Below are 56,907 nucleotides of genomic sequence, written 5' to 3' on the forward strand. Positions count from 1 at the left end.
TGTCGAGCCTGTTCACGGTTGCCGAGGTCGAGCTCGCCAGGCTCGGGCTGGCGGCGCTGCCGGGCACGGACCTCGACGTCGCCGTGGGCGGGCTCGGGCTCGGGTACACCGCCCAGGCCGTGCTCGAGGACTCCCGCGTGCGCTCGCTCGTCGTGATCGACGCGCTCGGCGAGGTGATCGAATGGCACGAGCGGGAGCTGCTGCCGGTCGGCGCCCGGCTGATGTCGGATCCCCGCTGCCGCCTGGTCCACGGTGACTTCTTCGCGATGGTCGCCGCCGGTCCTGGCCTCGACCCCGAGACCCCTGACCGGCGCTTCCACGCCGTCCTGGTGGACATCGACCACACGCCGCGCCACGTGCTGCACCCGAGCCACGCCGCCCTCTACACCCCCGGGGGCCTGCGCCGGCTCGCCGAGCGCCTCCATCCGGGCGGTGTCTTCGCCCTGTGGTCGGACGACCCGCCGGACCCGGACTTCGCCGCCGTGCTCGAGGAGGTCTTCGCGACCTCGCGGGCGCACGTCGTCACCTTCCCCAACCCGCTGCGGGGCGGCGAGTCGGCCAACACCGTCTACGTCGCGATAAACGCCGGCCCTGCGAGCTGAGCGGCGTCCCGCCCGACGTTTCCCGAGACCACGGGGCCGCGCGGAAGGAACCGGCGGGGCCGGGCGCGCCGCCGCGACCCCGCCCCGGCCCCGAGGCGCTCCACCACGGGGCCGGGGCGGAGCACCTCTGCCGCGCGGGCCCTGACGTGCCTACCGGGCCGAAGCGGCTCCGCCCACGGTCTCCAGCCTGTTCTCGCGGCAGTCGCGGCGCGAGAACACCGGGTTGCAACGCACCGCGCCCCCACCGGGGAGTTCCGCCACGAAATCGCTGTCGTACCGCGCGGCCATGCCCACCGTCGGGAAGTCCGTCGTCACCAGCTGCGCCCCACTGGCCAGCGCGATCTCCACCCGGCTGAACTCCTTGTTCTTCACCGTGCTCAGCGGCTCGTCCGACCGCGTGCGCACCATGTAGCCGCGCTTCACCAGGTCCTGGATCATCGCGGTGTTCGCGCCTCGCGGGTCGTTCACCATCGTGATCGCCGCGTCCGGGTCACCGGGATTCCCCCGGGTGAAGACCGCCCGGCCCTCAAGGTTGGGGTGCCCGTCGAGATACATGTCGCGGATCGTGCCCGGTCCGCCGTTGTCGAAGAAAAGCATCACCTTTCCCCGCGCCGAATCGAGGGTGGGCCAGCCGTGCTTCAAAATCGACTGTTCAAGCGTGAGGCCGGGCCGGCGCAGGTCGTCGGCGGTGATCAACTCGGCGTCGGAGAAAACGGAACGGACCTCACGGTCGACGCCGTCCAGCAGGGCCGCGTCCCACGGCGGGCTGACCGCGCCGCCCAGACGCTCCCAGCGGTCGTCGGTCTGCTTCAGTTCCAGCTGCAGGACGATCGGCACGTGTCCGGGGTTGGCCCGCGACCATGTCCGTACCTGCTGCAGGCAGTCGACGAACGTCCGGCAGGTCGTGTTGTAGTCCTGGTCGGCGACGTGAAGCACCTTCATGCCCGGCTTCGCCATCGCCGGATCGTCGATCGGTCCCAGGCCGGCCTGCTTGCGCGCGAGCGGATGCCGGTAGAGCCCGCCCTCCGGGTCGGGCAGCAGGTCCAGCTCCAGACCGCGAACGTTCTGCCGGCCGAGCAGATCGGGGATGGACGCGTGCGAGTAGAGACCCCAGGAGGGGTAGCCGGGGTCGATCTTGATCGACTCTGCCAGCTCGGCGCCCTGCATCTCCCGGTGATAGGCGTTGTGGGCGCCCATGAACTGGATCTGGTTCATCCTGGTCTTGCCCGCCTGGGACGAGCCTGCCGATCCATCGGCCTGAGCTCTCTCCTGCCCGAAGGCGGCAGACGGCAGGAGGCTGGATGCGGCGACCATGGCGATGGCGGCGGCCACCATGGCACCGAGGCGAGTTGAAACGATCATAAATCCTCCAAAACAGTGACTTGCCCGATCAAGCTAGGAAGTCACTGTGTCCCGGCAGCCACATCGGCCCGCTGACCGATCGTCCAAACCGTGAACGTTCTTCGAATGGAGGCGAGCGGCGCGTACTCGATGCGGCCGAGGCACGCGCAGGCTCAGGTCACTCACCGTGATCTCGGCCGTTCTCGCGCGGATCGCCGCCACAGGGCGCGGCGAACGGCCCGGCGTCCACCGGTTCCCCAGGCTACGAGGGCGGCGGCCAGCGCGACCGCGGCGGTAGTTGAGCCCCTCGGTCCGTTCTCGCAGGGGCCGCCCACCCGGGCCCGCCGCGCATCGGCGCCGGATTCGCGGACAGCGGTCGTCAGCCGGGCTGGTCGCTGTCCTTGTGCGCGCCCCAGCCGTGCCAGGACTCGATCTCGATCCAGGCGCTGACCCGGCTGCGGCCCCGGTCCGGATACTCCTTGCCGAGGTACTGGCGGGCCAGCCGGTCGATGTCGGTCAGATCCCCGTCGTCGCGCATCTCGGCGATGTGCCCGACGATGCTGACGTGGGTGTACCAGTCCTTCTCGTCGAGCACGGTGAGGGAGACCCGGGGATCCTCGCGCAGGTGCTCCAGCCGCTTGCGGCCCCCGTCCATGTTGACCAGGATCCGGCCGTCGTCCCAGAGATACCAGGTGGCCGTGGACACGGGCTGGCCGTCGGGCCGAAGCGTGGTGATGACGGCGTGGTTCGGCTTCCTCAGCATGGCGACTGCTTCCTCGGGAAGCGGCGGCTTTGACATGATCGCTCCTCTTCGCCCCGGCGTCCCCTGTGGTGAAGGCGGCGCGTGCGGTTCACGGGATACACATCCACGGTGTCACATCCCGGATGGTGACGGTCCGGCGACCCTCCGTAAGCGGTCGCTCGCCGGCCTCCGGGGGATCCGCCGCGGCGCGCCCGCCCCGCCCGGTGCCGCCGTACGCCGCCACCGCCCCACCGGATCAGCCGCCGATCCTGCCCACCGCCTCGACGACGGCTCCGGCACCGTCCTCGGCTTCGATCCGTCCGGCGAGGATCCCGGCCCTGTCGCGATAGGACCGCTCCGACACGGCGGCGTCGAGTGCGGCCGCGAGCCTCTCGGCCGACAGGTGCCCGAGGGGGATCGCGGCCGGTCCCACGCCGAGTGCCGCGAGACGCGAGGCCCACAGCCGCTGGTCGGTCATCGCCGGTATCCCGACGGCGGGCACCCCGGCGCGCAGCCCGGCCGCCGTGGTCCCGCAACCGGCGTGGTGCGCCAGCGCGGCCATCCGGGGGAACAGCCAGGAATGCGGCACGTCTCCGGCGTGGAACACGTCGTCACCGCCGAGGTCCGGGCCGGCCGCGCCGGTCTGCAGCACCCCGCGCAGCCCGGCCCGCCGCAACGCGGTCACGGCCGCCTCGCCCGCCCGCGCGAGAGGGCCGGAGCCCATGCTGCCGAACCCGACGAAGACCGGCGGCGGCCCCGCGTCCAGGAAATCGACCAGCTTCGCGGGCGGTCGCCAGCCCGGCGGATCCTCCGGCCACCAGTATCCGGCCACCTCGAGCCCTTCCCTCCAGTCGGCCGGGCGCGGCAGCACGCTCGGGCTGAAGCCGTGGAAGACCGGCCAGCGGGTGGACTCGCGACGACGGTACGTCGCGGCGGCGGTGGCGCCGGGAAGCCCCAGGCGGGCACGCAGTCTCCTGGCTCCCAGATAAACCGGCGAGGGCGTGGTGAACGCCAGCCGGGACGCCGTGCGGTTGCCCCATCGGCCCAGCGAACGGGTGAACGCGCCCAGGACCGGGGAGAAGTCACCGGTCGGATCGACGGGCTGGAGATACACCCCCATGCTCGGGACCCCCATGGCCTCGGCCACGTGGATTCCGGCCGAAGCGGGAACGTTGAGGAGCAACACGTCGGCGCCGCGTTCGGCCGCGGCCACGATCCCGTCGCCCGTCTGGCGCTCGTACTCGGCGAACATCCCGACCCTGGCGGCCATGGACGTCCGCTCGCGCCCCCTGCCCGCGGGAAGACCCCCCTTGCCCGCGGGAAGAAGGGGGAGCGGGTCGCCGGGGATCGGCCGGAACTCCAGCCCGCATGCCCGCACCATCTCGGCGTAGGGCTCATGGGCCGCTATCGCCACCTCGTGCCCGGCGACACGGAGCCGGCCGCCCAGCCCGGTGTAAGGGGCGACGTCGCCCCGGGTGCCGATCCCGATGATCAGCACTCGCATGCGGACGGGCCTTCCGCGCCCGGCGGGGCGCCGACACGGTGTACGGGAAAGACGAGCACGGGCACGGCCTCCTTGGACGACGTAATACAATGCACTCGCATTGTAAAGAGAAGAAACGCCTTATTCAATACGACCGCATGGGAAAAATGGATGCCGAAGAAGGTGGATCACGAGGTGCGGCGACGCCACATCGCCGAAGCCCTCCACCGGGTCATCGACAGGAACGGGCTGGACGCCGTCAGCCTGCGGGAGGTGGCGGCGGAGGCGGGCGTGTCCATGGGGATGGTCCAGCACTACTTCGCGACCAAGGACGAGATGCTGATGTTCGCGCTCGAGCACCTGAACGCGCGCGTCGGCCTGCGGATCGCCGCCGCCCGGAACCGGGACTCACCGCGAGAACTCGTACGCGCCGCGGTCCTGGAGTTGCTGCCGCTGGACGACGAGCGCCGTACCGAGGCCCGCATCGCACTGGCCTACCTGGCCCGGTCGGTCGTGGCCGCCGACCTCGCGGATCTCCTGCGGGCCGCCCTGCCCCACGTCATCGGGTTCTACGCCGAGCAGATCAGGATCGCCCAGGGCGACGGTCAGGTCCCGGCGAACCTCGACCCCGAGCGCGAGGCGACGATCCTGTTCGCCCTCGTCCAGGGCCTCGTCAACCCGGCACTGATCGGCCACTACACCCCGGAGGCCGTCGTGGCGGCGGTGGACTACCACCTGGACAGGCTGTTCCCCTGCGGGAACCCGTAGCGCGCACCGGCCGGAGACTCCGAGCGAGCCGATCCCGGAGGCCCGGCCTCCACCGCCGCTCCCGAGGCGAGGCCGGTCGCGCCCGGCGCCCCGGACCTCCGCCCCCTCATGATCACGGTGATCCGCGTCATATCGTCGGCAGGAGGTTTGACTTCAAGCGCTTCAAGTGTCGGAGGCTCCCTTCACGGCAACGGCGTCCAGAGAGCGAGCAGCGGGTCCGACCATCCAGGAGATGGCGCGACGATCGGGTTTCAGCGAGCCCACGCTGCGCTACTACGAGAAGATCGGCCTGCTGGGAGCGGTCGCCAGGGACGAGTCCAGCGGTCATCGCCGGTACGAGGCGGCGACCGCGGACCGCGTCGAGGCACTGTCCTGCCTGCGTTCGTCGGGGATGACGGTCAGCGGGATGCGCCGCTACCTGGACCTGCTCGCCCGGGGGAACGCCGCGGCGGCCGAGCAATGGCCTCCTCCTACGCGGCGGTCGGTTACACGGTGAAGCCCGGCGGCCACTAATCGGAGGAGGACTGGACCGACCCGGACACCGACGGCCTGCCCGCCTACCACAGGTCGAAGGTCCTCGCCGAGCGTGCGGCCTGGGACTTCGTCCGCACCCACGGCGGCATCGAGCTCACGGTCGTCAACCCCACGGGCATCTTCGGCCCGTCGCGGAGGCCGTCCAGATCGTGGCCGACGAACCGCGAGGTGACCCAGGCACAACTCCGCACTTCACGGGTTTCGTCAGCTGTGACAGGTAGCGAAGGGGAGGCCGGAAGCGATATCCGGAGTGGGTCTCATTCCGGGCAGGAAAGGCGATCACCGTCACCGGTGATCACTCGACCCGCTCCGGACCACGAATGGGAGAGGTGTGGCGTGGAAGACGGCGTGGAGGATGTCGCGCTCGTGTCGGTGGACGTGCCGAGTGAGGTGCGGGACATGTACACCTGGCTGCGGGAGGATCCAGAGCTCCGTCGCTGGGTCGACCTCGTCGAAAGCCCGCCGGCAGAAGGCACGCTCGGGCCTGTCGCGGAGGCCGTCCAGATCGTGGCCGACGCGCCTGAGGTGGTGGCCACGCTCGCCGGCGTTCTCGTCGCCTGGCTGCGCTACCGGACCAGCGACGTCAAGGTCAGGATCCGGAGGAGCGCCACCGACATCGAGATGGAGGTCACCGCCAACCGGGTGAAGACCATGAACGCCGCGCAGGTACAGGAGCTGAGGACCCAGCTCGAAACCGTCCTCAACACCCACCCCCCGCTGTTGCCGGCATCGGGATCGGCGGGGGCCGCGGCAGACCCCTCCCCGTCCGAGGAGGAAACGGGTCCCTCCCCCTCCGAGGAGGAGGCGGATCCATCCCTGCCCGAGGAGGAGACGGGCGGTGGCTGAGGCCGCGCCGAGGCTCCTGCTGTCCGGATCCGGCGTTCGCGTGCTGGTCGTCGGCTCGGGCCGGCACGTCGCGGGGGCGAGGATCGGCGACGTGCCCCAGGCGGTCTCCGCCGCGACCGACCTGGCCACCGCCCTGGTCGAGCGCACCGATCTGGCTCCCGAGCAGCTGACGCTCCTGGTGGACCCGGACGATCCCGCCCGGCTGGCGACGGCGATCGACGCCCTGTCCCGGCAGGCCACCGACGTACTGGTCTTCGTATATGTCGGGCACGGTCTCATCGGTCCCGACAACCGCCTGTATCTCGCCACCCAGGCCACGGTGGACCTCACCCGAGGCCCGGTCAGGAACCAGGCGCTGCCGTACGCGGAAGTCGCCGACCTGTTGTCAGGGAGCAGGGCCCGGCTGAGCGTGGTGATCCTGGACTGCTGCTGGGCCGGACGCGCCACCGGCTGGCCGGACACCTATCTGCTGACCTCCACCAGCCGTGACGAGGCGGCCTGGGCGCTGCCCGGGGATTCCCACACCGCTTTCACCGGCGCGCTCATCCACCTGCTCGCCGAAGGCGACCCGACCGGACCGTACCTGCTCGGCCTTGACGACGTGCACCGCTGTCTCACCCGTGACCTGCGCGAACGCGGTCTGCCCGTTCCCCGTCGCCAGGCCGCCGACCACGGTGGCCGCCCGATCGTGGTCAACGCCGCGTACCGTACCCCGGCCGGTCACCGCCTCCCTGCGGCACTGCCCGATGACGGGCGGCACAGCCCCTACCAAGGTCTGCGCGCCTACCGTGCCGAGGACACGGCCTTCTTCTTCGGCCGTGAAGCACTCACTCACACCCTTGCCGATCGGGTGATCTCCGAACGAGACGCGCCGCTCGTCGTCACCGGCCCCTCCGGGTCAGGCAAGTCCTCCGTCCTGCAGGCCGGGTTGATCGCGGCGCTGGGCCCCGAACGTTGCCTGCTGCTCACCCCTGGCGCCGATCCCCTCGACGGTCTTCTCCAAAGCGTGACCGATCCGGCCGGAGACAACCGCCCCGGCCCCGATCTCACGGGCGGCACGACAGCTGGACGAGAGCAGCGGCCCGCGGCGCCACCTGACCCCGACCGCCTGGGGGACGCGCTTCCTGAGGACACCGTTCTCCTCGTTGACCAGTTCGAGGAGGTGTTCACCCTCTGCGAGGACGAGTCTCGCCGCGCATCCTTCATCAGGGCACTCGTCGCGATCTCCCGCAGGGTGCCCGTGGTGATCGGTGTGCGCGCCGACTTCTTCGGCCATTGCACCGCCTACCCCGAACTCGTGGACGGGTTGGAGCATGCGGTCGTCGTTCCGCCGCTGACCCGCGACCAGTTGCGCGATGTGATCGAGGAACCGGCCCGGCTGGCCGGTCTCACCCTCGATGAGGGTCTGGTGGAACAACTGCTGGACGACCTCGGCGACAGCACCGACAGCACCCCGCTGCCGTTGCTGTCCCATGCGCTGCTGGCCACCTGGCAACGCCGCGAGAACGGCGTCCTCACCCTGGCGGCCTACCGCGCGACCGGCGGAATCACCCAGGCGCTGGCCCGCACCGCCGACGAGACCCTGAACTCCCTCCGCTCACCAGGCCCTCTCACCACCGTGCCCCGGTCGCCGCAGTCGTCCGGCATCGCGCCGTCCCACAGCGCGAAGCGGCTGCCAAGCGGGCCGGAACCTCCCGATTCCTCGGCCCGGCACGCCGCACGCCGCATGTTCCTGCGCCTCGTCCGGCTTGGCGAGGCCACCGACGACACCCGCCGGACGGTCCCTCTGCTGGAGCTGCTCCCCGCGGCCGACGACCCGGAACACGATCAGGCCCGGGTCGTCCTCGACGCCTTCACCCGGGCCCGGCTGATCACCGTGGATCAGGATCGGGCCCACATCGTTCACGAGGCCCTCATCCGCGCCTGGCCTCAGCTGCGCGCCTGGATCGACGCCGACCGCGCCGACCTGCTCGTGGGCCAGCAACTCTCCGAGGACGCCGCGCGCTGGGACCGCCAGCGACGCGATCCCGGCTATCTCTACACCGGCGCCCGGCTGGAGGCCATCGACCGGACCCGCGAGCGCTGGCGCTCCGGCCCGACCAGCCACCCCTTCCTGAACGAGGTCGTCGCCGACTTCCTGACCAGCAGTGACGCGGCCGCGAAACGGGTCAGACAGCGCCGCCGGGTCACCCTGGTGACCCTCATCGCCCTGTTGATCGCCTCGCTGGGAGGCGCCGGGGCTGCCGTCCTCGCCGCGAACGACGCCAGGACCCAGCAGCATCTCGCCGAGGCGCGAAGCCAGGAGGCCACCTCACGAGAGCAGGCGCTGCAGAGCGAGTACATCGCGGCCGCCGATCCGGTACGGTCCGCCGCGCTGGCCGCCAACGCCTGGCGCATCGCCCGTACGCCCGAGGCGCGTTACAGCGTGCTCGACATCCTCGCCGGCGCCGGACGAGGCGTCATCACCGTGGGCGAGGGCTCCGCGTGGGCCGTGGCCCACAGCCCGGACGGGAAGACCCTGGCCGTCTCGGAAACCGATGGCACCATACGACTGTGGGACGTCGCCACCCACCATCCCATCGGCGCCCCGCTCACCGGCCATCAGGAGGTCGTCCCTTCCGTCGCCTTCAGCCCGGACGGACGCACGCTCGCCAGCGCCGGCCTGGACGGCACCGTACGGTTGTGGGACGTCGCCACCCATCGCTCCATCGGTGTTCCCCTCACCGGCCACAGCGCGTTCGTCTGGACGGTGGCCTTCAGCCCGGACGGGAACACGCTCGCGAGCGCAGGAACCGACAAAACCATACGTTTATGGGATATATCCGCCCATCGTCAGCTCGGCGCACCTCTTACAGGACACCAGGGTGCCGTCTACGCGATCGCCTACAGCCCGGACGGGCGCACCCTCGCCAGTGCCGGGGACGACAAGACCCTACGGCTGTGGGACGTCGCCACCCACCGTCCGTCCGCAACCCCGCTGACCGGCCACACGGACGCCATCGGCGGCGTCGCCTTCAGCCCGGACGGGAGGACATTGGCCACCACGGCCGCCGACAAGGCCGTACGGCTGTGGGACGTCGCCACCCGTCGCCCGCTCGGCGCCCCGCTCACCGGCCACACGGACGCCATCGGTTCCGCGTTCAACCCCGTCAACGGCGTGCTCTTCAGCCCCGACGGACGCACTTTGGCCACGGCGGGAAACGACGGCACCGTACGCCTGTGGGATGTCTCCACTCACCGCCAGCTCGGTGCCCCGCTCACCGGGCACAAGAACACCGTCATCGGGCTGGCCTACAGCCCGGACGGACGCACTCTCGTGAGTGCCGGATTCGAGGGAACCGTCCGTCTCTGGGATGTCACCGCGCACCGCCAGCTCGGCGGCCCCTTCGACACCGCCGCCGAGTTCGCCTGGACCGTCGCCTTCAGCCCGGACGGACGCACCCTGGCCGGCGCGGGAAGCGACGGCATCGTGCACATCTGGGACGTAGCCTCCCACCAGCGTCTCGGCGACCCCCTCACCGGCCACAAAGAGCATGTTCTCCGGCTGGCGTTCAGCCCGGACGGACGCACCCTGGCCAGTGCCGGAAACGACGGCACCGTACGGCTGTGGGACATCGCGACGCACCGCGAAGTCGCGATCCTCACCGGACACCGGGACAGAGCCCGGACCGTCGCCTTCAGCCCGGACGGACGCACCCTGGCCAGTGCCGGGGACGAGGGCACCGTACACCTGTGGGACGTCGCCACCCGCCGCCCGCTCGGCGCCCCGCTGACCGGGCACGGCGGCCTCGTCATTGAGGTGGCGTTCACCCGGGACGGGCGCGGCCTCGCCAGCGCGGGGAGCGACGGAAGCGTCCGCCTGTGGGACACCGCCGGCCACAGTGGCGTCGCGGTTCTCCCGCCGCGTCGCGAGGGCCCGGTGAGCGCCCTTGCCCTGAGCGCCGACGCGCGTACCCTCGCCATCGCCGACCCCGACGAGAGCGTGGTGCGCCTGTGGGATCTCTCCACCGGGCAGGAGCGCGGCAATCCCTTCGCCGGGCACCGGGACACCCGCAACCAGGCGGTCGACCCCATCAACAGCGTGGCCTTCGGCCCCGACGGGCGCAGTCTCGCGACCGGGGGAGCCGACGGCACCATCCGTCTGTGGGACACCACCACCCACCGGCAGCTGGGCGACCCCCTCACCGGGCACACCGCCTCCTCCAACGGACTGCCGTTCGTCGGCGGCCTGGCCTTCAGTCCTGTCGGAGGGACGCTGGCCAGCGCCGGCGGTGACGGCACCATACGCCTGTGGGGTGGCGTCGCGGTCCCGGCCGACAGCGATCTGTCACGGCTGATCTGCCCGCCGGCCGCCCGGTCCCCCTACTCCGAGGGGTATGACAGGTACGCCGTTCCTCCACCTGGCAGGGGAGGGCGGTGCTGAACTTCAGGAGTCCGGCCGGAAGAACCCGGCCCCGGGGACCCTGAGGACGCCGAAGGTCAGCCCGTCGCGGCGCGGCGCAGGTCGAACAGGTCCGACGGGGAGATCGGCATCCGGTCGATCCTGATCCCCTCCGCGTCCTCGATCGCCGAGGCGATCACCGCCGAGACCGGGATGACCCCCGCCTCCCCCGCGCCCTTGATGCCCAGCGGATTCAGCGGGGACGGGGTCTCCAGGTGGGCGGTCTCGATGTGGGGTACCTCGGTGGCGTACGGCATCAGGAAGTCCATGAAGGAGGCGTTCAGCAGCTGGCCGTGGCCGTCGTAGACCATCTTCTCGTACAGGGCCCCGCCGACGCCCTGGGCGACCCCGCCGTGGATCTGGCCCTCGACGATCATCGGGTTGATCAGCCTGCCGCAGTCGTGGACGACGGCGTAGCGCAGGATGCGGATCTCGGCGGTGAGCGGGTCGGTCTCGACGATCGCCGCGTGCATGCCGGAGGCGAAGGTCGAGCGGATCGGCGAGTAGTAGTCGCGGCCCTCCAGCCCGGGCTCCTCCCCCTCGGCCACCGGCGGCCGGTCGTAGGCCGCGGCGCCCGCGAACTGGGTGGCCCTCGCCGCCTCCTCGTCGAAGGCGTAGCGCAGCGGGTTGGACAGCACCGCCACGGTCGCCAGCGGGATCGAGGCGCCGGGGGTGCCCGCCACCCGCACCTCCCCGTCGACGATCTCCAGGTCGCGCGGGTCGGCCTCCAGCGCGTCGGCGGCGATCCGCAGCGCCTTCTCCCGCACCTTCCTGCAGGCCAGCGCGATCGCGTTGCCGCTCATCACCGCGGCGCGCGAGGCGAACGTGCCGACCGCGTAGCCGAACCTGCGGGTGTCGCCGGTGACGACCGAGACCCGTTCCATCGGCACGCCCAGCTCGGACGCGGCGATCTGCGCGAACACCGTCTCGTGGCCCTGGCCCTGGGAGGTGAGGCCGGTGGAGACGTGCACCCGGCCGTCGGAGGTGATCTGGACGTGCCCGCCCTCGTACGGGCCGACGCCGGTGCCCTCGACGTAGCAGCCGACGCCGATCCCGATCGTGCGGCCCTCCTCGGCGGCGCGGGCCTTCAGCGCCGGGAAGCCGTCCCAGCCGATCAGCTCCTTGAGCATCCGCAGCGACTCGGGGTAGTCGCCGCTGTCGTAGATCAGCGGGCGGCCGTCCTGGAAGATCAGGCCCTGGTCGTAGGGGAACTCGTCGGGCTGGATGAAGTTGGCCGCGCGCACCTCCGTGCGGTCGGCTCCCAGATACTCGGCGATGTGGTCCATGGTGCGCTCCATGCAGAAGACCCCCTGGGGGCGGCCCGCCCCCCGGTACGGGGTGACCTGCACGGTGTTGGTGTAGATCGAGGAGAACTCGACCCGGTAGGCGCCGATCCGGTACGGGCCGAGCAGCTGGGTGGAGGTGATGATCGGCACGATGATCCCGTACGGCGTGTAGGCGCCGTGGTCGTGCAGGATCTCGACGTCCAGGCCGAGCACCCGGCCCTCGTCGTCGAAGCCGACCCGGACCGACTGCACCTGGGCCCGCTCGTGCGCGGAGGAGACGAAGTGCTCGCGCCGGTCCTCGGTCCACTTGACCTCGTGGCCGAGCGTGATCGCCGCCCACGGGACCAGGATCTCCTCCGGCCACGGGTGGACGATCTTCACGCCGAAGCCGCCGCCCACGTCGGGGGCGACCACCTCGACCTTCGGCAGCGGCAGGCCGAGCTTGGCAGCGATGGCCATGCGGACGCTGGTGGAGGTCTGGGTGCTGGAGTGCACGCGCAGGGAGTGGTCGTCGGCGTCCCAGCGGGCGTGCACGCCGCGTCCCTCCAGCGGCATGGACGCGCTGCGCTCGATGTCGAGCCGGAACGACAACGTGTGCGGCGCGGCGTCGATCGCCTCGCGCGCGCCGAGCCCGGCGGCCGAGGGCACCTCCTGGACCAGGTGCGCGCCGACGTTGCCCGGCACGTCCTCGTGGACGAGCTGGGCGGACTGCGCGGCCTCCTCCACGCCGACCACCGGCTTGAGGATCTCGTAGTCGACCCGGATGAGCGCGCAGGCGTCCTCGGCGAGGTAGCGGTCGCGGGCGACGACCATCACGACGGGCTCGCCGACGTGCCTGACGACCTCGCGGGCCAGCGGATAGGCGGTGCGGCCGTGGGTGAGCGCCGGGTGCGGGATGAGCAGCGGCAGCGGCTGGGCGAGCGCGCCGGGCAGGTCCTCCCAGGTGTAGATCGCCACCAGCCCGTCGACCTCGACGGCGTCCGAGACGTCGATGTCGCGGATCCTGGCGTGGGCGTGCGGGGAGCGGACGAACGCCGCCTCCAGCGCCCCGGCTCCCAGGTCGTCGACGTAGCGGCCCTGGCCGGTCAGCAGCCGGGGGTCCTCGCGCCGGACGACCGGCTCGCCGAACAGTTTCGTGGTCATGATCGCCTCACCTGCCTCGCCCGCCCGGGGTGGTCGCCACGCCCGCTCACGGGTCCTCCGCCATGATCTCGGCCGCGCGGTGGACGGACTTGACGATGTTCTGGTACCCCGTGCACCGGCACAGGTTGCCGGAGATGCCCTCCAGCACCTCCTCGTCGGTCGGCGCCGGGTTGTCGCGCAGCAGCGCGGTCACCGTGCACAGGAAGCCGGGGGTGCAGAAGCCGCACTGCAGGCCGTGGCACTCGGCGAAGGCCCGCTGCACCGGCGACAGCGTGCCGTCCCCGCCGGCGAGCCCCTCGACGGTGGTGATGTCGCGCCCGTCCACGGTGACCGCGAACGTCAGGCAGGAGCGGACGGGCTCGCCGTCCAGCAGCACCGTGCAGCACCCGCAGACCCCGTGCTCGCACCCGACGTGCGTGCCGGTCAGGCCGAGGTCGTGCCGCAGGCAGTCGGACAGCAGCCGCCGCGCGGGGACCTCCGCCTGCCGCAGCACCCCGTTGACGGTCAGCGTGATCTCATGCATCCGCGGCCTCCCTGGCGGCGTCACGGAGTGCCTGCTCGGTGAGGACTCCGGCGAGATGCCGCCGGTAGGCGGCGGTCGCGTGGATGTCGGTCTCGGGATCGACCCGTTCCCGTACGAGCCGGGCCGCCGCGTCCCAGTCGGCCGAGGCGGCCGGGCGGTGGCCGACGGCCTCGGTGACGTCGACGAGCAGCGGGACGAGGGCGAGGCTCACGCACGCCACCGCGGCCGAGGTGATCCTCAGGTCGTCGTCCAGGACGACCAGCGCCGCGATCCCGGCCAGGGCGTAGTCGCCGTGCCGCCGGGCGATCTCGCGGAACGCGGTGCCCGAGCGCGGGGGCGGCGCGGGGAAGAACGCGGAGACGGCCAGCTCGCCCGGGGCGAGGGCCGACTCCAGCGGGCCGGTGAAGAAGTCCCCCGCGTCGACGTCCCTGACGGCGCCGGGCCGTGCCAGCCGTACCGAGCCCCTCAGCAGGGTGAGGACGGCGGGCAGCTCGGCGGCGGGGTCGGCGTGGGCCAGGCTGCCGACCACGGTCCCCCGGTTGCGGATCACCGGGTGGGCCACCAGCCGGAGCGCCTGGCGCAGCAGCGGCTGGGCGGCGGCGGCCTGCTCGTGCCGTTCCACCTGGGCGTGCCTGGCCAGGGCGCCGACCCGGACGCCCTCGGGGGCGACGTCGACGAACGCCAGCTCCGGCAGCCGGTTGATGTCGACCAGGTGGGCCGGGGCGGCCAGCCGCATGTTCAGCAGCGGGATCAGGCTCTGCCCCCCGGCGAGCACCTTGCCGTGCTCCCCGGCCCCGGCGAGGGCGTCGAGCGCCTCGCCGAGGGAGCGGGGGGCGTGGTATTCGAACGGGGGTGGCTTCACCCGGCGGCCTCTCGTTGCGGCTCGGACACCTTCGGACCGGCGCCGCCACCGGTGCCGCCGCGCCCGGCGATGACCCGGAGCAGGTGATAGCCGGCCACCACCACGATGGTGCCGAGGGCGATGCCCTCCAGCGTGAAGTCCGAGCTGATCATATGCTTGACCGGGCCGATGGCGAGGATGATCCCGGCCCCGATCGGGACGAGGTTGACGGGGTCGGCGAAGTCGACCCGGTTCTCGACCCAGATCTTCGCGCCGAGCAGGCCGATCATGCCGTACAGGATGACGGTGATACCGCCGAGCACGCCGCCCGGCGTGGCCGCGACCAGCGCGCCGAACTTGGGGCAGAGGCCGAACAGGATCGCGATGACGGCGGCGATGTAGTAGGCGGCCGTCGAGTAGACGCGGGTGGCGGCCATCACGCCGATGTTCTCGGCGTAGGTGGTGGTCGGGGAGCCGCCGAAGGCGCTGGCGACGACGGTGGCGGCGCCGTCGGCGGCGACCGCCCGGCCCATGTACGGGTCGACGTCGGTCCGGGTCATCTCGCCGACGGCCTTGACGTGGCCGACGTTCTCGGCGACCAGCGCGATCACCGCCGGGAGGACCAGCAGCACGGCGGAGAACTTGAAGTCGGGCAGGTGCATGCTCGGCAGGCCGATCCAGTCGGCCGACGCCACGCCGCTGAAGTTCACCCTGGGGTGCGTGTCGACCGCGCCGGTGCCCGCGTTGAAGGCGGTGATGTTCCCGAAGACCTTGTCGGCCCCCCAGGAGAGGACGAAGCCGATGACCAGGCCGAGCAGGATGCCGATCCTGCCGATGAAGCCCTTGAAGAGCACGATGATGACGAAGGTGACGGTCATCGTGATCAGGGCGATCCACTGGTCCTGCGGCCAGTAGATGTCGGCGACGACGTACGCCAGGCCGAAGCCGATCAGCATCACGACGGCGCCGGTGACGACCGGCGGGAAGACGCGGTTGATGATCTGCACGCCGAGGAAGTGGATGGCCACGCCCACGAGCGCCAGGACGAATCCGGCGACGAGGATGGCGCCGGTGACGATCGCGTCGGTGGCGGGCGTGTCGCCGCCCATGAGCGCCCGGATCGCGAGCACGCCGCCCACGAACGAGGCGCTGGTGCCGAGGTAGCTGGGGACCTTGCCCTTCACGATGAGCAGGAACATGATCGTTCCGACGCCCGAGAACATGATGGCGACGTTGGGGTCGAGTCCCATCACCAGGGGGAAGACGAAGGTCGCACCGAACATCGCGACGACGTGCTGCGCCCCGAACCCCACCATGCGCGGCCACGAGAGCCGCTCGTCGGGTCTGACCACCTCTCCCGGGGCGAGTGTCCTGCCGTCGCCGTGTTTCGTCCAACCTGCAACCATCGAGCCCCACCTTTCACCGGGCCGTCGGTCGGTGACCACCCCGCGGGCTTCCCTCCGGCGAATCCCCTTACAGCTGTTGCGGGCACGTTAGGACGGGAAGCATGCCCTTACACCGTCATGATCTGCCAAATCTGAGCGGCCGACCAGTGGACACCTCGCGCACGGCCCACCTGCCCGCCCGGTGAGAGTCGTGTACGGCGTACCCGCGGGCCCGGTGAGGATCACGCACGGCGCGCCCGCCGGCCCGGTGAGGAGCGCGTACGGCGCGCTACTTCGCGACCACGTGGATCTCGAAGCCGTCGCCGGTCACCACCTGCCCGTCGCGGATCTTGCAGGTCTTGCGGAGCTCGACCTCGCCGTCCACCAGCACGTTGCCGTCGGCGATGAAGTGCTTGGCCTGGCCGCCCGTCTCGGTGACGCCGCAGTATTTGAGCAGGTCGCACAGCGGGATGTATTCGGTGTCCAGCTCGAAGGTCTCGTTCACGCCGAACAGCTTAGATCCCGCGTACGCGCCGGACGCGGCGGCTCCTCGCCGCCACCGCTTCGGGCCGGCGCCGGATCCCGCCCTCAGATCCCGCGCATCCGCAGGACGTGCAGGGCGAGGGTGAGGTTCAGGCGCAGGTGGGCGTCCTCGGTGAAGCCGCCGAGCATGCGCTCCAGCTTGCCGATCCGGTAGCGCAGCGTGTTGTAGTGGAAGTGCAGCCGGCGCGCCGTCTCGGCCACGTTGAGGTTGGTCTCCAGCAGCACCTGCAGCGTACGGCGCAGGTCGGCGTTCTCCGCGTCGTCGTCCGAGGCGAGCGGCCCGAGGGTCTCGCGGACGAAGGCGTGCAGTTCGGCGGTGTCGTTGACCAGGGAGAGCAGCCGGTAGACGCCGAGCTGGTCGAAGTGCGCGACCGCGCCGTTGCCGTGGAGCTGGCGGCCCACCCGCGCGGCCTTCAGCGCCTGGCCGTACGCCTCGGGCAGCGCCTCGGCCCCGACGGCGGTGCGGCTGGCGCCGGTGGAGAAGGTGGCGGGCAGGGACTCGGCGAAGGCCGCCGCGGCGTCCTTGGCCAGGCGGCCCGCGTCGACGGACGCGTCCACGACGGTGACGACCTCGTGGGAGAACCCGGCCACCGCGCCGCGCACGTCGTGGCGGCGCATCGCACCGGTCCAGCAGGTGACCAGGCGGTCCTGGGCGGCCCGCTCGTCGCCCTCGGGGTCGAGCTCGGCCACCAGCACGGTGACCGGGCGCTGCAGGTCCCAGCCGAAGGCCCTGGCCCGGGAGGCGACCCGTTCGGAGCCCCCGGCCCTGCCGGTGAGCACGTCGCGCAGGAAGTCCGCACGGTACTTGCTCTCGACGGCGTTGACCGCCTCCTGCCGGGTCACCACCAGCGCGGCGACCGTGGCGGCACGTTCCAGAATGCCGACGTCGCCGTCGCCGATGGACCCGACCGGGCCGCAGGCGACGATCCTGCCGTGGTGGTGGCCACCCGCCACGACCGGCACCGAGGTGTGGCGCCCCTCGGAGGTTCCGGCGGCCCCGGGGGCCTCGCGCAGCGTGGCCACGTGCTCGACGGGCCCGGCCGCGGCCAGCACGTGGCCCGTCCCGTCCAGCACGGCCACCCCCACGCCCAGCAGCCCGGCGACCTCGGCCGTCACCTCGCGCAGCCCGCCCCCGGCGAGCACGACCTGGACCAGCGCCCGGTGCGCCTCCTCGGCCCTGGCCAGCACGGCGGCCTGGCGGTTGAGGATGTCGGTCAGGACCTGGTTGAGGATGTCGTCGAAGCCGACGTCGTCGGGAAGCTGGATGAGCGGGAAGCCCAGCCGGTCGGCCTGCTCCACCATCTCCTCGGGCAGCTCGTCGAGATAGCGGCCGAGCTTGATGGCGAGCGCGGCCAGGCCGCGCTCGTCGAGGTCGGCCACCAGCCTGCCGAGCGACTGGGGGGTGTTGCGCAGCGGGTAGCCGGTGGTGAGCAGCAGCTCGTGCGGCTTGACCCAGGCCAGGACGTCGGGCACCTCCATCACGTTGAGGCGCTGCACGACGCGGTCCAGGCCCCGCTCCCCCGCGATCAGCCGGGCCCCCGCCAGTGTCGAGACACCGAGGACCTCGCCGACGGCGACGCCATGGATGATCGTTCCGGTGCTCGCCGGGCGCACGGGGGGTTCCATGAGGTGATTGTGACTGATGGACCCGTCTGTCAGGAAGAGCCAACCTTTGGGCAGACTGTTGGCACCTTTCTCCGTACGGCCTGTGTCCGCGCCCGTTCTACCGTCGGCTCAATGGATGGGGGAGTCCGTGAGCGAGCGAACCGCTGGAGAGACCACCTTCACACCCACGGGGCCGGCCGAGGAGCGCTCATGAGCATCAAGACGCGCCCGAGAGCGCAGGGCGTACACGTACGGACGCACGGGACCGGCGCGGCCAGCACGACCCTGCGCCGGATGCTGGAGGCGCCCCGCCGCCCGGCGCGGGTGCTGGCGGCCTTCCCCTCCGGCGTCTACCTTGAGGTACGCACCGAGCTGGAACCGCAGGTCATCGCGGTGGTGACCGGGGAGGCCACCCGCCTGCCCAACGCCATGGTGGTCACCGGCCCAATGCCGAAGGTCGCGGTGGGCGACGAGGCGTCCGTCGGCGACGGCTCGATCGACGTCGGGCGGCTCAGCCTGCGGGCCCACCGCTGGTGGGACCCGGCCCCGCCGCTCGGCGCCGTGGACGCCGCGCGGCTGGCCCGCTCGCTGCCCGCGATGGCGGAGCTGTGCGAGCGCTCGCCGAGGCGTCCCGGGCTGGAGGGCAACGGCGCGGCCGGCCTGCTGGCCCAGGGATGCGCCGAGGGCTCGCTGCTGAAGAGCGTGGTGGCCGCCGAGCAGCTGGTCGGCCTGGGTCCCGGGCTCACGCCGAGCGGTGACGACGTGCTCGCGGGACTGCTGGTCGCGCTGCGCCACCTGGGCGGGGCTGCGGGGGCGGGCCGGGCCGTCTGGCTGGCCGGCTGGCTGGCCGCGGCGGTCACCTTCGACGTGCGCGGCAGGACCACCCCCATTTCGGCGGCGCTGCTGCACTGCGCCGCCCGGGGCGAGGCCAGCGGCGAGGTGCTGGCCGTGCTGCGGGGCGTGGCGGGACGGCAGTCCCTGGAGCCGGCGCTGCACCGCCTCCTGCGGCTGGGCCACACCTCCGGGGCGGACCTGGCGTGGGGTCTGCGGATCGGGCTCGCGGCGGTGATCGATCTGGAAGGCGGGGGCGATGGCGAGTACTGATGTGGTCCGGACGCGTACGGGGGTCTACCACGACTCCGTGAGCCTGATGCGGGTCAGCCGCGCGGCGGCCGCGCTGCCCGGCGTGGAGGTCGCGGTGGTGGCGATGGCCACCGAGCTCAACCTCGGGATCGCCGCCGAGCTGGGTTTCGGCCTTCCCCGGGCGGATCCCGGCGACCTGCTGATCGCGCTGCGCGGCGAGGCGGACGCCCTGGAGGCCGCGTCCGCGGAACTCGACGGGCTGCTCGCCGCGCTGTCGGCCCCGTCCGCGGGCGGCGGCGGCGCCGAGCACCCGCCGCGGACCGTCCGCGCCGCGGCCCGCGAGCGCGCCGCCACCCTGGCCCTGGTCTCGGTACCGGGCCCGTACGCGTTCGCCGAGGCGCTGGACGCGGTCGAGGCGGGCCTGTCCGTGATGATCTTCAGTGACAACGTGCCGGTCGAGCAGGAGGTGCTGCTCAAGAGGCGCGCCGCCGAGCGCGGCGTGCTGGTCATGGGTCCCGACTGCGGCACCGCGGTGGTCGGCGGGGCGGGTCTCGGTTTCGCGAACGTCCTGCGGCCGGGCCCGGTCGGGCTGGTGGCCGCCTCGGGGACCGGTGCGCAGCAGGTGAGCTGCCTGCTCGACCTGGCGGGGGTGGGGGTGTCGCACGTGCTGGGCGTGGGCGGTCGCGACCTGTCCGCGGACGTGGGCGGGCTGTCCACCCTGCGCGCCCTGGAGGCCCTCGACGCCGACCCGGCCACCGAGCTGATCGTCCTGATCTCCAAACCTCCGGCCCCCGAGGTCGCGCGGGCCGTCGAGGAGGCGGTGGCGAAACTCGGCACGCCGGTCGTGACCGCCCTGCTCGGTACCGGCCAGGACGACCTGACCTCGGCGACCGAGGCCGCCCTGCGCGCCCTCGGCGTACCGGTCCCCGCCTGGCCCTCCTGGCCCGTCCCCGGGACGCCCGGCGCGGCCCATGCGGCCTCCGCGGCCTCCGCGCCCCCCGGGCTCCCCGGGACGGGTGACGCGGGGGCCGGGGGGAACCTGCGGGGGATCTACTCGGGCGGGACGCTGTGCGTGGAGGCGCGGCTGGTCGCCGGGCACGGCGAGTTCACCGACTTCGGCGACGACGCCTACACGGTCGGCAGGGCCCACCCGATGATCGACCCGACACTCCGCCTGGAGGCCCTGGCCGAGGTGCCGCCCGGCGACGTCGTCCTGCTCGACGTGGTGCTCGGCCACGGCGCCGACCCCGACCCCTCCGCCAGGCTCGCGCCCGCGATCGCCGAGGCCGTCGCGAGAGGCGTCACGGCGGTGGTCGCGCTGGTCGGCTCCGAGGGCGACCCGCAGGGGCTGGCCGCGCAGGCCGGGGCCCTGAACGCGGCGGGCGCCGCGGTGTTCACGTCCAACGCCGGGGCCGCCGGGCACGCCGCGCGAGCGGCCACCGGGATCGCCGCGAACGCCCGTTGACCGTTCGCCCGGAACGGGTTTCAGGTTCAAGGAGATTTCGATGACGCTGTCCATGCTTTCCGGCGAGCCGGAAGTGATCACGGTGGGGGCCGACGTGCTCGGCGAGGCGCTGGACGCGCAGGCCGTCCCGCGGGTCCGGGTGGACTGGCGCCCGCCGATGCCCGGCACCGAGGCGGACCTGTCCAGGGTGCTGGCCGACCCGCGCAGGGTCCGCGCCAACGAGACGGCCGTGGGCCGCCTGGTCTCGGCGCGGCCGCAGCTCGTCGGGGTGCGGCCCGCGCACGAGGTGCTCGACCTGCCGAAGGGGACGTTCCTGCACGCGGGGCCGCCGATCGAGTGGGAACGGGCCTCGGGCCCGATGCGGGGCGCGCTCATCGGGGCGATGCTGCTGGAGGGGCTGGCCGCCGACGCCGGGGAGGCCGAGGAGCGGCTGGCCGCCGGGCGGGCCCGGCTCGACTCCTGCCACCACCACCGGACCGTCGGGCCGATGGCGGGCGTGGTCACCCCGTCGATGTGGATGTTCGAGGTCCACGACGCCGAGCACGGCGGCACCGCCTACTGCTCGCTCAACGAGGGCCTGGGCAAGGTCCTGCGGTACGGCGCGTACGGCCCCGAGGTGCTGGAGCGGCTGCGCTGGATGGCCGAGGTGCTCGGCCCGGTGCTCCAGGCCACCCTGGAGCGGAACGGGCCGCTCGACCTCAGGTCGCTGGCCGCGCAGGCCCTGCAGATGGGCGACGAGCTGCACAACCGCAACCGCGCCGCCACCTCGCTGCTGGTGCGCGAGCTGGCCCCCGGCGTGGTGGAGGCCGCTCCCGGCCACGCCGCCGAGGTCCTGCGCTTCGTCAACGGCAACGATCACTTCTTCCTCAACGCGGGCATGGCCGCGTGCAAGGTCAGCACGGACGCCGCGCGGGACGTCCCCGGCTCCACGATGGTCGTCGCGATGGCCCGCAACGGCACGGACTTCGGGGTCCAGGTCTCCGGGCTGGGCGACCGGTGGTTCACCGGCCCCGCGGGCGTGCCGGACGGTCTCTACCTGGGCGCGTACGGCCCGGACGACGCCAACCCCGACATCGGCGACTCGACGATCACCGAGACGGCCGGGCTGGGCGGCTTCGCGATGGCGGCGGCCCCGGCGATCGTGAGGTTCGTCGGCGGCGACGTGTCGGACGCGACGGCGGCCACCCGGTCCATGTACGAGATCACCCTGGCCGAGCACCCCGCGTACCAGATCCCGGGGCTGGACTTCCGGGGCACGCCGGTCGGCGTCGACGTCACGCTGGTCGCCAGGACGGGCCTGCTGCCCACCGTGAACACCGGTATCGCCGGACGGGTCGCGGGGACCGGACAGGTCGGCGCGGGCCTGGTCAGCCCGCCCGCCTCGGCCTTCACCTCGGCCCTGGCCGCGCTGGCCGAGGCGGCCGATCATGAACATACGACGTCTTAGTGATCTTTTGTCTATTAAGATTGGGTAAAGCTGACAATTCAGCCATCCGCCGGTAGCATTCGGCGACGTCAGAGCGCGGGCGCGGGACCGGTGATCCGGAGAACACCGATCCTGACAAATACCGTCACGTGCTTTCTCAGCATGCAAACTTCCATAACCAAATGCCGTCTGGCTATCGTGTCCACCTCGCAAAAGGGCTGGTTATGGGGAACGGGGAACGATGACCGATCGCTTGCTCGGGAGAAACCCCCAGGGGCCTGAGGGCGGCGATTCCGCCGGAACACCGGAGGGCCAGGGCAGGCTCGTGGGCAGGCGCTACCGCCTGGTGTCCCCGGTGGGCCGTGGCGGCATGGGCATGGTGTGGCACGCGCACGACGTCCTGCTCGACCGGGACGTCGCGGTCAAGGAGCTGATCCTCCCCTACGGGCTCGACCACGCGGGCACCCAGGGGGCCCACCGGCGGATGCTGCGCGAGGCCCGCTCGGCGGCCCGGCTCAGCCACCCCGGCATCGTCACCGTCCACGACGTCGTCGAGGAGGACGGCCGCCCCTGGATCGTGATGGAGCTGGTCCGCGCCTGGTCGCTGGAGCAGGCCGTGCGGCAGAGCGGGCCGCTGCCGGTGGTCCAGGCCGCCGAGATCGGCGTGCGGGTGCTCGACGCGCTCCGCCACGCCCACGCCGCCGGGATCATGCACCGCGACGTCAAGCCGGGCAACGTGCTGCTCACCTCCGACCGGGTGGTCCTCACCGACTTCGGCATCGCCGCCATAGAGGGCGACGTCGCGATCACCCAGACCGGCCTGCTGATGGGCTCGCCCGCCTACATCCCGCCGGAGCGGCTCTCGGGCCAGCCGGTCACGCAGTCCTCCGACCTGTGGTCCTTCGGCGCCACCCTGTACGCGGCGGTCGAGGGGCGGCCTCCCTACGAGGGACCGGACGCGGTGGCCGTGCTCGGCGCGATCCTCACCCAGGAGCCCAGCCGCCCCCAGCGGGCCGGCGCCCTGATCACCGTCATCGAGGGCCTGCTCCGCAAGAACCCCGCCGACCGGATGAGCGCCTCGCAGGTGTCCGACCTGCTCGACCGGGTGCTGCGCAGCCACGGCTCCAGCACCCCGAACCGCGCGCCCACCCCGGCGCCCTCGTCGATGCCGGTCCCCGGCGACTCCATGCCGATCCACCTGATGCCCCCGCTGGACATGCCGTCGGGACCGATGCCCTCGCGGATCATCGAGACGCCCTCCGGCCCGATCCGGGTGCCGTACGGCTCGGGCAACGACTCCTCCGGCGGCCACCCGCTCCCCCACGACGCGCTCTCCGGCCCGTCGGGATCCCAGCGCGCGGACCTGCTGTCCTTCCCCGCCTCCGCCTCCGGCGGGTTCCCCCGGCCGCCGGCCGACGCGGCCACCGGCCTGACCGGCGGCCACCAGCGCGGCTACGACGCGCTGCGCATCCCGGCGACCGGGCCCGACGGCAACCCGTTCGACCCGCTGACCAGCTTCTCCGGCGACCTGCCCGTCGCCGCGCCGTCCGCGTCACCGGGCGCACCGCGGCGCGGCGGGCAGAGCGAGGCGTCCCGGGCCCGGAAGGCGGCGCTCTGGCCCGTCCCCTCCTCGCCGGAGACCTCCTCCCGCGCCGCCGTACGGGACTCGCAGACCCTGACCTCTCCCAGCCGGAGCGGGGCGCGCGGGAGCGCGCGCCGCGCGCAGGGAAACGAGGGCGGCGGTCCCGACGTCCGCCTGCTGATGTTCGGCGGGGGCGGCGTGCTGGCCATCGTGGTCGCCGGGCTGCTCGTCTTCCTGCCCGGCGGGAACTCCGATCCCGCGGCCCCCGCGACCCCGTCCACGGCGATCTCCTCGGCGGCCGAGTCGCAGGCCCCCACCGGGCCGAGCGAGGTCCCCGAGGGCTTCAAACGGGTGGACGCCGCCGGCGTCTCCGGCGCGGTGCCCGAGGACTGGACGGTGAAGGAGGGCGCCGGCGGAACGGCCACCCTCTCCGGGCCGAAGGGCGGCGGGCAGAACATCGTCGTCGCCAAGGTGCCGGTCGCGGAGCCGGTGCTGGCACTGAGCAGGGCGAGCAAGAAGGGCCTGGACGAATACACCGAGGTCGGCGTGACGCCGGTGAACTACCGCACGTGGAAGGCCGCGGACTGGGAGTACACCTACGTCCAGTCCAACGGCGTCCCGATGCACGGGCTGACGCGCTACATCGCCGTCAACGGCCTGACCGCCTACCAGATCACGTTCAGGGTCCAGGATCTGGACTGGGAGAAGAACTCGGAGATCCTCCAGACGTTCTTCGCCACCTTCGCACCGATCGACTGATCCCGCCGGTCGTTTCCTCACCCGTCGGCGAAATGACCTCGTGGTGCGGTCATGAGTGATGGCAGACTTCGCTCGTGACCGCGAACCCCACCAACACCGCGAAGCCCGGCGATCCCCCCGGCGAGGAACGGATCGCCGCCGTGCAGCGGCGGACGCTCACCGTCCTGTCCGCGGCCCAGATCAGCGGCGGGATCGGGGTCGCCGTGGGGCTCACCTTCAGCTCGGTGACCGTGGAGGAGCTGTCCGGCTCCACCGCGCTCAGCGGGCTGGCCGGGACCGCGACCGTGCTGGGCGCCGCGCTGCTGGCGCTGCCCACCGCGAGATCGTCCGGCAGGGGCGGGCGGCGGGCCGGGCTCGCCCTGGCCTACGGGTGCGCCCTGCTCGGCTGCCTGGTCTCGCTGCTCGCCGTCGGCCTGGGATCGTGGCCGCTGCTGCTGGCCGGGCTGGTGCTGTTCGGCGCGGCCAGCGCGGGCGGCCTGGCCTCGCGCTACGCCGCGACCGACCTGTCCCCGCCGGGGCACTCGGCCCGGCACCTGTCGCTGGTGGTGTGGGCCACCACCGTCGGATCGGTCACCGGGCCGAACCTCGCGGGACCGGCCGAACGGTTCAGCGCCGGGCTCGGGCTGCCGGCGGGCAGCGGCCCGTTCGCCCTCGCCCTGCTGGGCTTCGCCCTCGCCCTCGGCATCATCGTGATCGCCCTGCGCCCCGATCCGCTGCTCCTGGCCCACGCCGCCCTCCGGGCCCCGGACGCCTCCTCCTCTCCCGGCACCCCCGTGTCCGGCCCGGCCGGCTCCCCGGGGAAGGGCGGGAGAACGTTCCGTACCGCCTGGCGGGTGCTGCGCGGGACGCCCGCGGCGGGCCGTGCCCTGGTCGCGATCGCGGTCAGCCACACCGCGATGGTCTCGGTCATGTCCATGACGCCGGTCCACCTCGACCACGGCGGCTCGACGTACACGGTCATCGGCATCGTGATCAGCCTGCACATCGCGGGGATGTACGTCCTGTCACCCGTGGTCGGCTGGCTGGCCGACCGGGCGGGCAGGACCCCGGTGCTGGTGCTGGGGATGGGCCTGCTGCTGGCCGCCGCCGTCCTCGCGGGCGGGGCCGGGGCGCACGACGTCACACAGGTGACCGCCGGCCTGGTCCTGCTCGGCCTCGGCTGGTCGTGCGGGCTGATCTCCGGCTCGGCGATGCTCAGCGAGGCCGTTCCGCTGGAACACCGCACCCCCGTTCAGGGCCTCTCGGACCTGCTGATGAACGTCTGCGGCGCGACCGGCACGGTGATCGCCGGGGTGATCGTCGGCAGCCTGTCGTACGGCGTGCTCGGCGCGGCCGTCGCGGTCATGGTGACGGTCACCGGCGCCTGGCTCGCCCTGGCCCGCGCCTGAGCCACGGCCGGAAGAAGGATCGGGAGCGGGGCCGGAGCGCGATCGGGGCCGGGGCCGAGGCCGGGGCCGGGGCCGCCGGGCGTCATTTGGCGTCGGCGTAGCACCTGACCGGGACGGCCTGCATGGGGAAGCGCACCGGGGTCGATCCGAACAGCAGCCGGGTCGCCTCCTCCGCGGCCTTGCCGACCGCCGCGGCGACCTCGCCGGCCTGCTCGGCCGGGCAGTGCACCATCACCTCGTCGTGCTGGAAGAACACCAGCCTGGCCGGGTCGGGCAGCAGGCCGCGCAGCACGGCCATCAGCGCGAGCGCCCACTCGGCCGCGGTCGCCTGGACGACGAAGTTGCGGGTGAACCGGCCGCGGTCGCGGGCCGCGCGACCTCCCTCGGGACCGGAGACCAGCTCCCGCCAGCCCGCGGAGGGCGGGGGCGAGGTGCGGCCCAGCCAGGAGCGGACCACCTTGCCCTCCTCCCCCGCCCGGGCGGCGTCCTCCACGAACCGGTGGGCGAGGGGGAAGCGCCGGCGCATCACGGCCAGCAGCTTGGACGCGTCACCGCTGGTGCCCCCGTACATCGCCGACAGCATGGCGAGCTTGGCGTTGTCGCGCTCGCCGCCGAACGCCTTCGCCAGCGCCTGGTAGAGGTCGGCCTGCCCGGCGGCCCTGGCCAGGCCGCCGTCCCCCGCCATGGCGGCCAGCACCCGCGGCTCCAGCTGGGCCGCGTCGGCGACGACGAGCGTCCAGCCCTCGTCGGCCACGACGACCTTGCGCATCAGCTTGTGGATCTGCAGGGCCCCGCCGCCGTTGGTGGCCCAGCGGCCCGTCACCACGCCGCCCACCACGTATTCGGGGCGGAAGCGGTGGTCGCGCACCCACTGGTCGGCCCAGGCCCAGCCGTGGAAGCTGTAGAACCTGGCCATCTCCTTGTAGGCGAGCAGGGGCGCGACGCCCGGGTGCTCGACCTGCTTGATGTCGTGGGCCCGGGTGGAGGCGACCGGCACGCCCGCCGCCTTGAACGCCCTGACGATCTGCTGCGGGGAGTCGGGGTTGAACGGCGTGCCGAAGGCCGCCGCCACCTGGTCGGCCAGGGCCTGGAGCTTGACGGGCCGCATGCCGTGCACCGGGCGCGGGCCGAGCAGGCCGGTCAGCAGCTCGTCGTGCACGTCCTCCCGCCAGGGCATGCCCTCCTGGGCCATCTCCGCGGCGATCAGCGCACCGGCCGACTCGGCGGCGACCAGCAACCGGAACCGCCGCGGATCGGCGGTGGCCTCGATGCGGCGCAGCTGGTCGGCGTACACCTCGGCGACCAGGTTCGCGTCCGGCGGGGGCGCCTCCTCCTCGAAGAGGGTGGCCTGCCGCGCCTGCCCCCCGGCGGGCCCGTGGTGGTCGTCGGGCACGGGAAGGCCGTGCAGCCGGGCGTAGGCCGCGGGGACGGACCGCGGCTCGCCGAACCGCCCCTCGTGGGCCAGGAGCAGCCCCTCGGTGAGCACCAGGTCGTGACAGCGCGCCAGCCGCACCCCCGCCGCGAGCAGCGCGGGGTAGACCTCCCGCGTGTCGGCCCAGACCCAGCGCGGGCTCCGGGCCTCCAGCTCGCGGACGGCCGAGGCCAGATCGGCGACGGCCCCGGCGGGCTCGCCGTCCACACGCAGCGCGCCCCCACCCCCGGGAGCCGCCGCGACCGACACGTGCATACCCCAACACTGCCATGCCGGTACGACACTCTCGATCAGACGAGCGGTATGGCGATCTCGTCCTCGATCGGGGGTTCGATCTCCTGCTGCAGGCAGCCGGTGGCGGCGAAGCAGCGGATCGTCAGGACCTCGGGGGTCACCGAGATGTGCAGAAAGCTCTTGAAGAACGGCGGGGTGTCCCAGTCGGACAGCTCCGACAGGTAGCGGTGGAAGGTCCTGCCCACGGGCAACCGCAGCGGCATCGGCCAGCCGCCGAGGATCCGGGCCGCCCACCTCATCCGCCGGGTGATCGGTACGGCCGGGGTGTCGTCTCGCACCGGGGTGTTGCCGATCCGGCGGGACATCAGCGCCGCGCTCTCGTCGGGGGTGAGGTAGAGCCAGCGCATGCGCAGCCGGTCGCTGTAGAGCCTGCTGTAGAACGACAGCGAGTCGCCGCGCAGCGGGTAACAGCGGTAGTCGTCCTCGTGCAGGCCGCCGACGGTGACCCTCGGGATGGTGTGGGTGGCGTGCATGAAGGCCCCGGAGCCGCCCGCCACGAGGTACTGGACGGTCCGGTCGCCGACCTTGATCGGGAAGCGCTGGTAGTTGTGCACGTCGCCGCCGATCGCCGCGACGTAGTTGTTCGCGGGATCGGTGACGATGTCGTCGACGGTGCCGCCGCCGGCCAGCTTCGACGGCTTGTAGTCGTTGCGGGTGTAGATGGGCTTCCCGGTGATCAGCACCTTGGGCCGGGGGTCGCGGGAGACCGCGCGCAGCCATTCGGCCTGCTCCCTGTCGATGTCACCGCGGATCCCGGTGTCCACGCCGACGATGAGCAGCCCCGGGGTCTCCATCGCCCAGTAGGGGGCGGGCTGCACCACCCGCTGCTCGGGCCGCGCCCGCCACTCGCGCGCCCTGGCCAGCCGGGTCTCGTCGATCTTCTCGGGCTTGCGCCAGAGCAGGCCGCGCAGCCCCGAGGGCGACAGCTTGAACCCCTCGTCCTCGGCCGCCAGCGCCGGGGCGTCGCAGAAGACGCGCATGAAGCCGCCCAGCCCGTCGTACCAGTCGTGGTTGCCGGGGATCGCGTAGATCGGCGCCCGGTAGTCCTGGTACGGGCGGAAGAACTTGTCCTCGTACTCGTTGCCCGAGCCTGTGGGGTAGATCACGTCACTGGCGACGACCGCGAACGCGGTGTCCGCGCCGACCTTGAGCATGCCCGGCACCACGGCGTACTGCGAGGCGTCGCCCTCCCCGGTGTCGCCGAGGATCAGGAAGGAGAACTCGGGGCCGACGTCCATCGGGATGCGGAAGGAGGGGTCGACGCCCCGGTCCCGCTGGGAGCCCACCCAGCGCGCCCGCACCTGCCCCGAGGGGTCTCCGAACAGGATCGCGAGGACCTCGTTCCGCGACCGCCAGATGGTGCGCGGGTTCAGCCAGGAGAAGGTCTCCTTGCTGGGCAGCAGGTCCTTGAAGGTGCCCGTCTGGGCGCAGGACCAGCCCGCGCCCTCCTTCGACACCCGGGAGGAGGCCTCACGCCCGCGCTCCGCCGCCTGTCCTATGTCAACCATGCCCCATATCTTGGCAATGATCTTAAGGGGCCGCACGTCCTCTCGGGAAAGGCGGCCGAGCCGGAAGCCGCCGACGTCCGCCCCCCGCCCGAGCGGCTGTCGCGCGCGGACTTGATGTCAGCGGATGCGCGGGATTGTTGTCAGTGGGTCGCAACATGTTCGCCAGGAGGATGACGGCGTCGGCCGCGATTGCGGCTTCCTGCCCGGACGAGGTAGGGCTGTGTTTCACCCGCCGGGCGAACTCGATGGCGGCGCGGGCTTCCAACTCCGTCAAAGCGGTCTGCCCGCATTGACGCCCTCGGCTCCCAATACGTTCAGAAGGGTCAGAACCTCGGCGTCACGGGATCCCGACGGCGCACTGTAGAGCACGAGGTTTTGGTCGCGGTCGATGAGCGTGAGTGAGTCGCAGTCGACGGTGATCTCCCCGACGACCGGGTGCCGGAAGGTCTTCGTGAGCATCGGTGCGGCCTGCACGTCGTGTCGCTCCCAGAGCCGGGCGAACTCGGGGCTGCCGTCGCGGAGCTCGTCGACGAGGTTGATCACCGCGGGGTCGGACGGGTACCGGGCGAGGGCGGATCGAAGCCCCATGACGGCGTGGTGCCGGAACTCCGCGGCGTCGGAGATCCCGTACAGCGCCGCGTCGGTGCGCGCCGAGCCGAGGAACGCCCGGCGCGCGAGGTTGCGGTCCTTGGGGGCGAGGGCGGAGAAGTCCTCCATGAGCGCGGCCGCGAGATCGTTCCACGCGAGCACCTCGAACGCGGCGGATGTCACGAAAGCGGCCGTCTGCGGCAGCCGTTCGAGAAGCGTGAGGATGCTCGGCCGGACGTCGCGCCGGTGCAGTCCGCTACGGCTGGGCGCGGTGCCCGCCAGGACGTGGAGATGATCGGACTCGGCGTCGGTCAGCCGCAGCGCGCCCGCGATCCCGGCGAGGACCTCGCCCGACGGGCGCGGTGCCCTGCCCTGCTCAAGCCGGACGTAATACTCCGTGGAGATGTGAGCGAGGACCGCCACCTCCTCGCGGCGAAGACCCGGTGTCCGGCGTCGCGAACCCGAGGGCAGGCCGACGTCACGCGGCCGGAGCCGCTCGCGGCGGCTCCGGAGGAAGGCTCCGAGCTCCTGCTTGTCCATACACCCAGTGTGCGCGCCGGGCGGCGACGGATCCTGGTACCGCCTGTGCCTGTATCGGGCCGGGAGGCCGGCCTGACACTGTCGTCATGACGAAGACCAGCGAACTCGCACCCATCGGCCTGCTCACCGGCAAGGTCGTGTTCATCACCGGCGCCAGCCGCGGCATCGGGGCGGCCGCGGCCCGGCTTTTCGCCTCCGAAGGTGCCGCCGTGGTGCTCGCGGCCCGCAGCACCGACGCCCTCCAGCGGGTCGTCACCGAGGTCCGCGCCGGCGGCGGCGTCGCGGATGCCGTGACAGTGGACCTTGCTGACCGGGCGAGTATCCGCGCGGCGGTCGATCACGTCGAGGAGCTGCACGGACGGCTCGACGGCGCGTTCAACAACGGCGCGGCGATCCAGCGGCCCGGTCCGCTGGACACGACGAGCGACGAGGACGTCGAGGAGCAGTTCGCGGTGAACTTCCGCGCGCACTGGACCGCGATGACGGCCGAGGCCGCGCTCATGCGCCGGGGCGGTGGCGGGGCGATCGTCAACACCTCGAGCATCGGCAGCCGCCGCGCGAACCCGGAGCTCCCCGCGTACGGCGCGATGAAGCGCGCGCTCGACAGCATCACCGAGACTGCCGCCGTGACCTGGGGGCGGCAGGGGATCCGCGTGAACGGCATCACCCCCGGCGGTACCGCGACGGAGATGATCGACACGTGGGAGGCGGCGTCCCCGGGTGTCGTCGAGCGCATCAACGCGGGCATCCCGCTCGGCCGGATGGCCGAGCCTCGCGAGGTCGCCGAGGTGGCCGCGTGGCTGCTCAGCGACCGGGCCTCGATGGTGACCGGCGCGATCTTGCCGGTGGACGGCGGCGCCGGCGCCTGAAGGGGAGAGCCGACAATGATTCCGCGCGGATCACCGGCAGAAGCTCCGTGCTCAACAGCGGCCGCCCTCTGGAATATGGTTCTACCGTGTACGCCTACTGGGAGACGGTTCCGACCAGGTGGAAGGACAACGACGTCTACGGCCACGTCAACAACGCCGTCCACTACTCGATGATGGACACGGTGATCAACACCTGGCTGATCAGGACCGCGGGCCTGGACATCCACGGCGGCGACGCCATCGGCCTGTGCGTCGAGTCGCACTGCGTCTACCGGGCCTCGGTCTCCTTCCCCGAGGCCGTCAGGGTCGGGCTGCGGGTCGGCCGTCTGGGCCGCTCCAGCGTCCGGTACGAGCTGGGGCTGTTCCGCGAGGACGGCGAGACGGTCGTGGCGGAGGGCCACTTCGTCCACGTGTTCGTCGACCGGGAGACGCGCAGGCCGGCCGGGATCCCCGGGCCGCTCCGCGAGGCCATGGAGAAGCTCGTGGTCGCCGGTTGACCTCCGCCGGCCGAGCTTCCCCGCGGCCGAGCCCGGTCGAGCTCCCCGCGGCCGAGCCCGGCCGGACTCCCCCGGCCGGGTGTGCCCGAGCTCCTCGTCCCTGCCTCCCCGGCCGACCCGGCCGAGCCCGGTCAGGCTCCCCCCGGACTCTCCCGTCCGAGCCTCCCCGCACCCGTCATCTCCCCGGAGGGACGAGAACGCCGGGGTTGAGGACGCCCCCGGGGTCGAGCCGGTCCTTGATCCCGCGCAGGATCTCCACACCCAGGCCGCCGATCTCGGTCGCGTAGGCCTCCCGGTGGTCGCGGCCGACGCCGTGGTGGTGCGAGACGGTGCCCCCGGCGGCGACGATCGCCTCGTTGACCGACCGCTTGGCCGCCTCCCACTGCCCGACGGGGTCCTCGTCCTGCGCCGTGACGACCGTGAAGTACAGGGAGGCACCGGTGCCGTACACGTGGGAGATGTGGCACATCACCAGAGGCGAGCCGAGCGAGGCGTGCAGCGAGAGCCGTACGGCGTCGTAGAGCCGGGGCAGGTTGGACCAGAACCCGGCCGTCTCCAGCGTCTCGACGGTCGCCCCGGCGGCGAGCAGCGAGTCGCGCAGGTAGGGCGCGGAGTAGCGCCCGTGGGCCCACGACTCCCCCGGCTCCGTGCCGAGGGGGACGCCGCCGAGGCCGGACAGCACGGCGGCGACCCGCTCCCGCAGCGCGGGCACCTCGGAGAAGCCCTCGTACCCGGCGATCGCCAGGCAGCCCGCGCCGGTCGGCGGGGCGCCGATCTCGCCGGGGCGGGCCAGGCCGACCATCGTCTCGGTCTCGTCGGACAGGCGCAGCACGGTGGGCACGGCACCCTCCTGGACCAGGTGCCGCAGCGCGGCCGTTCCCTCCGCGAACGACGCGAACCGCCACCCCTCGTAGACCCGCTCGGCGGGCGCGCGCCGGACGCGGAGCCGCAGGGAGGTGATCACGCCGAAGGCGCCCTCGGAACCGAGGATCACCTGGCGCAGGTCGGGCCCGGCCGCCGACTTGGGCGCCCGGCCGAGTTCCAGGGTGCCGCGCGGGGTGGCCACGGTCATGCCGACCACCATGTCGTCGAAGCGCCCGTAACCGGCCGAGGCCTGGCCGCTGGAGCGGGCCGCGGCGAACCCCCCCAGCGTGGCGTACTCGAACGACTGCGGGAAGTGACCTAGGGTGAATCCGTGCCCGGCCAGAAGCCGCTCGGCCTCCGGGGCTCGCAGTCCCGGCTCCATCTCGGCGACCATCGACTCCGCGTCGACGGCGATCAGCCGGTCCAGCCTGGCCAGGTCCAGCGCGACGACACCGGCGAAGCCCCGCCGGTTCGCGACCAGGCCGCCGACCACGGACGTTCCGCCACCGAACGGGACCACCGCGACCCGGTGCGCGGCGCAGATCGTCAGCACCTCCAGCACCTCGCGGTGGGAACCGGGCAGCACCACGGCGTCGGGCGCGTCGGAGCCGTCTCCGGCGCGCATGCGCATCAGGTCGGGGGTGGACTTGCCCCGGGTGTGCCGGACGCGCGCCTCGTCGTCGGAGCGCACGTGGCCGGCGCCGACGACGTCGCGCAACTCCTCCAGGACGGGCGGGGAGAGGGTCACGGCGGGCAGCCGCACCTCGCCGAGCTCGGCTGCCCGGTCCCGCCGCGGGCGCACGCCCAGCACGTCCTGGAGCAGTTTTCTGACCGGTTCCGGCAGTTCGGCGGCCTTGCCGGGGTCGCCCCAGCCGGACCAGAGCATGGGGTCTGCGGCGCTCGTCGGGTTTTCCACCCTTACACTGTGACACATGACGTCTATTCGTCACAACGCGGACGCGGAGCGCACCGACCGGGTTCTGGACGCCGCCCGGGAGACGGTCCTCGCGGTGGGGGTGCGGCGCACCACGCTCACCGACGTGGCGCGCAGGGCCGGGCTCTCCCGCATGACGATCTACCGCCGCTGGCCCGACGTGCGCACCCTCGTCGCCGACCTGATGACCCGCGAGTGGGTGCGCGTCGCGGACCGGTTCTCGACCGAGGACCCGGTCGCCTCGGCGGTGGCGGTGGTACGGGCGCTGCGCGGCCACCCGCTCTGGCGGAAGATCGTCGAGGTCGACCCGGAGCTGCTCCTGCCCTACCTGCTGGACCGCAGGGGCGCCAGTCACGAGGCCATGCTGACGCTCGTCGAGGCCGCGATCGTCCGGGGCCAGCAGGGGGGCTCCGTGCGCCCCGGTGACCCGGCGAGGCTGTCCAGGGCCGTGCTGCTGACCGCCCAGTCGTTCCTGATCTCCGGCCCGACCATGCTCGGCCCCGTCGGCCTGGACGACCTGGACGACCTGGACTCCGAGCTCACCACGCTCCTGGAAAGGTACCTGCGACCGTGAACTCCTCTCTCAACGCCGCCCGCCGCGAACGCGAGCTGGCCGAGGTGCGCGACCTCGTGGTGGACGTGCTGGTGGTGGGTCTGGGCGCCACCGGCGCCGGGGCCGCGCTCGACGCGGCCTCCCGAGGCCTTTCCGTGGCCGCGATCGACGCCCACGACATGGCCTTCGGGACCTCCCGGTGGAGTTCCAAGATGATCCACGGCGGCCTCCGCTACCTGGCCAAGGGGCAGATCGGGGTGGCGTACGAGAGCGCGGTGGAGCGCGGCCACCTGCTCGGGCGCACCGCGCCGCACCTGGTCAGGGCCCACCCCTACCTGCTGCCGCTGGTCCCCGAGGTCTCCCGCCGTCACGCGGCACTGGTGATGACCGGGTACCGCGCCGGCGAGGGGTTGCGCGTCGCCGCGCGCACGCCGCGCCACCTCCTGCCCGGCCCGTCGCGGATCTCCGCCGCGCAGGCCCTCGCCCTCGCCTCGCCGCTGGCCTCGCGAGGGCTGCGCGGCGCCCTGCTGTCGTGGGACGGGCGGCTGGCCGACGACGCCCGCCTGGTGGTCGCCGTGGCCAGGACGGCCGCCGCCCAGGGGGCGAGGATACTGACGCGATGCCGGGCGCTGGAGCTGTCCGGCGAGGGCGCGCTGGTCCGCGACGAGCTCGGCGGGGACACCTTCACGATCCGGGCCAGGACGGTGGTCAACGCCACCGGCGTCTGGGCCGCCGGGCTGCACCCGGGCATCCGGCTGCGCCCCTCGCGAGGCACCCACCTGGTGCTGCGGCCCGAGACGCTGCCGGGCCTGGCCGCGGGACTGCACGTGCCGATCCCCGGGGAGAGCAATCGCTTCGCCCTGGTCCTCCCCCAGCCCGACGGACGGGTCCACGTCGGCCTCACCGACGAGCCGGTGGACGGTCCCGTCCCGGACGTCCCCCCGGTGCCGGAGGAGGACGTGACCTTCCTGCTGGCCGTCCTGAACTCCGTGCTGGAGGAGCCGGTCCGGCGCGAGGACGTCGCCGGAACCTACGCGGGGCTGCGGCCCCTGCTCGCCGCCGACGGCCGCACCGCCGACCTGTCCAGGAGGCACGCGCTGCTGACCACGCCGGACGGGATGGTGACGATCGTGGGCGGCAAGCTGACCACGTACCGGCGGATGGCCGAGGACGCGGTCGACCGGGCCGTGTCACTGGGCCGGCTCGACGCGGGACGCAGCCGCACGACGGAGCTGCCCCTCGTCGGGGCCGTCCCTGCGGACGGCCCCGAGGGCGCGAGCGGCGCGAACGGCGGGAAGAGCGGGAAGGGCGCGGACGGCGAGAGGGGCCGGGAGGGCGACCGGCTGCTGGAGCGGTACGGGAGCGAGGCGGGCGCCGTACGGGCCCTGATGGCGGAGGACCCCTGGCTGGCCGAACCCGGGCCGACGGGGGTCACCGGGGCCGAGCTCGTCTGGGCGGTCAGGCACGAGGGCGCCCTGGACGTGGACGACCTCCTCGACCGGCGGACCAGGATCGGCCTCGTCCCGCAGGACCGCACCGCGGCCCTTCCCCTGGCACACGCCGCGCTGGCCTACTGACACCCGCCTGACACCCGCGCCCGCCCACCGGCGCCTTTACATCCCTGTGATCGTTTTACTCCTCGCCTCCTCGATCATGCTGTTAGGTTAGTCTTACCTAAGTCAGAGCGAGGAGAGAGCGTGAGCACGGGGAGTGTCGTGAGCAGGGCGGATACGACGGTCAAGGGGTGCACGCACCCACCGGGCTGTCACACCGGCGAGCTGCCGGTCTACGCCAGCGCGACCGTCGGAGCCCGTTTCTGGCTGCTCATCGAGCACCCCGGCCCCTGGGCCTCCCACCTGGAGGACTGCAGCCTCCCCGAGGACGTTCACATCCTTATCAAACGCGCCACGCGGCTCGGCATCCGGCCCCAGCTGATCCGTCGTCCCGGACGCAGGAACCTTGAGGAAACCGGCATTCACGTCATGGTCGCCGACTCCGGCTCCGCCGCGCCATGGATCGCCGAAGGCGTCATAGCAGGTCCGGACGATCTCAACCTTGACAGCGTGGTGGCCGGAGTGGTCCCGGAGTCCTGCATACTTGTGAGTGAGCCGGTTTTTCTGGTCTGCACGCATGCCAAGCGCAACGCGTGCTGCGCCCGCATTGGACTACCCCTAGCTCGGTCCTTGGCAGAAACATTGCCGGACACAGTATGGGAAACATCACATGTTGGCGGCGATCGATACGCCGCCAACCTCGTGTGCTTGCCACACGGGCTTTACTACGGCAGCATGTCTCAGGCTGCTGCGATCGCGGCAGCCGACGCGTACCGGTCCGGCGAGGTCATCCTCGACCGTTTCCGGGGACGCGCAGGCATCCCTGAGCCACTGCAGGCCGCTGAGCATTTCATCCGCATTCATACGGGTGATCTCTCGGTTGGCGGAGTGGCCGTGGAATCCTCCAGGTTGGACGGCGCCGTCACCGAGGCATTTGTGCGCGGTAGTGGCGCTCGTTTTCGGGTAGTGGTTGAACCCATGACGCTGACAACGCCATGTGGTACGGCTTGCGCCGATACGATCACTACCTACCGGCTGGTCACGCTGGACAGGCTCACCCCTGTGCGGTACGCCACGTCCGCTCTGACCTGACCTGAGGGAACATCACGGCCAATCCAGGCGTTGGACCCAGGGACGTCACAAGCGTCCAATGCGGCATTAACCAGAAATACCTCTCACTATAAGGTGGTTTTCTCATGTCTCAGGTACGTCGGCAGACCGCCCGGCCTCGGCCCAGCTGGGGCTGGCAGGATGACGCCGCGTGCCGGGGCGAGGACCTCGTGCTCTTCTTCGGCCCCGACGGCGAGCGCCAGCCCGAGCGTGACATCCGTGAGCGTAAGGCCAAGGCCATCTGCGCCCAGTGCCCCGTTCGCGCAGAGTGCCTGGACTACGCGCTTTCCCGTCCGGAGAAGTACGGCACCTGGGGCGGTCTGAACGAGGACGAGCGCGCCTCCGAGCGTCGCCGTCGCATGCGCCGCGCCGCCAGCGCCGGCATCAGCGCCGTCGCCTGAGCAGTACCTCCACCCGGCTTCCCCCGCACGTGTGATCTCGCGCACCCCCTGCGAGATCACACGTTGTCGTGTCGGGCCCCGCGCGTGCGGCCCCCGGGACGGGCGACCGCACGGCGGGCTTCCCCCGCGTGTCAGGGCCTGTTACGGCCCGCCTTCCGCATCTCCTTGTGGATGACCTTCCACTTGTTCTGCAGCTCCTTGCGGAGCCGCGCGTCGCTCCTGGACGCCATCCACGCGGCCTCCCGCTGAAGCTTGTTCCAGCTTTCCAGCCGCCGCTCGGCAAGCGTGCCGTCCTCGATCGCGGCGATCACGGCGCAGCCCGGCTCGCTGTCGTGGCGGCAGTCGCCGAACCGGCACCGCTCGGCGAGCTCCTCCAGGTCCGAGAAGACCATGTCCACGCCCTCGCCCATGTCGTACAGGCCGACGCGGCGGATGCCCGGGGTGTCGATGATGAGCCCGCCCCCCGCCAGCGGGATGAGCTCGCGGTGCACGGTGGTGTGACGGCCCCGGCCGTCACCGGCCCTGACCTGCTGGGTCTCCATGACCCCGCCCCCCGCCAGGGCGTTGACGAGCGTCGACTTGCCCGCCCCCGAGGCGCCGAGCACCACCGCGGTGCGCGTGCCCTCCAGGTATCCGCGGACGATGTCGACGCCCTCGCCCGTGACGGAGCAGATCGGGTGCACGTCCACGCCCGGCGCCGCCGAGGCGACCTCGTCCATCAGGAAGTCGAGGCCCTCGCCGATCAGGTCGGACTTGGTGACGAGCACCACGGGACGGCCCCCGCTCTCCCAGGCGAGCGCGAGCAGCCGCTCGATCCTGCCCAGGTCGGCGGTGTCGGTGGCGTGCAGGGCGGGCTCGGCGACGAAGACGACGTCGACGTTGGCGGCGAGCACCTGGCCCTGGGAGTCTCCGGAGAGCCCTCCCCTGGAGACCCTGGCGACGCCGCCGCGCACGAACGCGGTGCGCCGGGGCAGCAGCGCCTCCAGCTCGAAGCGGCCCTCGGCCAGGCGGCGGAGCCCGGCCCAGTCCCCGACGCAGGGAAGAGCCACGGGGTCGGCGGCGGCGTCGCGCCGCACCCTGGCGCCGTAGTTGGCCCGGAGGTGACCGGAGGCCGTCAGCACCTCGGCGGCACCGCGATCGACGCGGGACACCCGGGCGGGGATCAGGCCTTCGGGAAGCTCGGCGGCGAAGGAGTCGTTCCAGCCGAGCGCGGTGAGAACGGATGAAGAAGAGACGATTGACGAAGACAACGTAAGCACCCTTGTGGAAGGCCGGGTGCCCTGTCGCGAATCGGCTAGGCGGGCACCCGGAGGTTGATGGACGGCAGGCTCACCAGAACAACCCGCATGGTCCTCACCTCCTGTCGCCTCGTGGCCGCGCGTCTCTCGAACGGCGTCTTCGGGAGAACTCTAGCGCAGTGCCGCCCCTGTGGCGCAAACACATTTGGCGCGCCTCCCTCGGCCGGAGCCCGGAGATCCCGGCCGGCCCGGACGCCGCCGGCGCGCCCCGGCCCCGGTGCCGCACGGCGGGTTCCGTCCCCGAGCCGGACCCTCTGGCGGCCACGGCGCCCGGCGACGCGAGAACGCCCGGCCGGGGAGTCCCGGCCGGGCGTCTCGTCCTGCCCGACGTGGTCGATCGGCGCGTCACGGCGCCCCGGAGACCTCGCGAACCGCGCAGGTCATCCGAACGGCGGTCCGGGCACCGTGGGCACGGTCACAGGCCGGGGGCCGGGAAGTGGGAGGTGAGCTCCCTGACCTCGCCGTGAACGCGGGTGATCACGTGCTTGGCCTCTTCCTCGTCCTTGGCCAGCGCGGTGACGACCTGGTCGATCCAGGCGCCGATCTGCCGCATCTCCGCGACGCCCATGCCCCGGCTGGTCACGCCCGCGGTGCCGATGCGGATGCCCGAGGGGTCGAACGGCTTGCGCGTGTCGAAGGGCACGCTGTTGTAGTTGGTCTCCAGCCCGGCCTTGTCCAGGGCCTGGGCGGCGGGCTTGCCGCCGATGCCCTTGGGGGTGAGGTCGAACAGGATGAGGTGGTTGTCGGTGCCGCCGGAGACCAGGTCGAAGCCCCGGCCCAGGAGCTCCTCGGCCAGCGCCTGCGCGTTCAGGACGACCTGGCGGGCGTAGTCCTTGAAGTCGTCGGTCGACGCCTCCTTGAGCGCCACCGCGATGGCCGCGGTGGTGTGGTTGTGCGGCCCGCCCTGCAGGCCGGGGAAGACGGCCTTGTTGAGGGCGGTGGCGTGCTCGTCGGAGGTGGCCATGAGCATGGCGCCCCGGGGACCGCGCAGGGTCTTGTGGGTGGTGGTGGAGATGACGTCCGCGTGGCCGACCGGCGACGGGTGGGCGCCACCGGCCACCAGGCCCGCGATGTGCGCGATGTCGGCGGCGAGCACGGCCCCGACCTCGCGGGCGATCTCGGCGAAGGCCGGGAAGTCGATCGTGCGCGGGACCGCGGTGCCACCGCAGAAGATCAGCTTGGGACGCTCGCGGAGGGCGATCTCGCGCACCTCGTCCATGTCCACGCGGCCGGTGTCCTGCCGCACGCCGTAGCGGACCGGGTTGAACCACTTGCCGGTGGCCGAGACCGACCAGCCGTGGGTCAGGTGGCCGCCGAACGGCAGGCCCATGCCCATCACGGTCTCGCCCGGCTTCAGGAAGGCCAGGTAGATGGCGAGGTTGGCGGGCGAGCCCGAGTAGGGCTGCACGTTCGCGTGGTTCACGCCGAACAGGGCCTTGGCCCTGTCGATGGCGAGGGTCTCGACCTGGTCGATGACCTGCTGGCCCTCGTAGTAACGCTTGCCGGCGTAGCCCTCGGAGTACTTGTTGGTCAGGACGGTGCCCGTGGCCTCGAGGACGGCCTTGGAGACGTAGTTCTCCGAGGCGATCAGCTTGACGGTGTCGGACTGCCGCCGCTCCTCGGCCCTGATGAGCTCGGCGATCTGCGGATCCACGCTGGAAAGAGCGCTCATGCGCCTTCACTCCCCTGTCATCGTCGACATCGCGCGAAGACCCAGGCGCTCGGCCTCCTCGCTTTTTCGCTCCCCGGTGGTCTCTCCCACCTTATGCGCCAGTCGCGCTTAGACGATAGCGGACTGGGCTCCGCGCCCGGCGCGACCTGCGCCCTCGACAGGCCAGAGCCGGTCGACCTCGGCGTTGAGCGTGGCGCCGATGAGCACGGCCAGCGCGGTGATGTAGAGCCACAGCAGCACGGCGATGGGGGCGGCGAGCGAGCCGTAGATGGAGACCGGCGAGAACCAGGCGGCGAGGACCGCGCGCAGCACGGCCGCGCAGACGATCCAGATGACGAGCGCGAGCAGCGCCCCGGGCAGCTCGCGCCACCAGCGCGTGCGTACGGGCACGCTCACGTGGTAGAGCAGGGTAAGGAAGATCACCGAGCCGATGATCACCACCGGCCAGTAGAGGATGTCGACCAGCACGGTGTAGTCGGCCGGCAGGGCCCCGCGCAGCGCGGCCGGGCCGAGGACGAGCACGGGCATGACCACCAGCCCGATCAGCAGGCCCGCGAGGTAGAACCCGAAGGACATCAGGCGGGTGCGGATGATGCCGCGCTCCTCGCCGAGGCCGTAGGCGACCGAGATCAGGTCGACGTAGACGAACAGCGCCCGCGAGCCCGACCAGAGCGCGAGCAGGAAGCCCAGGGAGATCAGCGAGACCTGGTTCTCGGGCTTCAGCACGTCCTGGAGAAGGGGGGTGACGACGGTGTCCACGGCGCTGTCGGTGAACAGCAGGTGGGCCTGCTGGTCGATCCAGACGCTGACGTTCTTGACCGTCTCGGGGCCGAAGACCCGGGTCAGCTGGCCGAGCACGCCGATCAGGCCGAGCATGAACGGCGGCAGCGACAGCAGCGCGAAGAAGGCCGCCTCGCCCGCCAGGCCGGTGACGCGATAGGTGATGCCCGCGTTCGTGGTCGCGACGATCAGGGTCCACACGTCGGTGCCGCGGACCCACGCGCGCAGCGCCCGCAACCTGGCCCAGACGTCCGTGCCGCGGATCCACGCGACACCGGCGCGCCAGCGAACCCCGGGCCCGCGCGGAGGGCGCCGCTCGGGCCCGGGCCGATGGGCCGGGGCATCAGTGGACGTCATGCCACACAACGGTATTCCTAGCCGCGCTTGATCACGAGTCGGGCGGGCAACGATCCAATCTCGCGCCTCTGCCCCCACCGCCGGTGGCGAAACCTACCCGCGGTGGAACGCCCCGGCGTCGCCGGCGTCGACGATGCGCGCGCCCAGCGGCAGCAGGGAGATCGGGATCAGCTTGAGGTTGGCCAGGCCCAGCGGGATGCCGATGATCGACAGGAAGAGCGGGATCGAGGTCAGCAGGTGCCCGATCGCCAGCCAGATCCCGGCCACGACGAACCAGATCACGTTGCCGACGGTCGACAGCGCCCCCGCCTCGGGGTCGCGCTCCACGGTCCGGCCGAAGGGCCACAGCGCGTAGGCGGCGATCCGGAACGACGCGATGCCGAACGGGATCGTGATGATCAGGACACAGCACACGATTCCCGCGAGGACGTAGCCGATCGCCAGCCAGATTCCCGCGAAGACCAGCCAGATGACGTTCAACAGCGTCCGCATATTTACGAGCATGTCAGGCGGGACGAGGTCGGTCCCATCCGGTGTCCCCCTGAAACGCCCCTGATCCAGGCCCTCATCCAGACCCGAGCCAGGCCCTCATCCAGACCCTGAGCCAGGCCAGGTCCTCACTCAGACCCTGAGCCGGGTCCTCACCCGGGCCCAGGCCCGAGCGGGGCCCGCCCCCTGCCCGGCGGTCCGGCGAAGGCCTGGGCGATCGCGGTCCACGTCCGGGCGGTCTCACCGCGCACCAGCAGGGACGTGTCGGCGAGGTGGCGGCGCTGGACCACCAGGAGGCAGAAGTCGAGCGCGGGGCCGCGGACCACGTCGGCGGCGCCCGGGGGCCCGGCCTCCCACGGTGACCCGTCGGGCATGGTCAGTTCCACCCGCACCGGGCTCGACGGCGGCTCCAGGCCGCGCACCGCGAAGCCGTACGGCATGGCGCGCACCCCGAGCGTCGCCACGTGCCTGAGCCGGGCGGTCGGCACGCGCTCGACACCGAGTGCGTCCGCCACGTCCTGCCCGTGGGCCCAGGTCTCCATCAGGCGCGCGGTGACGAAGGACGCGGCCGACATCTCCGGCCCGTACCAGGGCAGCCTGGCACCGGCGTCCAGCCGGGCGAAGGCCTCCAGGCAGCGGGCCCTCGCCTCGCGGAACCACTCGTGGAGCCGGGCGGCGGTCAGCTCGCGCGAGACGGCGGCGAGCTCGTCCACCGCGGAGTCCCCGCGGGCGAGGAACGCGGGCAGCGCGGCGCGGAACGCCCCGGGATCGACGGCGGAGAGGGAGGCCGCGTCGTCGAACCAGGCGAGATGGCCGACCTGGTCCCGGACCGCCCAGCCCTCGGCCGGGGTGGGCAGTTCCCACTCGTCGGGGCCGAGCCCTTCGATCATGGCGTCGAACTCGGCCGTCTCGGCGCGCAGATCGGCCAGCAGCTCGTCCATCAGCCCCATGACGCCTCCCTGTCGCGGACCGGACAAGGATAACCGAGTAATATTCTAGAAGGAACGGCGCAGAATGGGCCTATGAGCTGCGAGGACTGCACGTGATCTGCGGAGACTGCAAGGAGCGGCGGCACGAGAAGTGCCGGGGAGGCTCGTGGTGCGACTGCCAGCACCAGCCCGCCCCCCAGCCCAGGGAGTCGGCGCTGGACTGGCCGCGCCAGGGATGACCCACGGACCCGGCCGTGGACCCAGCCGTGACCCGGCCCGCGGAACGTCCGGCACTCCCGCCGAGCCGGACGCTCCCGGCCCCCGTACTCCGGCGCGGGTCCGGATCCGCACGTCCGCAGCCGGATGTCCACGTTCACGTCCAGATATTGGACCAGACATTGGACATCCACGATGCCCGGGGTATCGTCGTATACATGCCAGCGGACCCGTTGCTCGTCGTGCGACGCCACGTCGACCTTCTGCGTGTCCACAGTGCCATCTGTTGTGACGTCCGTTAACCGTCGCCCCCTGCTGATTTCACCCAGCTCGGCCGCGTAACAGGCGTCCTCTTCTGAGTAATCAACCCCCGCACTCGACGATGAGGCGGGAGGTGCCGCCGGTGCGCGTCCGGAAATCATTCCATCGAGCCACAAAAAGGACGCGCACATGACGACCCCAGCCCGGTCGGCGAATCGACATCACAAGCGCCCGCGCGGCGAAGGCCAGTGGGCTCTCGGCTACCGCGAGCCACTGAACAAGAACGAGGAGAACAAGAAGAACGACGACGGCCTCAACGTCCGTCAGCGGATCATCGACGTCTACTCCAAGCGCGGCTTCGACTCCATCGACCCCGCCGACCTGCGCGGCCGGATGCGCTGGTTCGGCCTCTACACCCAGCGCAAGCCCGGGATCGACGGCGGCAAGACCGCGATCCTGGAGCCGGAGGAGCTCGACGACCGCTACTTCATGCTCCGCGTCAGGATCGACGGCGGCCGGCTCAACCTGGCCCAGCTGCGCGTCATCGCCGACATCTCCAACCTCTACGGCCGCGGCACCGCCGACGTCACCGACCGGCAGAACATCCAGCTGCACTGGATCGAGATCGAGGCCGTCCCCGACATCTGGGAGCGCCTGGAGTCGGTGGGCCTGTCCACCACCGAGGCCTGCGGCGACACCCCGCGGGTGATCCTGGGCTGCCCGCTGGCCGGGATCGACACCGACGAGGTCATCGACGGTTCCGCGCTGGTCCAGGAGATCCACGACACCTACATCGGCGACCCGGCCTTCTCCAACCTGCCGCGCAAGTTCAAGTCCGCGGTGAGCGGGTGCCCGGCGCACTGCACCGTGCACGAGATCAACGACGTGGCGTTCGTGGGCGTCGTGAACGAGAGCGGCGAGCGAGGCTTCGACCTGTGGGTGGGCGGCGGCCTGTCCACCAACCCGATGCTGGGCAAGCGGCTCGGCGTCTTCCTCACCCCGGAGCAGGTCGCCCCCGCCTACGGCGGCGTGATCGGCATCTTCCGCGACTACGGCTACCGCCGGCTGCGCCACCGGGCCCGGATCAAGTTCCTGGTCAACGACTGGGGTGTCGAGAAGTTCCGCGACATCCTCGAGAAGGAATACCTGGGATACACCCTGCCCGACGGCCCGGCGCCCGAGCCGCCCCGCGGCGGCCGCAGGGACCACGTGGGCGTCTTCCCGCAGAAGGACGGCAACTTCTACGTCGGCTTCGCCCCGAAGGTCGGCCGCCTCGACGGCGACAAGCTGCACCTGATCGCCGACATCGCCGAGCGGCACGGCTCCGACCGGGTGCACACCACGGTCGAGCAGAAGATGGTCATCCTCGACGTGGCGCCCGACAGGGTCGACAGCCTCGTCGCCGAGCTGGAGGCGGGCGACCTGCGGGTCAACCCCTCCACCTTCCGCCGCCAGACCATGGCGTGCACCGGGATCGAGTTCTGCAAGCTGGCCATCGTCGAGACCAAGGTCACCGCGGCCGACCTGATCGACGAGCTGGAGCAGCGGCTGCCCGACTTCAAGAACCCGCTGACCATCAACGTCAACGGCTGCCCCAACTCCTGCGCCCGCATCCAGGTCGCCGACATCGGTCTCAAGGGCCAGCTCGTCGTCAACGACAAGGGCGAGCAGGTCGAGGGCTTCCAGATCCACCTCGGCGGCTCGCTGGGCGTCAACCCCGGCTTCGGCCGCAAGGTCCGCGGCCTGAAGGCCACCTCCGAGGAGCTTCCCGACTACGTGGAGCGCGTGCTCCGCAACTTCGAGAAGCAGAAGGACGAGGAGGAGACCTTCTCCGACTGGGTGCAGCGCGCCGACGAGGCGGACCTGAAGTGAGCGGCCGGTACGCCCTCCTGCCGGAAACGGGCCGGACGGGGCGGACGAACCAGACGCGCACCGGGACGAGGAGGAGCGGATGAGCGAGCGAGCCGTTCCCTTCCACTGCCCGTACTGCGGCGAGGAAGACCTGGAGCCCTACGAGGGCGACGGCGGCTGGTACTGCCGGTCGTGCGTGCGCGCCTTCAAATTGAAGTTTCTCGGAATCGGGGTGCGCTCGTGACGCGCGGCGGCTCCGGCGCGGCGAACGCGATGACCGCGGTGACCTCTCCGACCGGCGAGGTCACCGCGATCCGCGCGGCCCGCACGGTGGATTCCGGCACGACGACGAGCGCAACGGCCCGCGCGGCACGACCTGCCCGCGCGGCGAACGAGGATTGGGTGAGCGAGCGATGACACTGGTGGACATCGAAGTCGGATTACGTCAGCAGCGTGGGACGCTCGATCTGCAGGAGATCGTCGAGTCCGCCGCGCGGTTCCTCGAGGACGCCTCTGCCCTCGAGATCATCCGCTGGGCGGCGGCGACCTTCGGCGACCGGCTCTGCCTGACCGCGTCGATGAGCGACGCCCTGCTGATCGACCTGGTCAGCCGGGTCAAGCCGGGCGTGGACGTGCTGTTCATCGACACGGGTTACCACTTCGCCGAGACGATCGGCACCCGTGACGCCGTCCAGCAGGTCTACGACGTGAACGTGATCGACGTGAAGCCGTCCCGCACGGTGGCCGAGCAGGAGCGCGACCTGGGTCCGCGCCTGTTCGGGCGCAACCCCGACCTGTGCTGCTACCTGCGCAAGGTCGAGCCGCTCAACCGGGCCCTCGAACCGTACCTGGCCTGGGTCTCCGGCATCCGCCGGGACGAGGCCGTCACCCGCGCCGGCGTCAAGGTCGTCGAGTGGGACGCCAAGCGCCAGATGGTCAAGATCAACCCGATCGCCCGGTGGACGCAGGAGGACGTCGACAACTACATGGCCGACAACGGGGTGCTGATCAACCCGCTGCACTACGACAACTACCCCTCGATCGGCTGCGCCCCCTGCACCCGCCAGGTCGCCCCGGGAGAGGACCCGCGCAGCGGCCGCTGGGCGGGCATGGGCAAGACCGAGTGCGGGCTGCACGTATGACGTGGCGTGCCCCCGGCGCCGCTCTCGGGACACCGCTGGTCGCGGTGGCGCACGGGTCCCGTGACCCGCGCGCCGCGGCGACGGTGGAGGACCTGCTCGACCTGGTACGGGAGGCGCGGCCCGAGCTCCTCGTACGCACCGCCTACCTCGACCACGCCTCCCCGACGCTTCCCATGGCGCTGTCGGGACTGGCCGAGGCCGCGGTGCTGCCGCTGCTGCTCACCGAGGCCTACCACAGCCGGGTCGACATCCCCGGCGCGCTGGCCGAGGCGACGGCCCGCAGGCCCCTGCTGCGCGTGCACGCGGGCGCCACGCTGGGCCCGCACCCGCTGCTGGTCACCGCGCTGGAGCGGCGCCTGGCCGAGGCGGGCGTGGAGCCGGGCGAGCCCGGCACCGCCGTGGTGCTGGTCTCGGCCGGTTCCAGCGACCGGCGGGCCAACGCGACGGTCGCCGGGATCGCCGGGGACTGGGCGAGGGCGCGCGGCTGGCGGTCGGTGACCGCCGCCTACGCCTCGGCCGCCGGCCCCACCCCCGAGGAGGCCGTGCTGCGCCTGCGACGCTCGGGAGCCTCGCGGGTCGTGGTCGCCCCCTACCTGCTCGCCCCCGGCCACTTCGCCGACAAGATCCGCCGCGAGACCCTGGCCGCGGGCGCCGACGCCGTCGCCGACGTGCTGGGCGCCGCCCCCGAGGTCGCCGCGGTGCTCCTCGAACGCTACGAGCGTGCCGTGCACGGGTGGAGGGCCCTGGCCACCGCCTGAGCCCGGGGGCCTGAAGCCCGAGCCCCGGGAGCCTGAACCGCCCGGGGCCCTCAGAGGTCACCCGGGGGGTGCGGTGTCCTTGCCCTCGCAGCTCAGGCGGACCATCTCCCCGGTGCGCGGATCCACCTGGCGTACGTTGTCCCGGCAGACCGAGTGGACCATCTCCCGCACCGAGAGCGACCACTTGAGGGGGAAGGGCCGAGCCGCGGCGAGTTGCTCCTCCCAGCCCTCGAAGACGGCCTTCTCCTCGACCTCGCCGGGCAGTACGACCGCGGACACGGCCTGCCCCCTGGTCAGGGGAATCTCGCCCGGGATCACATTGACGCCCGAGGTCCCCCTGTAGATCTGCCTGGTGTGTCCGCCGGGAGCGGTTCCGCAGAGGTGCAGCTGGGGAGGGTTGTCGCCGATCCAGACGACCGCCCGCCGCATCGGCCCGGAACAGTGGACGCTCACCGTCAGCGGCTTGCTCCCGGATCCGATCCGGAGTTCCTCGCGTGTCCCGCCGGTCCGGTAGCTGCCGTTCGCGACCTCGTCCCCGGGGTACGGTCCGCCCAGCGGCTGTGACGTCGTCGGGACGGTGGGGGACGGTCTGGCCATGACGCCGGTCCAGACGTCCAGGTCGTCGGTGACGCCGCCCGCGGGCGTGTTGAGGGCCACCGCGACGGCGAGGGCGGCCGCGGCCGCGCCGCCCGCCGTCCAGCGGCGGCGGCGCCTGATCTCGCGGATGCGACGGTGGACGCCGGCGACGGTCACGCCCCTGTTGCGGCCCTCGCCCCCGTCTCCGTCCCCGTTCAGGATCTCGCGCAACTCGGATTCGGTGATCGTCATCTCAACTCCCCGTGGTGATCGCGGCGACGGCCGCGGGATCGACGCGCAGCTTGCGCAGTGCCCGGCTGGCCTGGCTGCGTACGGTCGCCACCGAGCAGCCGAGGACCTCGGCGATCCGCTGGTCGGGCAGGTCCGCGAAGTAGCGCAGGACGATCACGGCCCGCTGCCTGGAGGGAAGACCGGCCAGGACCTGCCGGACCGCCTCCCGCGTGGCCACCGCGTCCGTCGTGTCGCCGTCCGGCGCCTCGGGGAGGACCTCGCTCGGCACCTCGCCGCGCCACCTGCGCCGCCACCAGGTGGCGTGGGTGTTGACCAGGATGCGGTAGACGTACGGGTCCGGATCGTCGCCCACCCTCCGCCAGGCGAGCCACGCCTTGGCCAGGGCCGTCTGCAACAGGTCCTCCGCCGTGCCCCAGTCGCGGCACAGCAGGTACGCGGCCCTTAACAGGCGGGCCGAGCGCTGCTCCACGTAGTGCTCGAAGTCAGCCCGATCTCGCATCGGGGGATCCTCACTGCTCGGTGTATGTCACCGATCACTACGCCTCAGGGATGCCGGGGCGTTGCACGCGTCCCGGAGCTCACCCGCCGGGGGCTCGAGGTCCCCGTGCGGGCGGCGAGAGCGGGACCGCGTTCAGTGGCGGGGCGGCTGCGGGGGCTGGGGCGGCGCCGGAGGCCACGGGTGCGCCTGCGGGTGCCGCGAGTGTTCCTGGTGGGAGGGGTGGATCCGGTGGCCCGGTCCGACCTGGTAGGGGCCCGGCTCGCCGGTGAGTTCGCCGCGCAGCTCGTTCCACTGCTCCCGCCAGGCGGCCCACGCCTTCTTGAGGGGCTTGGCCCTGGCGTCCCCGACCACCTTGACGTCTCCCATGAGGACGTAGGCCCTGACCCTGACGAGCGGAGCGTTCGTGCCCGGGGGCGCCTCGATGACCTGGACCTTCTTGTCCCCCATGACGGCGATGCCGTCGAGCTCGACGTCCACCCCGTCCGGGACGATGATCTTCACGTCGCCCATGACCGCGGTGGCCATGATGTCGACCACTCCCCCGGTGCGGACCTCGGCCTGGCGCAGGTCCAGCACGACGTCGCCCATCACGGCCACGGCGCCGAGCGGCTTGTCGATCTTCCACGAACCGCGCCGCTTGGAGCTGCCCAGCACCGCGACGAACCAGCGCCGCGCCTGGCCGCTCCGCTCCGCGGTGGGGTAGGCGGGTGCGGGCACCGGGTGGCCGCCGGGCAGGTCGGAGGTGACCACCGCCAGCTCGGCCTGGGTGCGGGCGGTGTAGGCCGCCTCGGTGCGCTCGGTCAGCTCCCCGAGGGTCAGGCGGCCCTCGACGGAGGCGACCCGCAACCACTCGACGGCGGCTTCCCGCTCCGCGTCCGAGACCCGCATATCCCCGGGATCATTCATAACTCACAACATATCGCGAGTTGCCCCAATAGAGGATCCCTCAGAAGGAGGAAGCCCGGTAAACACATCGGATGACGCCTCGTCGCCGGGCGCGAGGCCGGCGTACGGCCGAGCCGGGGAGGCACGCCATATGATCCGGAGACATGTACCGAGAACTCCTGGACGCGGTGGCGGCCAACGACGCCGAGCGGGCCGAGCGGCTGCTGCAGGGCGGCACGAGCGCCGACCCCGAGGGCGCGGAAGAGCCCACCGCCCTTTACCTGGCATCGAACCAGGGCCGCGTGGCCGTCGTGCGCGCGCTGCTGGCCCACGGAGCCGACCCCAACCGGATCAGCGGCGGCGATGACGGAGGGCTGCCCCTGTCCGCCGCCGCCGCCCTGGACCGTGTCGAGGCCCTGGAGGCGCTGCTGGCCGCCGGTGCCGACGTGTCGGGGCGGGAGGCCGGCGGGTGGACCGCCCTGCTCTGGGCCGCCGCCAACGGGCGGGCCGACGCGATCCAGACGCTGCTCGCCGCCGGGGCGGACCCCGAGGACGCCAACGAGACCGGCGACACCGCGCTCACCCTGGCCACCCGGCGCGGTGCCCTGGGCGTCGTGCAGGCGCTGTTGCGGGCGGGCGCCGAGGCCGACCGGCCCGACGACGACGGCGACACGCCGCTGTCCATCGCCTACGACTGGCTGGGCACCCAGCTGGAGAGCGCGCTCCTGGAGCAGATCACCGAGCAGGTCCCCGAGGACTCGCAGTTCGTCGTGGGCCGCAGCAGGGCGAAGGACGGCACCGACCTGGTGACCGTCGCGGCGGTGGGCCCCGACGGGACCCGCCTGGCCGAGCTCACCTGCCAGCGCGGGCACGCGGCCGTCGCCACCCTGCTGGAGGACGCCACGGGCGAGCGGCTGCCGTTCGACGAGATGGTCGAGCGGGCGATGCCCTACCGGGACATCGACGAGGAGGCCGAGACCTGGTGGACCGTGGCGAGCTCGCTGAGCGGGCGCGGTGACGGGGAGACCTTCGACGCGGCGGCGCGGCTGTGCTCCAACGAGGACCCGCGCAAGCGGGAGTTCGCCGTCGACGTGCTCGCCCAGTTCGGGTTCACCGGCGACGAGAAGCCCTACCTCGAGGAGGCGCTGCCGATCCTGCGCCGGATGGCGGCCACCGAGGGCGACGAGCGGGTGCTGCGCTCGGTGCTCGGCGCGCTCGGCCACCACGCCGACCCGCGCGCCCTGCCCGAGGTGCTGGAGATCATCAACGCCGACGGCTGGACCCGCACGCAGGCCGACCCCGCCGCGCTGGCCGCCGTCCTGCCCCCGGGCGACGCCGAGGGGCTCGCGCTGCTCATCTCCATGACGCAGGACCCCGACGCGGAGGTGCGCGACTGGGCCACCATGGGCCTGGCGGGCCTGTCGGAGGCCCCGCAGGACAGCGAGCGGATCCGCGACGCGCTGGCCGCCAGGCTCGACGACGAGGACCTGAACACGGTCGCCGAGGCCACCCGCGGCCTGGCCACCAGGGGTGACGCGCGGGCCCAGCGGGGCGCCGACCGCGTGCTCGCCGAGAGCGACGAGGACGACGACTACATCCGCGACCTGGTCAAGAACCCCTGACCCGCGAGCCGGCCGCTCCGCGCTTCGGCCCCGTCCCCGCCCCGTCCGCGCCCCGGCGTCGCCGGGGCGGGGACGGGGCCGTCCCGCGTACGGCGGGGTGAACTTCCGGAGGCCGGTGTCCAACTATGGACGAAAATCGGATATAGCCCCCAATAAAGGGCGCCACCCCTCCGGAAGGGTGTTGAGATAGGCACAGAAGCCGGCGACGAGCCGGATGATTCACCGGAGGCCGCACGTGACCCATGACGTCTTCAACCAGGCTCATCCGCTCACCGGGCACGACGTGTCCGCCGACGCCGCCCTGATGGAGGGCGTGGCCCGCGAGGGTGCGGGATGGGCCACCGGGGAACTGCACAGGCTCGGCCTCCTCGCCGGCTCCGAGCAGGCCCAGGAATGGGGACGGCTGGCGAACGAGCACCCGCCCGTCCTGCGTACCCACGACCGGTACGGGCGGCGGATCGACGAGGTGGAGTTCCACCCCGCCTGGCACGAGCTGATGACCGTCGCCGTCGACAACGGCATGCACGCCACCCCGTGGTCGAGCGCCAGGCCGGGCGCGCACGTGGCCCGCGCCGCCAAGTTCTACGTCTGGAGCCAGGTCGAGGCCGGGCACGGCTGCCCGATCTCGATGACCTACGCCTCGATCGCCGCGCTGCGCCACAGCCCGGCGCTCGCCGCGGACTGGGAACCCCTGCTCGCCGCCCGCAGCTACGACTTCGGGCTGCGCCCGCCGCTCGGCAAGCGCGGAGTGCTCGCCGGGATGGCGATGACCGAGAAGCAGGGCGGCTCCGACGTGCGCGCGGGCACCACCCGCGCCAAACCGCAGGGCGACGGGAGCTACGTCCTGACCGGCCACAAGTGGTTCAACTCCGCCCCGATGTGCGACGTGTTCCTGGTCCTCGCCCAGGCTCCCGGCGGATTGTCGTGCTTCCTGCTCCCCCGCGTCCTTCCCGACGGGACCCGCAACGCCGTCCACCTGATGCGGCTGAAGGACAAGCTGGGCAACAGGTCCAACGCCAGCGCCGAGGTGGAGTACCACGCCGCGACGGCCTGGCTGGTGGGCGAGGAGGGCCGGGGGCTGCGGACCATCCTGGAGATGGTCAACATGACCCGGCTGGACTGCGTGATCGGCTCCGCGGCCGGCATGAGGTACGGCGTCACGCAGGCCGTCCACCATTCCAGGAACCGGGGCGCGTTCGGCAGGAAGCTCGCCGACCAGCCGCTGATGCGCAACGTCCTGGCCGACCTGGCCCTGGAGTCGGAGGCGGCGACCGTCCTGATGACGCGGCTGGCCGGGGCCACCGACCGGGCCATCGCCGGCGACCAGGCCGAGGCCGCGCTGCGCCGCACCGCGCTGGCCGTGAGCAAGTACTGGGTCTGCAAGCGCGCCCCGGTCCACGCGGCGGAGGCGCTGGAGTGCCTGGGGGGCAACGGCTACGTCGAGGAGTCGCAGATGCCGCGATTGTTCCGCGAATCGCCGCTGAACGGCATCTGGGAGGGGTCGGGGAACGTCGCGGCGCTGGACGTGCTGCGCGCCCTGGGCCGCGAGCCCGAGGCCCAGGAGGCGTTCTTCGCCGAGGTCGCGCTCGCCGCCGGGGCCGACCGGCACCTGGACGCCGCCACCGACCGCCTGCGCAAGTCCCTGGACGACACCACCGACTTCGAGATCCGGGCCCGGCGCGTCGCCGAGGACATGGCGCTGGTGCTGCAGGGCTCCCTGCTCGTCCGGCTGGCTCCCGCGGCCGTGGCCGACGCCTTCTGCGTCTCCCGCCTGTCCGGCGACGCGGGACGCGCCTTCGGCACCCTGCCCACCGGCCTGGACCTGGACGTCCTCGTCGAACGCGCCTCGTTCTGACCCCTGTCCTCCGGGTTCCGGGACAACGGGGCGCTCCGGGTCACGGCGAGGTGACGACGCCGAGTAGGGTCGGTCATGGCCAACGGTTCATGATCGAAAGGACAATCGCCATGGCGACGACACGTACCGCGACGACTCAGTGGAAGGGCGCGCTGCTCGACGGTTCGGGCAGCGTCTCCCTCGACTCCTCCGGGGTGGGCACGTTCGACGTGTCCTGGCCCTCGCGCGCCGAGCAGGCCAACGGCAAGACCTCCCCGGAGGAGCTCATCGCGGCCGCCCACTCCTCGTGCTTCTCGATGGCCCTCTCCCACGGGCTGGCCCAGGCCGGCACCCCGCCCCAGACCGTGGAGACGAAGGCGGACGTGACCTTCCAGCCGGGAGAGGGCATCACCGGGATCGTCATCTCGGTCCGCGCCCAGGTTCCCGGCCTGACCGCCGAGCAGTTCCAGGAGGCGGCCGAGACCGCCAAGGCGAACTGCCCGGTGAGCAAGGCCCTCTCGGGCACGACGATCAGCCTCAACGCCGAACTGCTGAGCTGATCGCGGTCACGCTCTCGCGATCGGGATGACGGCGGCCGGGCCGCTCCGCAGGGCGTTCGCCACGGACGGCCCCGCCCCGGAGCGGACCGGTCGCCTCGAACCGGTCACCGAGGGTGGCCGGCGGCGGGCCGATCACGACGCCTTCGCGGCCACGCGTACCTCACCGGTCACGCGTGGTCACGCGGCGCGCACGGAAACGGTAGGTACGGAAAGCACGCCATACCCCGCATACGAAACTCCTCATTACCACCTTAAAGTGACAGGGGCGGAAACCCCCTGCACATAGGGAGCCTGACCAGAGGAGAAAGGGTCACATGCGCGCAGTCTGGCCGGGAGAGTCCTATCCGCTCGGCGCCACCTGGGATGGCGTGGGTACCAACTTCTCACTGTTCTCCGAGGTAGCGGAGCGTGTCGAGCTCTGCCTTTTCGGAGACGACGGCCGCGAGGAGCGCGTCGAGCTGACCGAGGTCGACGGGTTCGTCTGGCACGGCTACGTCCCGGGGATCATGCCCGGACAGCGGTACGGCTACCGCGTCCACGGCCCCTACAACCCCTCCCAGGGACACCGGTGCAACCCCTCCAAGCTGCTCCTGGACCCCTACGCCAAGGCCGTCGAGGGTGACCTGAAGTGGAACGAGGCGATGTTCTCGTACCAGTTCACCGATCCGGGCAACCGCAACGACGAGGACACCGCCCCCTTCATGCCGAAGAACGTGGTGATCAACCCGTTCTTCGAGTGGGGCAACGACAGGTCGCCCCGGACCCCGTACCACCAGACCGTGATCTACGAGGCGCACGTGCGCGGGCTCACGATGCGCCACCCCGCGGTGCCCGAGGAGCAGCGCGGCACCTACGCGGGGCTGGGCCACCCGGCGGTCATCGAACACCTGCTGAGCCTGGGCGTCACCGCGGTGGAGCTGATGCCGGTGCACCAGTACGTGCCCGAGCACGCGATGGTCGCCCGGGGGCTGACCAACTACTGGGGCTACAACACGATCGCCTACCTGGCCCCGCACGCCGCCTACTCCGGGTCGGGCCAGCGCGGTGAGCAGGTGCTTGAGTTCAAGGCGATGGTGCGGGCACTGCACGAGGCGGGGATCGAGGTCATCCTCGACGTGGTCTACAACCACACCGCCGAGGGTGACCACATGGGGCCCACGCTGGGCTTCCGCGGCATCGACAACCGGTCGTACTACCGCCTGCACGACGGCGACCGGCGCTACTACCTCGACTACACCGGCTGCGGGAACTCCCTCAACGTCCGCTCGCCGCACGCCCTCCAGCTGATCATGGACTCGCTGCGCTACTGGGTGCTGGAGATGCACGTGGACGGCTTCAGGTTCGACCTGGCCTCCGCCCTCGCCCGCGAGCTGCACGACGTCGACCGGCTGAGCGCCTTCTTCGACCTGATCCAGCAGGACCCGGTGATCTCCCAGGTGAAGCTGATCGCCGAGCCGTGGGACGTGGGACCCGGCGGCTACCAGGTGGGCAACTTCCCGCCGCTGTGGATGGAGTGGAACGGCAAGTACCGCGACAGCGTGCGCGACTTCTGGCGCGGGAGCGGGTCCGCGCTGCCGGAGTTCGCCTCCCGGCTGACCGGGTCCGCCGACCTGTACGCCATCTCGGGGCGCCGCCCGGTGGCCTCCATCAACTTCGTCACCTGCCACGACGGGTTCACCCTGACCGACCTGGTCTCCTACGACCGCAAGCACAACGAGGCCAACAAGGAGAACAACCGCGACGGCACCGACGACAACCGGTCGTGGAACTGCGGCGCCGAGGGCCCGGTGGAGGACCCGGAGATCGTGACCCTGCGCCGGCGCCAGCGCCGCAACCTCCTGGTCACCCTGTTCATCTCCCAGGGCGTGCCGATGCTGCTGGCCGGCGACGAGTTCGGCAGGACCCAGCGCGGCAACAACAACGCCTACTGCCAGGACAACGAGATCTCCTGGATCGACTGGTCGCTGGTCAACACCGAGGGCGACCTCCTCGACTTCGTCAGGAGCCTGTCCAAGCTGCGGCGCGAGCACCCCGTCTTCCAGCGGCGCCGTTTCTTCCACGGCCACAAGGCCGACGACGGGACCCGCGACATCGTCTGGCTCACCCCGGCCGGCGAGGAGATGTCGGCCGGCGACTGGCACACCGGCTACGCCAAGTCGCTGACCGTCTTCCTGAACGGCGACGCCATCACCGAACCGGGCACGCGCGGCGAGCGGATCGCCGACGACTCCTTCCTGCTCCTGATCAACGCCCACCACGAGGACATGTTCTTCAACCTGCCCGAGGCGAGGTACGGCAAGCGGTGGCAGCGTGTGCTGGACACCGCGGACGACGGGCCGGCCGAGGCCCCGTTCGCCGAGGAGTCGTGGCCGGCCGAGGCCTCGGTGGAGGTGACCGCGCGCTCGGTGCGGATCCTGCGCTGCGCACGCCTGTAGAGCCCTTCCAGGTCTCTCGTGCGCCTTGAGATCTTTCCCATGCGTTCCGGGATCTCTCGGGCGGCCTTGAGGCCTCTCAGGCGTCCTCAACGTCCTCTTGGGTGCCTTTGAGGGGTCTCCTGGGCGCCCTTCGAGGGGTCTCAGGCGCCGGACGCGACCGCGGCGGTGAGCAGGACGAGCACGAACGTCACCACCCCCACGGCGCCGTGCAGCAGGACGGCGATCATGGGGAAGCGCTGCTCGGCGCCGCGGGCGTGGCGGCCACCGCCCAGCCAGCGGGTGAACATCGTGAAGCCCAGCAGCGCGGAGGCCGAGAGCACGCCGAACGACAACCAGGCGAAGAGCGGATCCAGGGTGAGCACGTGGACGACCCAGCAGGCCAGGGCGGAGACCGCCAGGACCGGATGAGCGAAGATCAGCAATGCCGGGAAACGGGTGACCTTGGTCGCCTGCTGGCGCAGCCCTCCCCCGGAGAGCCACAGATACAGCAGGTAGATCCCGACCATCGCGGTGATCAACCATGTCACGATCGCGACAAGCCCCACACAGCCCTCCCGTGTCTCCAGGGATGAATCATGTATCGGGAGCCGTCCGAAGTCACTACAAGCCTTCACAACCGTTATCGACCATGCCGGGAAAGCTCACGGACCGCCTTCGTGCGAAGGTAGGGCGATGCGCCTCATCCATCCCGAGATCCATCCCGGGACCTCTGCCGAGGTCGACCTCGCGCGGGCCTACGCCTACCCGGCCGGCCCCTGCCTCCGGATCAACATGGTCGCCAGTGCCGACGGCGGGACCTGGCTGAAGGGGTTGTCGGGGGAGCTGTCCGGCAGGGGCGACCGCCACGTCTTCTGGGTACTGCGCGGGCTGGCCGACGTCATCGTGGCCGGGGCCGCGACCGTACGGGCCGAGGGGTACGGCCCGGCGCGGGCCAGGCCGTCGTGGCGGGGGCTGCGCGAGGGCCGCCCGGCCGTCCCGCCGGTGGCGGTGATCACCCGCGGGCTCGACCTCGACCTGTCGGGCCCGCTGTTCGCCGAGGCGGAGCCGTACGCCCGGACGATCGTCATCACCTGCGAGGCCGCGCCCAGGGAGCGTCGCGAGGAGGCCGCCAGGCACGCCGACGTGATCGTGGCCGGGGGCGAGCGGGTGGACCTGGCGCTGGCGACGCGGGAGCTCGCCGAGCGCGGCCTGACCCGGGTGCTGTGCGAGGGCGGCCCGAAGGTCAACGCCCAGCTGGCCGCCGCCGACCTGGTCGACGAGCTCTGCCTCACGGTGAGCCCGGTGCTGATCGGCGGGGACGCCGCCAGGGTCCTCGACGGCCCGTCCTCGCTCGCGCGCCTGCGCCTGGCCCACGTCCTGGAGGACGAGGGGTTCCTCTTCACGCGGTACGTCCGGCGGCGCGAGGAGGCCGTGACCCCCTGAGGTCGTGACTCCTTAAGGTCGTGACTCCTTGAGGCCGCGGCCCCTGACGCCGTACCCCCGAGGCCGTGACCCCCGGCGCCGCGGCCCCCGAGACCGTGTTCCGCAAGGCCGGGACGGCGTTCGTATGGACATCTCGGCAA

General features: G+C 72.1%; 50 protein-coding genes and 1 riboswitch (1 of these 51 running past the window's edge). Of the genes, 28 read left to right on the top strand and 22 right to left on the bottom strand.

Translation table 11 applies throughout. The features are described 5' to 3' along the window. Positions 1–602, top strand: partial view of a spermidine synthase gene (locus AB0G15_RS03765; protein ID WP_362835005.1) — the 3' portion only. 127 nt of this gene lie to the left of the window's left edge; 602 of the gene's 729 nt are visible here — the last part of the coding sequence; its start codon lies off the left edge, out of view; the stop codon is at positions 600–602. Positions 603–752: 150 nt separating this feature from the next. On the opposite strand, the gene AB0G15_RS03770 is transcribed toward AB0G15_RS03765, so the two are convergent. From AB0G15_RS03770 to AB0G15_RS03780, 3 genes are all read right to left on the bottom strand, one after another. Then, entirely contained in the window at positions 753–1,964 is a 1,212-nt protein-coding gene (locus AB0G15_RS03770) for a phosphatidylinositol-specific phospholipase C1-like protein (RefSeq protein WP_362835007.1), read from the bottom strand. Positions 1,965–2,322: 358 nt separating this feature from the next. Further along, positions 2,323–2,742: a PPOX class F420-dependent oxidoreductase gene (locus tag AB0G15_RS03775; RefSeq protein ID WP_362835009.1), complete on the bottom strand. Its 420-nt coding sequence runs from the start codon at positions 2,740–2,742 to the stop codon at positions 2,323–2,325. Positions 2,743–2,941: 199 nt separating this feature from the next. Next, complete coding sequence (locus AB0G15_RS03780; protein ID WP_362835011.1) at positions 2,942–4,189, bottom strand: glycosyltransferase; 1,248 nt, start codon at positions 4,187–4,189, stop codon at positions 2,942–2,944. Between the two features lie 150 nt (positions 4,190–4,339). Between AB0G15_RS03780 and AB0G15_RS03785 the strand changes: the two genes are divergently transcribed. The 4 genes from AB0G15_RS03785 to AB0G15_RS03800 all read left to right on the top strand — a co-directional run bounded on the left by AB0G15_RS03785 (position 4,340) and on the right by AB0G15_RS03800 (position 10,739). After that, positions 4,340–4,936 carry a TetR/AcrR family transcriptional regulator gene (locus tag AB0G15_RS03785; RefSeq protein WP_362835013.1) on the top strand — a complete coding sequence of 199 codons (597 nt, stop codon included), beginning with the start codon at positions 4,340–4,342 and terminating at the stop codon, positions 4,934–4,936. 232 nt (positions 4,937–5,168) lie between these two features. Beyond that, a complete protein-coding gene (locus AB0G15_RS03790) occupies positions 5,169–5,432 on the top strand; it encodes a MerR family transcriptional regulator (protein ID WP_362835015.1) in 264 nt (87 codons plus the stop codon). Between the two features lie 374 nt (positions 5,433–5,806). Then, a complete protein-coding gene (locus tag AB0G15_RS03795; RefSeq protein WP_362835017.1) occupies positions 5,807–6,316 on the top strand; it encodes a hypothetical protein in 510 nt (169 codons plus the stop codon). Then, positions 6,309–10,739, top strand: a complete 4,431-nt coding sequence (locus AB0G15_RS03800) for a caspase family protein (RefSeq protein ID WP_362835019.1) — start codon at positions 6,309–6,311, stop codon at positions 10,737–10,739. The genes AB0G15_RS03795 and AB0G15_RS03800 overlap by 8 nt, the downstream gene beginning before the upstream one ends. A gap of 56 nt (positions 10,740–10,795) precedes the next feature. On the opposite strand, the gene cutA is transcribed toward AB0G15_RS03800, so the two are convergent. The 6 genes from cutA to AB0G15_RS03830 form a co-directional block, all read right to left on the bottom strand. Beyond that, the gene (gene cutA, locus AB0G15_RS03805; protein WP_362835021.1) at positions 10,796–13,186 is read right to left on the bottom strand and encodes an aerobic carbon-monoxide dehydrogenase large subunit; all 2,391 of its coding nucleotides are present in this window, start codon (positions 13,184–13,186) and stop codon (positions 10,796–10,798) included. Between the two features lie 46 nt (positions 13,187–13,232). Continuing rightward, positions 13,233–13,709 carry a (2Fe-2S)-binding protein gene (locus AB0G15_RS03810; RefSeq protein WP_362835023.1) on the bottom strand — a complete coding sequence of 159 codons (477 nt, stop codon included), beginning with the start codon at positions 13,707–13,709 and terminating at the stop codon, positions 13,233–13,235. Then, positions 13,702–14,571 carry an FAD binding domain-containing protein gene (locus AB0G15_RS03815; RefSeq protein WP_362835025.1) on the bottom strand — a complete coding sequence of 290 codons (870 nt, stop codon included), beginning with the start codon at positions 14,569–14,571 and terminating at the stop codon, positions 13,702–13,704. The genes AB0G15_RS03810 and AB0G15_RS03815 overlap by 8 nt, the downstream gene beginning before the upstream one ends. Next, entirely contained in the window at positions 14,568–15,956 is a 1,389-nt protein-coding gene (locus AB0G15_RS03820; RefSeq protein ID WP_362835027.1) for a solute carrier family 23 protein, read from the bottom strand. The genes AB0G15_RS03815 and AB0G15_RS03820 overlap by 4 nt, the downstream gene beginning before the upstream one ends. 268 nt (positions 15,957–16,224) lie before the next feature. Beyond that, entirely contained in the window at positions 16,225–16,440 is a 216-nt protein-coding gene (locus AB0G15_RS03825) for an RNA-binding S4 domain-containing protein (protein WP_362681009.1), read from the bottom strand. A gap of 83 nt (positions 16,441–16,523) precedes the next feature. After that, the gene (locus tag AB0G15_RS03830) at positions 16,524–18,104 is read right to left on the bottom strand and encodes a PucR family transcriptional regulator ligand-binding domain-containing protein (protein WP_362681013.1); all 1,581 of its coding nucleotides are present in this window, start codon (positions 18,102–18,104) and stop codon (positions 16,524–16,526) included. 189 nt (positions 18,105–18,293) lie between these two features. Here AB0G15_RS03830 and AB0G15_RS03835 point away from each other — a divergent pair, with 189 nt between their 5' ends. The 5 genes from AB0G15_RS03835 to AB0G15_RS03855 all read left to right on the top strand — a co-directional run bounded on the left by AB0G15_RS03835 (position 18,294) and on the right by AB0G15_RS03855 (position 25,786). Next, positions 18,294–19,187 (top strand): DUF2877 domain-containing protein, encoded by an 894-nt coding sequence (locus AB0G15_RS03835; protein ID WP_362835029.1) that lies wholly within the window; start codon positions 18,294–18,296, stop codon positions 19,185–19,187. Next, positions 19,174–20,631: an FdrA family protein gene (locus tag AB0G15_RS03840; protein WP_362835031.1), complete on the top strand. Its 1,458-nt coding sequence runs from the start codon at positions 19,174–19,176 to the stop codon at positions 20,629–20,631. Before AB0G15_RS03835 ends, AB0G15_RS03840 begins: the two co-directional genes overlap by 14 nt. A gap of 40 nt (positions 20,632–20,671) precedes the next feature. Next, a complete protein-coding gene (locus tag AB0G15_RS03845; protein ID WP_362835033.1) occupies positions 20,672–22,078 on the top strand; it encodes a DUF1116 domain-containing protein in 1,407 nt (468 codons plus the stop codon). A gap of 220 nt (positions 22,079–22,298) precedes the next feature. Next, positions 22,299–24,398, top strand: coding sequence for a protein kinase (locus AB0G15_RS03850; RefSeq protein WP_362835035.1), 2,100 nt, complete (start codon positions 22,299–22,301; stop codon positions 24,396–24,398). 74 nt (positions 24,399–24,472) lie between these two features. Further along, positions 24,473–25,786 carry an MFS transporter gene (locus tag AB0G15_RS03855; RefSeq protein WP_362835037.1) on the top strand — a complete coding sequence of 438 codons (1,314 nt, stop codon included), beginning with the start codon at positions 24,473–24,475 and terminating at the stop codon, positions 25,784–25,786. An 82-nt stretch (positions 25,787–25,868) separates the two neighbouring features. Here AB0G15_RS03855 and AB0G15_RS03860 read toward each other — a convergent pair whose 3' ends face one another. The 3 genes from AB0G15_RS03860 to AB0G15_RS03870 form a co-directional block, all read right to left on the bottom strand. After that, positions 25,869–27,473 (bottom strand): bifunctional 3'-5' exonuclease/DNA polymerase, encoded by a 1,605-nt coding sequence (locus tag AB0G15_RS03860; protein WP_362835039.1) that lies wholly within the window; start codon positions 27,471–27,473, stop codon positions 25,869–25,871. A gap of 35 nt (positions 27,474–27,508) precedes the next feature. Beyond that, positions 27,509–29,020 carry a metallophosphoesterase gene (locus tag AB0G15_RS03865; RefSeq protein ID WP_362835041.1) on the bottom strand — a complete coding sequence of 504 codons (1,512 nt, stop codon included), beginning with the start codon at positions 29,018–29,020 and terminating at the stop codon, positions 27,509–27,511. A gap of 270 nt (positions 29,021–29,290) precedes the next feature. After that, positions 29,291–30,148 (bottom strand): helix-turn-helix transcriptional regulator, encoded by an 858-nt coding sequence (locus tag AB0G15_RS03870; RefSeq protein WP_362835043.1) that lies wholly within the window; start codon positions 30,146–30,148, stop codon positions 29,291–29,293. A gap of 86 nt (positions 30,149–30,234) precedes the next feature. Between AB0G15_RS03870 and AB0G15_RS03875 the strand changes: the two genes are divergently transcribed. After that, complete coding sequence (locus AB0G15_RS03875; protein WP_362835045.1) at positions 30,235–31,017, top strand: SDR family oxidoreductase; 783 nt, start codon at positions 30,235–30,237, stop codon at positions 31,015–31,017. Between the two features lie 86 nt (positions 31,018–31,103). Then, positions 31,104–31,514, top strand: a complete 411-nt coding sequence (locus tag AB0G15_RS03880; RefSeq protein WP_362681037.1) for a thioesterase family protein — start codon at positions 31,104–31,106, stop codon at positions 31,512–31,514. Between the two features lie 175 nt (positions 31,515–31,689). On the opposite strand, the gene AB0G15_RS03885 is transcribed toward AB0G15_RS03880, so the two are convergent. Next, complete coding sequence (locus AB0G15_RS03885) at positions 31,690–33,264, bottom strand: FAD-binding oxidoreductase (RefSeq protein WP_362835312.1); 1,575 nt, start codon at positions 33,262–33,264, stop codon at positions 31,690–31,692. A 46-nt stretch (positions 33,265–33,310) separates the two neighbouring features. Between AB0G15_RS03885 and AB0G15_RS03890 the strand changes: the two genes are divergently transcribed. The 4 genes from AB0G15_RS03890 to AB0G15_RS03905 all read left to right on the top strand — a co-directional run bounded on the left by AB0G15_RS03890 (position 33,311) and on the right by AB0G15_RS03905 (position 36,929). Next, positions 33,311–33,886 carry a TetR/AcrR family transcriptional regulator gene (locus tag AB0G15_RS03890; RefSeq protein WP_362835047.1) on the top strand — a complete coding sequence of 192 codons (576 nt, stop codon included), beginning with the start codon at positions 33,311–33,313 and terminating at the stop codon, positions 33,884–33,886. Continuing rightward, the gene (locus AB0G15_RS03895; RefSeq protein WP_362835049.1) at positions 33,883–35,442 is read left to right on the top strand and encodes an FAD-dependent oxidoreductase; all 1,560 of its coding nucleotides are present in this window, start codon (positions 33,883–33,885) and stop codon (positions 35,440–35,442) included. The genes AB0G15_RS03890 and AB0G15_RS03895 overlap by 4 nt, the downstream gene beginning before the upstream one ends. A 120-nt stretch (positions 35,443–35,562) precedes the next feature. After that, positions 35,563–36,510, top strand: coding sequence for a sucrase ferredoxin (locus AB0G15_RS03900; protein ID WP_362835052.1), 948 nt, complete (start codon positions 35,563–35,565; stop codon positions 36,508–36,510). A gap of 104 nt (positions 36,511–36,614) precedes the next feature. Continuing rightward, positions 36,615–36,929 carry a WhiB family transcriptional regulator gene (locus AB0G15_RS03905; RefSeq protein ID WP_012893126.1) on the top strand — a complete coding sequence of 105 codons (315 nt, stop codon included), beginning with the start codon at positions 36,615–36,617 and terminating at the stop codon, positions 36,927–36,929. 131 nt (positions 36,930–37,060) lie between these two features. On the opposite strand, the gene rsgA is transcribed toward AB0G15_RS03905, so the two are convergent. The 5 genes from rsgA to AB0G15_RS03930 form a co-directional block, all read right to left on the bottom strand. After that, positions 37,061–38,179 (bottom strand): ribosome small subunit-dependent GTPase A, encoded by a 1,119-nt coding sequence (gene rsgA, locus AB0G15_RS03910; protein WP_362835054.1) that lies wholly within the window; start codon positions 38,177–38,179, stop codon positions 37,061–37,063. 463 nt (positions 38,180–38,642) lie between these two features. Continuing rightward, positions 38,643–39,899, bottom strand: coding sequence for a serine hydroxymethyltransferase (gene glyA, locus AB0G15_RS03915; RefSeq protein WP_362681052.1), 1,257 nt, complete (start codon positions 39,897–39,899; stop codon positions 38,643–38,645). 32 nt (positions 39,900–39,931) lie between these two features. Beyond that, positions 39,932–40,015, bottom strand: a riboswitch (ZMP/ZTP riboswitch). Beyond that, positions 40,008–41,036 carry a YihY/virulence factor BrkB family protein gene (locus AB0G15_RS03920; RefSeq protein ID WP_362835056.1) on the bottom strand — a complete coding sequence of 343 codons (1,029 nt, stop codon included), beginning with the start codon at positions 41,034–41,036 and terminating at the stop codon, positions 40,008–40,010. It overlaps the preceding riboswitch by 8 nt. 93 nt (positions 41,037–41,129) lie before the next feature. Continuing rightward, a complete protein-coding gene (locus tag AB0G15_RS03925; RefSeq protein WP_362835058.1) occupies positions 41,130–41,528 on the bottom strand; it encodes a YccF domain-containing protein in 399 nt (132 codons plus the stop codon). A gap of 149 nt (positions 41,529–41,677) precedes the next feature. Continuing rightward, a complete protein-coding gene (locus AB0G15_RS03930; protein WP_362835060.1) occupies positions 41,678–42,475 on the bottom strand; it encodes a TIGR03084 family metal-binding protein in 798 nt (265 codons plus the stop codon). A gap of 92 nt (positions 42,476–42,567) precedes the next feature. Here AB0G15_RS03930 and AB0G15_RS03935 point away from each other — a divergent pair, with 92 nt between their 5' ends. The 7 genes from AB0G15_RS03935 (at position 42,568) to AB0G15_RS03965 (ending at position 46,682) form a co-directional block, all read left to right on the top strand. Next, entirely contained in the window at positions 42,568–42,693 is a 126-nt protein-coding gene (locus AB0G15_RS03935) for a hypothetical protein (RefSeq protein ID WP_362835062.1), read from the top strand. 195 nt (positions 42,694–42,888) lie between these two features. After that, positions 42,889–42,972, top strand: coding sequence for a putative leader peptide (locus AB0G15_RS03940; RefSeq protein WP_362835314.1), 84 nt, complete (start codon positions 42,889–42,891; stop codon positions 42,970–42,972). Between the two features lie 148 nt (positions 42,973–43,120). After that, complete coding sequence (locus AB0G15_RS03945; protein ID WP_362835064.1) at positions 43,121–44,803, top strand: nitrite/sulfite reductase; 1,683 nt, start codon at positions 43,121–43,123, stop codon at positions 44,801–44,803. Positions 44,804–44,882: 79 nt separating this feature from the next. Beyond that, on the top strand, positions 44,883–45,026 hold the full coding sequence (locus AB0G15_RS03950) for a hypothetical protein (RefSeq protein WP_012893136.1): 144 nt from the start codon (positions 44,883–44,885) through the stop codon (positions 45,024–45,026). Continuing rightward, on the top strand, positions 45,023–45,199 hold the full coding sequence (locus tag AB0G15_RS03955) for a hypothetical protein (RefSeq protein ID WP_362835066.1): 177 nt from the start codon (positions 45,023–45,025) through the stop codon (positions 45,197–45,199). The genes AB0G15_RS03950 and AB0G15_RS03955 overlap by 4 nt, the downstream gene beginning before the upstream one ends. Then, entirely contained in the window at positions 45,196–45,924 is a 729-nt protein-coding gene (locus tag AB0G15_RS03960) for a phosphoadenylyl-sulfate reductase (protein WP_344746662.1), read from the top strand. The genes AB0G15_RS03955 and AB0G15_RS03960 overlap by 4 nt, the downstream gene beginning before the upstream one ends. After that, complete coding sequence (locus AB0G15_RS03965; protein ID WP_362835068.1) at positions 45,921–46,682, top strand: sirohydrochlorin chelatase; 762 nt, start codon at positions 45,921–45,923, stop codon at positions 46,680–46,682. The genes AB0G15_RS03960 and AB0G15_RS03965 overlap by 4 nt, the downstream gene beginning before the upstream one ends. A gap of 57 nt (positions 46,683–46,739) precedes the next feature. On the opposite strand, the gene AB0G15_RS03970 is transcribed toward AB0G15_RS03965, so the two are convergent. The 3 genes from AB0G15_RS03970 to AB0G15_RS03980 all read right to left on the bottom strand — a co-directional run bounded on the left by AB0G15_RS03970 (position 46,740) and on the right by AB0G15_RS03980 (position 48,915). Beyond that, complete coding sequence (locus AB0G15_RS03970) at positions 46,740–47,510, bottom strand: hypothetical protein (RefSeq protein ID WP_362835070.1); 771 nt, start codon at positions 47,508–47,510, stop codon at positions 46,740–46,742. Between the two features lies 1 nt (position 47,511). Then, the gene (locus AB0G15_RS03975; RefSeq protein WP_362835072.1) at positions 47,512–48,009 is read right to left on the bottom strand and encodes a SigE family RNA polymerase sigma factor; all 498 of its coding nucleotides are present in this window, start codon (positions 48,007–48,009) and stop codon (positions 47,512–47,514) included. Between the two features lie 132 nt (positions 48,010–48,141). After that, on the bottom strand, positions 48,142–48,915 hold the full coding sequence (locus AB0G15_RS03980; protein ID WP_362835074.1) for a DUF1707 domain-containing protein: 774 nt from the start codon (positions 48,913–48,915) through the stop codon (positions 48,142–48,144). Between the two features lie 143 nt (positions 48,916–49,058). Here AB0G15_RS03980 and AB0G15_RS03985 point away from each other — a divergent pair, with 143 nt between their 5' ends. The 4 genes from AB0G15_RS03985 to glgX all read left to right on the top strand — a co-directional run bounded on the left by AB0G15_RS03985 (position 49,059) and on the right by glgX (position 55,345). Beyond that, complete coding sequence (locus AB0G15_RS03985) at positions 49,059–50,516, top strand: ankyrin repeat domain-containing protein (protein ID WP_362835076.1); 1,458 nt, start codon at positions 49,059–49,061, stop codon at positions 50,514–50,516. A 235-nt stretch (positions 50,517–50,751) separates the two neighbouring features. Continuing rightward, complete coding sequence (locus AB0G15_RS03990; protein ID WP_362835078.1) at positions 50,752–52,371, top strand: isovaleryl-CoA dehydrogenase; 1,620 nt, start codon at positions 50,752–50,754, stop codon at positions 52,369–52,371. Positions 52,372–52,481: 110 nt separating this feature from the next. Next, positions 52,482–52,910, top strand: a complete 429-nt coding sequence (locus tag AB0G15_RS03995) for an OsmC family protein (protein WP_329083919.1) — start codon at positions 52,482–52,484, stop codon at positions 52,908–52,910. A gap of 314 nt (positions 52,911–53,224) precedes the next feature. Further along, positions 53,225–55,345 (top strand): glycogen debranching protein GlgX, encoded by a 2,121-nt coding sequence (glgX, locus tag AB0G15_RS04000; protein WP_362835080.1) that lies wholly within the window; start codon positions 53,225–53,227, stop codon positions 55,343–55,345. A 140-nt stretch (positions 55,346–55,485) separates the two neighbouring features. Here the strand turns inward: glgX and AB0G15_RS04005 are convergent, their stop codons facing one another. Beyond that, positions 55,486–55,872 carry a hypothetical protein gene (locus tag AB0G15_RS04005; RefSeq protein ID WP_362835082.1) on the bottom strand — a complete coding sequence of 129 codons (387 nt, stop codon included), beginning with the start codon at positions 55,870–55,872 and terminating at the stop codon, positions 55,486–55,488. Between the two features lie 145 nt (positions 55,873–56,017). Between AB0G15_RS04005 and AB0G15_RS04010 the strand changes: the two genes are divergently transcribed. Beyond that, positions 56,018–56,767 carry a pyrimidine reductase family protein gene (locus tag AB0G15_RS04010; RefSeq protein WP_362835084.1) on the top strand — a complete coding sequence of 250 codons (750 nt, stop codon included), beginning with the start codon at positions 56,018–56,020 and terminating at the stop codon, positions 56,765–56,767. The last annotated feature ends 140 nt before the right edge of the window (positions 56,768–56,907 follow it).

Source organism: Streptosporangium sp. NPDC023825 (genome assembly GCF_040639575.1).
Classification (GTDB): Bacteria; Actinomycetota; Actinomycetes; order Streptosporangiales; family Streptosporangiaceae; genus Streptosporangium.

Bases quoted from the DNA above. Each gene is read 5' to 3' on its own strand.
- AB0G15_RS03775 (WP_362835009.1), bottom strand. From the start codon at position 2,742: ATGTCAAAGCCGCCGCTTCCCGAGGAAGCAGTCGCCATGCTGAGGAAG.
- AB0G15_RS03940 (WP_362835314.1), top strand. From the start codon at position 42,889: ATGCCAGCGGACCCGTTGCTCGTCGTGCGACGCCACGTCGACCTTCTG.
- AB0G15_RS03820 (WP_362835027.1), bottom strand. From the start codon at position 15,956: ATGGTTGCAGGTTGGACGAAACACGGCGACGGCAGGACACTCGCCCCG.
- AB0G15_RS03845 (WP_362835033.1), top strand. From the start codon at position 20,672: ATGACGCTGTCCATGCTTTCCGGCGAGCCGGAAGTGATCACGGTGGGG.
- AB0G15_RS03925 (WP_362835058.1), bottom strand. From the start codon at position 41,528: ATGCGGACGCTGTTGAACGTCATCTGGCTGGTCTTCGCGGGAATCTGG.
- AB0G15_RS03890 (WP_362835047.1), top strand. From the start codon at position 33,311: ATGACGTCTATTCGTCACAACGCGGACGCGGAGCGCACCGACCGGGTT.
- AB0G15_RS03950 (WP_012893136.1), top strand. From the start codon at position 44,883: ATGAGCGAGCGAGCCGTTCCCTTCCACTGCCCGTACTGCGGCGAGGAA.
- AB0G15_RS03790 (WP_362835015.1), top strand. From the start codon at position 5,169: ATGGCGCGACGATCGGGTTTCAGCGAGCCCACGCTGCGCTACTACGAG.
- AB0G15_RS03850 (WP_362835035.1), top strand. From the start codon at position 22,299: ATGACCGATCGCTTGCTCGGGAGAAACCCCCAGGGGCCTGAGGGCGGC.
- AB0G15_RS03830 (WP_362681013.1), bottom strand. From the start codon at position 18,104: ATGGAACCCCCCGTGCGCCCGGCGAGCACCGGAACGATCATCCATGGC.
- AB0G15_RS03785 (WP_362835013.1), top strand. From the start codon at position 4,340: ATGCCGAAGAAGGTGGATCACGAGGTGCGGCGACGCCACATCGCCGAA.
- AB0G15_RS03985 (WP_362835076.1), top strand. From the start codon at position 49,059: ATGTACCGAGAACTCCTGGACGCGGTGGCGGCCAACGACGCCGAGCGG.
- AB0G15_RS03975 (WP_362835072.1), bottom strand. From the start codon at position 48,009: ATGCGAGATCGGGCTGACTTCGAGCACTACGTGGAGCAGCGCTCGGCC.
- AB0G15_RS03930 (WP_362835060.1), bottom strand. From the start codon at position 42,475: ATGGGGCTGATGGACGAGCTGCTGGCCGATCTGCGCGCCGAGACGGCC.
- AB0G15_RS03770 (WP_362835007.1), bottom strand. From the start codon at position 1,964: ATGATCGTTTCAACTCGCCTCGGTGCCATGGTGGCCGCCGCCATCGCC.
- AB0G15_RS03965 (WP_362835068.1), top strand. From the start codon at position 45,921: ATGACGTGGCGTGCCCCCGGCGCCGCTCTCGGGACACCGCTGGTCGCG.
- glyA (WP_362681052.1), bottom strand. From the start codon at position 39,899: ATGAGCGCTCTTTCCAGCGTGGATCCGCAGATCGCCGAGCTCATCAGG.
- AB0G15_RS03920 (WP_362835056.1), bottom strand. From the start codon at position 41,036: ATGACGTCCACTGATGCCCCGGCCCATCGGCCCGGGCCCGAGCGGCGC.
- AB0G15_RS03810 (WP_362835023.1), bottom strand. From the start codon at position 13,709: ATGCATGAGATCACGCTGACCGTCAACGGGGTGCTGCGGCAGGCGGAG.
- AB0G15_RS03840 (WP_362835031.1), top strand. From the start codon at position 19,174: ATGGCGAGTACTGATGTGGTCCGGACGCGTACGGGGGTCTACCACGAC.
- AB0G15_RS03780 (WP_362835011.1), bottom strand. From the start codon at position 4,189: ATGCGAGTGCTGATCATCGGGATCGGCACCCGGGGCGACGTCGCCCCT.
- AB0G15_RS03870 (WP_362835043.1), bottom strand. From the start codon at position 30,148: ATGGACAAGCAGGAGCTCGGAGCCTTCCTCCGGAGCCGCCGCGAGCGG.
- AB0G15_RS03885 (WP_362835312.1), bottom strand. From the start codon at position 33,264: ATGCTCTGGTCCGGCTGGGGCGACCCCGGCAAGGCCGCCGAACTGCCG.
- AB0G15_RS03865 (WP_362835041.1), bottom strand. From the start codon at position 29,020: ATGGTTGACATAGGACAGGCGGCGGAGCGCGGGCGTGAGGCCTCCTCC.
- AB0G15_RS03945 (WP_362835064.1), top strand. From the start codon at position 43,121: ATGACGACCCCAGCCCGGTCGGCGAATCGACATCACAAGCGCCCGCGC.
- AB0G15_RS04010 (WP_362835084.1), top strand. From the start codon at position 56,018: ATGCGCCTCATCCATCCCGAGATCCATCCCGGGACCTCTGCCGAGGTC.
- AB0G15_RS03905 (WP_012893126.1), top strand. From the start codon at position 36,615: ATGTCTCAGGTACGTCGGCAGACCGCCCGGCCTCGGCCCAGCTGGGGC.
- glgX (WP_362835080.1), top strand. From the start codon at position 53,225: ATGCGCGCAGTCTGGCCGGGAGAGTCCTATCCGCTCGGCGCCACCTGG.
- AB0G15_RS03860 (WP_362835039.1), bottom strand. From the start codon at position 27,473: ATGCACGTGTCGGTCGCGGCGGCTCCCGGGGGTGGGGGCGCGCTGCGT.
- AB0G15_RS03995 (WP_329083919.1), top strand. From the start codon at position 52,482: ATGGCGACGACACGTACCGCGACGACTCAGTGGAAGGGCGCGCTGCTC.
- cutA (WP_362835021.1), bottom strand. From the start codon at position 13,186: ATGACCACGAAACTGTTCGGCGAGCCGGTCGTCCGGCGCGAGGACCCC.
- AB0G15_RS03835 (WP_362835029.1), top strand. From the start codon at position 18,294: ATGAGCATCAAGACGCGCCCGAGAGCGCAGGGCGTACACGTACGGACG.
- AB0G15_RS03875 (WP_362835045.1), top strand. From the start codon at position 30,235: ATGACGAAGACCAGCGAACTCGCACCCATCGGCCTGCTCACCGGCAAG.
- AB0G15_RS03970 (WP_362835070.1), bottom strand. From the start codon at position 47,510: ATGACGATCACCGAATCCGAGTTGCGCGAGATCCTGAACGGGGACGGA.
- AB0G15_RS03960 (WP_344746662.1), top strand. From the start codon at position 45,196: ATGACACTGGTGGACATCGAAGTCGGATTACGTCAGCAGCGTGGGACG.
- AB0G15_RS03980 (WP_362835074.1), bottom strand. From the start codon at position 48,915: ATGAATGATCCCGGGGATATGCGGGTCTCGGACGCGGAGCGGGAAGCC.